This window comes from Vibrio sp. M260121 (genome assembly GCF_036533715.1).
In the GTDB taxonomy this organism is placed as follows: domain Bacteria; phylum Pseudomonadota; class Gammaproteobacteria; order Enterobacterales; family Vibrionaceae; genus Vibrio.
In genome coordinates, this window is record NZ_JATABF010000021.1 from 1 (window position 1) to 57,671 (window position 57,671).

A 57,671-nucleotide genomic window follows, 5' to 3' on the forward strand; every position below is an offset into this window, starting at 1 on the left:
ATTGACTGTGCTGAATCTTTCGATTCAATGGTCACTTCGTTTCATTGAAACCTAATTTGATACCGAGGTATCTAATTGGATTATCATCAACGAGTGCCCACACAGATTGATAGGTCTATATTGTTAAAGAGCTTTCCTATTGAGCGTTGCTCAAATCGGACGGCCATTTTAGCGAGTTAAAGTTTAGTGTCAATCACTTTTTTCAAACTTTTTTCAAGCGTTTCCGCTTGGCTAATTGGCTTGCTAACTTGGCTTCTTACTTTCAAAACCTAAGCTTCGAAGCGTTGCCGTGTCAGCGAGGTGGCATTATAGAGATTGCGATCACATTGGCAAGCCCTTTTTCTCGTTTTTTTTGATTTTTTTATCGTTCGGATAAATTTGCGTCAAAAGCGGTCAAAAGAGCACGTTATTTCTACAGTTCTTTGAATTTATCTGCGAAAAGAGCCACTTTTTCCCAATTGGTGTATTCCACTTCTTTGGTTGTATCTGTTTCGCCCCCTGTCATCGACATAATGAACTTAATCATAGTTTTGTCGAACCAACCATAACGAGGGTAATACAGAGCACCAGCAAAAACACCAATTAAGATTGGTTTCCAAGGCGACTTGGTCAGGAACTTACGAATGTAAGCGCTCCCCTCTGGCGTATCTTTTCCTTGGTCTTCTTTGCGAGCAGTTAGGTTTACGCAGAAAAATGCCACTTTACTTTGTTCAAGTTGATTGAGGTTTCGCTCAATAAACTGGTACAGCTTCTTATTAAGATGACCATAACGAATAGAGGCTCCAATCAATACTCTGTCGTATTGGCTGAAATCAATCGTCTCTACACTATGTAGATCCACCAGCTCGCAATCGAATTCTAATAGCTGCTCATCTATATAGTGGAGAATTTTTTTAGTCTGCCCTTCTCGGGAAGAATATAGAAATAATGCTTTTGCCACGATTTCCCCTTAACTGCGCCAAAACGTCGGCGTAAGTAAAATAAGTAAGGTAAAGATTTCCAAACGACCAAACAGCATAGAAACAATCAATACCCATTTTGCTTTGTCATTAACATCACCAAAGTGAAGTGCTACTTCCCCTAAGCCAGGACCGAGGTTGTTCAGAGTCGCAGCTACCGCCGAGAACGCGCTTAGCTCATCCATGCCAGTCGCAATTAACCCCAGCATACAAACCACAAATACTAGCGCGTACGCAGAAAAGAATCCCCAAACCGCATCAACAACACGCTGCGGTAGCGCACTGCCACCCACTTTGATGGTGTACACCGCACGAGGGTGCACCAAACGCTTCAGCTCACGAGCACCTTGTAAGGTCAGTAGCAGAATACGGATCACTTTCATGCCACCACCAGTCGAACCAGCACAACCACCGATGAAAGAAGAGAACAATAACAACACTGGCAAGAACAACGGCCAATCAGCAAAGCCGGTTGTAGTAAAACCTGCAGTAGTAGAGATTGACACAGTTTGGAACAAGGCTTGGTCGAAGGCATCATAAGGAGAGTCATACGAGTGATGATTCAATAATAATAAGAAGCAAACCAAGAACAGAACCACTTGAATAAAGATAAACGCGCGAAACTCTGGGTCTTTCCAATAGTATTTAGGATGCACGCCACCAGACGCAAACGCGGCAAAGTGCAAAGAATAGTTACATGCCGAGATTAATAAGAAGACAACGGTAATCATGTTAATGGCATAACTATCGAAATAGCCCATGCTGGCATCGTGCGTAGAGAAACCACCGATGGCAATCGTGGAGAAGCTATGACTAATGGCATCAAACGGCGTCATGCCTGCTAGCCAAAATGCTACGGCACATGCGATAGTCAAACTCAAGTAGATGTACCACAGTGCTTTTGCTGTCTCAGCAATACGTGGGGTCATCTTAGTATCTTTTACTGGTCCTGGTATTTCGGCTCTATACAGCTGCATACCACCGATACCAAGAACAGGAAGAATGGCTACCGCCAATACGATGATACCCATACCGCCAAACCACTGTAGAAGTTGGCGATAAAAGAGAATCGCTTTTGGCAACTCGTCGAGCCCGACGATCACCGTCGCCCCCGTCGTCGTTAAAGCAGAGAAGGACTCAAAAAAGGCGTCAGTCACAGATACATTGGGATTATCTGAGATAAGGAAAGGAATAGAGCCAGCACTACCGAGTACAGTCCAGAAAAGAACAACAATAAGGAAGCCATCACGCGCTTTAAGCTCGTGTTTATGCCTGCGGTTTGGGAACCAACATATCCCACCACATACGAGAAGTACGAAGAAAGTCGTGACAAAAGGTACACCCGCACCATCTCGATAGATAAGCGCAACCAGCGCAGGCGCGAGCATTGTGACACTAAAAAGTGCGAGCAATAGCCCGACGATTCGAATAATTGAACGAAATTGCATGGATTGATTGACTAGCGAAGCTGTCCCTGTGGCTTCCTATTTTTCATTATTGTCCGTCTAGTGGGGTGACAATTGCCTTTGCACCACTTTTGTTGATGATAGCTTGGGTAAACGCGCTCACTTCACGTAGCTCAATTTCCACCACTAATACCACCTGATCGCTGTATTCAGCATCCACTTCAACCGCACCAAACTGGGGCATAAGCGACTGTGCGATAGGCATAAACCCATAGTCTAACTCTAGTCTGAGTTTTGTGGTTATTTTTTTCTCAATTGTTTGAAGCAGCTTGAGCGCTTGTTGCACGCCGCCACCATAGGCTTTGACCAAACCACCTGTACCAAGCTTAATGCCGCCAGAATATCGAGTCACTACAGCTGTAATCTCTCCAACTCCGGAGCCAGACAGCTGAGCAAGGATCGGTTTACCTGCCGTCCCTGAAGGTTCCCCATCATCACTAAAGCCCCACTTCATCGAATCTTCTGGTCGACCAGCAACAAATCCCCAGCAGTTGTGTCTTGCATCAGAATGCTTGGTTTTGATCTGTTCAACGAATGCTTTCGCCGCTTCCACGCTTGGCGTGTGTGCTAAGTAAGTAATAAAGACACTCTTTTTGATCTCTTCTTCAAATTGAGCAGGCTGAGCAGGAATCAGATAAGGCAGGTCATTCATAGGATTAGGTCACTTTTCTCTTTGTTCAGAGTCTATCACGAGAGGTAATTGTGAGTCGCATAAGATCTGCCTTAGCGCACAATGTTAAACACTTGTTTAAAAAATGTATTGAAATTAACCAATCCGAAGTCCAAACTAACTTCACTGGTCTAACCAGAACAATAAATAAAACGACTTTCCTCTATATCAATTTCTTGCCCTACAGGCGCTCAGCCCGCATCAAATTGGTATACAGACAATCCAAGATTGTATGTCATGGAGATAGACAATGATTTACCAAGCCGAAACCCTACAGGTAAAGGAAGTACAAGATGGTATTGCAGAACTAAGCTTCTGCTCTCCAAAATCCGTTAACAAGCTCGACCTAGCGACACTAGAGTCACTCGACAAAGCCCTTGATGCACTAAAAGCGCACCAAGGACTGAAGGGCTTGATGCTCACCTCAGATAAAGACGCGTTCATTGTTGGCGCTGATATCACCGAATTCTTAGGTCTTTTTGCCAAGACAGACGCTGAGCTCGATCAGTGGCTGCAATTTGCTAACAGCATCTTCAACAAGCTGGAAGACTTGCCTGTCCCAACTATCTCGGTACTAAAAGGCCACACGTTAGGTGGCGGTTGTGAGTGTGTGCTTGCGACTGACATGAGAATTGGAGACAAGACCACCAGCATCGGTCTACCAGAAACGAAACTCGGTATCATGCCGGGCTTTGGTGGTTGTGTGCGTCTGCCACGTGTTATTGGTGCCGACAGCGCAATGGAAGTGATCACTCAAGGTAAAGCGTGTCGTGCGGATGAAGCGTTAAAAATTGGTCTTCTTGATGCGGTTGTTGATACCGACGCACTTTACGAGTCAGCACTACAAACACTGACATCGGCAATCAACGAAAAACTAGATTGGCAAGCTCGTCGCAAGCAAAAGACATCACCTCTAACGCTAAGTAAGCTTGAATCAATGATGAGCTTTACCATGGCGAAGGGTCTAGTGGCTCAGAAAGCGGGTCCTCACTACCCAGCTCCAATGACTGCCGTTATTACTATTGAAGAAGGCGCTCGCTTTGCTCGTAACGAAGCACTCGACATTGAACGGAAGCACTTCGTAAAACTGGCTAAGTCTGAAGAAGCAAAATCACTGGTTGGTTTGTTCCTTAACGACCAATACATCAAAGGGCTTGCTAAAAAATCGGCTAAGTTAGCGAGTAAAGACACGCAACGTGCGGCTGTGCTTGGTGCGGGCATTATGGGCGGCGGCATCGCCTACCAATCTGCATTAAAAGGCGTACCGGTGTTAATGAAAGACATCGCGCAACCTTCACTCGATTTAGGCATGACTGAAGCATCTAAGCTGCTAAATAAACGCTTATCTCGTGGTCGCATTGATGGCTTTAAGATGGCTGGTATTTTAGCGTCTATCACACCGAGCCTACATTACGCAGGTATCGAAGAATCAGACGTGATTGTTGAGGCCGTAGTAGAAAACCCGAAAGTAAAAGCAGCAGTTTTGAGTGAAGTTGAATCGCATGTCGGTGAAGACACGGTTATCACCTCAAACACCTCGACGATTCCTATCAATCTATTAGCAAAATCGCTAAAACGCCCAGAGAACTTCTGTGGCATGCACTTCTTCAACCCAGTGCATCGCATGCCTCTTGTTGAGATCATCCGTGGTGAACACACCTCTGATGAAACCATCAATCGTGTTGTTGCCTACGCAGCGAAAATGGGCAAATCACCAATTGTCGTTAATGACTGCCCAGGATTCTTTGTTAACCGCGTACTGTTCCCGTACTTTGGCGGCTTCAGCATGCTACTTCGCGATGGTGCAGACTTTACGAAAATCGACAAAATCATGGAGCGCAAGTTTGGCTGGCCAATGGGACCTGCATACTTGCTCGATGTTGTTGGTATTGATACGGCTCACCACGCACAAGCCGTTATGGCGCAGGGCTTCCCTGAGCGTATGGGCAAACAAGGTCGTGACGCAATAGATGCGCTGTTCGAAGCAGATAAATACGGTCAGAAGAATGGCAATGGCTTCTACAGCTACACCATTGATAGAAAAGGTAAGCCTAAGAAAACCTTCTCTGAAGAAATCTTGCCGGTACTCGCCGACGTTTGTGCCGATAAGCCTTTCCATGACAAAGAACGCTTTGACGATCAGACCATCATTCAACGTATGATGATTCCGATGATCAACGAAGTGGTACTGTGTCTACAAGAAGGCATCATTGCCACTCCACAAGAAGCGGATATGGCATTGGTTTACGGTCTTGGTTTCCCTCCATTCCGCGGCGGCGTATTCCGCTACCTAGATAGCGTAGGTATTGCTGAGTTTGTTGCAATGGCAAAACAATACTCAGAGCTTGGTGCTATGTACCAAGTACCACAGATGCTGATTGATATGGCGGCGAAAGGTGAAAGCTTTTACGGTGCACAACAGCAAGGTTCTATCTAAGGAGGGATTCTAAAATGACTAATCAAACAAGAAATGTTGTCGTAGTCGATTGTCTACGTACGCCAATGGGTCGCTCTAAAGGTGGTGCTTTCCGTCATACACGAGCAGAAGATCTATCTGCGCGCCTAATGAAAGGTATTCTTGCACGTAACCCACAAGTAAACCCAAGCGAGATTGAAGATATCTACTGGGGCTGTGTACAACAAACCCTAGAACAAGGCTTTAACGTGGCACGTAATGCGGCGCTACTTGCTGGTCTACCAATTGAGATTGGCGCCGTGACGGTTAACCGCCTGTGTGGTTCATCCATGCAAGCGCTTCACGACGGTACACGTGCCATCATGACGGGTGACGCTGAAATCTGCCTAATTGGTGGTGTTGAGCACATGGGACACGTACCAATGAACCACGGCGTGGACTTCCACCCAGGTATGTCAAAGACAGTTGCAAAAGCAGCCGGCATGATGGGCTTAACGGCCGAAATGCTTGGTAAGCTGCATGGCATTAGCCGTGAGCAACAAGACGAGTTTGCTGCGCGCTCTCATGCTCGTGCACATGCTGCAACCGTAGAGGGTCGTTTTAAAAACGAAATCCTACCAATTGAAGGTCATGCGGCTGACGGCACGCTGTTCACTCTGGATTACGATGAAGTGATTCGCCCTGAAACATCCGTTGAAGGTCTGTCTCAACTTCGTCCTGTTTTCGACCCAGCAAACGGTACAGTAACAGCCGGTACATCATCAGCGCTGTCTGATGGTGCATCAGCGATGTTGATCATGAGCGAAGAGAAAGCCAATGAACTTGGTTTGAAGATTCGCGCACGCATTAAAGGTATGGCAATTGCGGGCTGCGATCCTTCAATCATGGGTTACGGTCCTGTACCTGCGACGCAAAAAGCACTCAAACGTGCTGGTCTTTCAATTGAAGACATGGATGTGGTTGAGCTAAACGAAGCATTTGCAGCGCAATCTCTACCGTGTGCTAAAGACTTGGGTCTGCTTGATGTGATGGATGAGAAGGTCAACCTTAACGGGGGTGCGATTGCATTGGGTCACCCGCTTGGTTGTTCTGGCTCACGTATCTCAACAACGTTAATCAACCTTATGGAAGCGAAAGACGCGAAATACGGTCTGGCAACCATGTGTATCGGTTTAGGCCAGGGCATTGCGACCGTGTTTGAACGACCTTAGGTTATTTGAGAATCGCAGCAAATACTCCAATACTGAAAAGTTTTAGGTTTACACTTAAGGGCGGCATCTGATGCCGCCCTTTGTTTTACGCCAAACATTGCTTACATGCACCAAAAGCATACATTAAATGCTCAAGTTTCATTTTATTCATAGACAAAGAAGACATACACTTAGCACCAGTTGATATCTTGCTGCATGTGACCCAGAGTCACGCTACCGCACAATCGGAGAACCTTATGTTTAATGCTCTAGTTCTAAATCAAGAAGACAAACGTACTATCGCTAGCATCGAGCAAATCGATGAAACACAACTGCCTGAAGGCGACGTTCTGATTGACGTTGATTACTCATCGTTGAACTACAAAGACGGTCTTGCAATTACAGGTAAAGGTAAAATCATCCGTAACTTCCCGATGGTGCCGGGTATTGACCTAGCAGGTACGGTAGTAAGCTCAGAAGACGACCGCTACCAAGCAGGCGACAAAGTTGTTCTTACTGGTTGGGGTGTGGGTGAAAACCATTGGGGCGGTATGTCTCAACGTGCTCGTCTAAAAGCGGATTGGCTAGTACCACTACCAAAAGGTCTGGACAGCAAGAAAGCCATGATGGTTGGTACTGCTGGTTTCACTGGCATGCTGTGTGTTCAAGCACTGCTTGATGCAGGCATCAAACCTGAAAATGGTGAAATCCTAGTAACTGGCGCAAGTGGCGGTGTAGGCTCAGTAGCTGTGACGCTTCTAGCACAGCTTGGCTACAAAGTGGCAGCCGTGACAGGTCGTGTTGAACAAAATGGTCCGCTACTAGAAAAGCTAGGAGCTAGCCGCATCATCGACCGTGTTGAGTTTGAAGAACCAGCACGTCCGCTTGAAAAGCAAGTATGGGCAGGTGCGGTTGATACCGTAGGCAGCAAAGTGCTAGCAAAAGTATTGGCGCAAATGGATTACAACAGTGCAGTCGCAGCTTGTGGTCTTGCAGGTGGCTTCGATCTACCGACGACAGTGATGCCATTCATTCTACGTAACGTTCGTCTACAAGGTGTGGATTCTGTTTCATGCCCATTTGAAAAACGTACTGCAGCATGGGAAAAATTGGTAGAACTACTACCAGACAGCTACTTCGAGCAAGCTTGTACTGAAGTAGAGCTAGCAGAAGCACCAAAATACGCTGAAGACATCACAAACGGTCAAGTAACTGGTCGTGTGGTTATCAAGTTATAAGCGTTAACTCTTCGATAGAATAAACAAAGCCGGGTCATTGCCCGGCTTTTTGCTATTTCGACTTTTGGAGAAATCAGTCCAACCCCATATCTTCAATTCGTTTAGCAATAAGACGACTACATTCTTCACGAACTACTGCACGCAACCATTCTTGAGCGGGAGAGTGTTCGCAACGTGCGTGCCAAATCATCGAATATTCAAACGGCGTGAATTGGAATGGTAATGGCTTCACTACTAAGTCATAGCGATCAGCAACCAAGTACGCTAAATCGGCAGGCACGGTAATAATAATTGGCAGAGTATCAACGATCGCCAGCGCCGCTTCCAAGTGATAAGCGCGTAATACCATCTGACGTTGCGGCTTCTCCACGAGCGCTTGTTCAATCAGCGCTTTAACCCCATCACTAATGGCAATCATGGCATGCGGATGACTGAGATAATCATCCAGACTCATCTCTTTCTCAGCTAGCGGATGCTGCTTAGATAGCATACACAACACACCAACTCGCCCTAACACTTCACTGCGTAATGGCTCCACTGGACCTGTTGGACGACAAATCGCTAAGTCCGCGCCTTCATATGTTAATTGATCAGATAAGCGGTCATGTTGCAGCGGCAAGAAGTTAAACGACACATTCGGTGCTTCTTGATAGATACGCGGCAACGCGAAGGGCAGAATGGTTTGCATCGCGTAATCAGTTGTCGCGATATTAAACGTCTGATCACAACTGCGTGGATCAAACTCACGTGGAGAAAGCAATTGGCGTAGTGACTCCAAAGGCTCACCCAAAGAACGATCAATTTCTAACGCTTTTTGAGTTGGGATCAAGTGCTGACCTTGACGCGTAAACAGCGGATCACCAAGCAGATCGCGTAAACGCCCTAGCACACGACTCATTGCCGATTGGCTTAAATTGAGACGCGTTGCTGCTTTACTGACACTGCTCTCTTCGATCAGTACACGTAATGCGACCAATAAGTTCAGATCTCGACGATAGATGTCTTCTAATTCCACGATTTGCCACTTACCATGTAGGGGATTTAGGTAAATTGTACTCTTCAGGCAAAAAAAATCCCGCCTTTCAGCGGGGAAGCCCAAGAAAAATGGGGATAGTGTCGGAATGAAGTGTCGTTAAACTTGGTGAGCGGTATATCAATAGGTTCCGATTGCAGCAAGAAGCGCTAATTTTCTTGCTCAGATGCACCTGACCATTTGTGCATCTCAATCCAAATCCCAATAATCGTTGCACTCATGCCTACAAGAGGCAGCAATGAGGTTTCAGCTGGTGTTCTGAGTACTAATGCGCAGAACGAGATGAAACACAAAACCGAATAGATGGTTAGTCTGTCTAACGCTGTTAACATCGTCTCTCCTTACCAGTTGTTACCAAATTGTTAATTTAAGGTAAATCAAAAAATTCGGTTTGCCAAGTGGTTATTGAATATTTTTTCAACGAAAGTAAAATTCACCGCTCAGTTAGTTACGAGAATCACATTATGAGTTTTAATCCTGAACTGGCGACCAAGACATTAGAGGCGGAAGGATTACGCTGCCCAGAGCCAGTGATGATGGTCAGGAAGACAATTCGAAACATGCAAGATGGTGAGGTGTTGCTGGTTAAAGCGGACGACCCATCTACGACTCGAGATATCCCGAGTTTCTGTCGATTTATGGATCACCAGTTGATTGCGGCACAAACGGAGCAGCTTCCATACCAGTACCTAATTAAGAAAGGTTTGGAATAATCTCAGCAAGATCAAAAACGGCAGCCCAATAGGCTGCCGTTTGTTTATTCATCGTATTCTAGTGTGCGAACTTCAGATTGTAGCTTGTTCAGTTGCTTTCTCATTGCACGCATCTCTTCGTGCATTGGGATAATATGCGCGACTCGAATCCAAGCCTCTACCGTTAGACCGGTAAGGATGAAGGTCCCTGCCACAATCGGCAGCCACATATCAGTCAGCACCATAGCCAACAAGCACAACGCCAAACCAAAGGTGAATAAATAACTCTGACTCTTTGGGGACATCCCCATATAACGTGTAAGCATAAACTTGCCCTCTCGCCATCATTCACACCATTAAAGTACCATGACAAGTATGGCACTAATATGTCACCCGTCACGGTCTTGAATGATTTTGAGCCGGAGTTTGAACTCGCGCATTACTTCACTAGTTATTGATAATTAACACCATTTACGTGGAAAAATCAGAATAGTGCTGCACCAATAGCAAGAGCAACAAATAGGAAAGCGGTTACCTTACGAATCAACCCTAAAGGCATCTTGTCCGCCGATAGCTTACCGATTAAAACCACAGGCACATTAGCCAGCAGCATACCGATCGTAGTACCAAGAATTACCCAACTCAACGCATCTGCGTATTGCGCCCCCAAGATAGAAGTGGCGATCTGAGTTTTGTCGCCAATCTCCGCAACAAAGAAGGCAATAAAACTAGCAATGAATGGGCCTCGGTTAGAGATCTGCTCGTCGTCATCCAGTTTATCCGGGATCAATACCCAAGCCGCCATGGCGACAAAACTGACCACTAGCACCCACTTAAGGACTTCTGGTGAAAGATAATCGGCCACAACCACACCTAACCATGCAGCCAAAGCGTGGTTGGCAATGGTTGCCAAAAAGATTGCTGCAATAATTGGGATTGGTTTGCGGTAACGACTGGCGAGTAATAGAGATAGCAATTGGGTCTTATCGCCAATTTCTGCTAACGCTACAGTAGTAATTGAAATAGCTAAAACGCTCACGACATGCTCATTGGGGCGGGATAATTATTTTTAACCATAGACAAACCTCACGCCCCACCCCGGTTCGTGATGATTTGTCTAAGGTCTTGCTAAACTCATCGGGCTGATGAGTCTCGAGCGCCATGGTGATTTTGCACCAATTATGTTGACGAACGAACTGAATGAAACAGACATTTCATCGAGTAAGCTACTCCCCAAAGACAGGCGCAATTCTAGCCATGTTTCCTCATCACCTCAAGAGCGAAAGCCAGTGAAAACTCCCTTTTAGGAAAAATTCAGCAGATAAAGCGGTAAAAATCCATTAAAGGAGAAAATTGCCCACGAATTAATCAAGATTAGCTCTACTCCCATGCTCAATATCTGGGTATACTTGATTGTTAATTTATTCAACCGTCATTACTTTGAATCGCCATTGTTGAGGCAAGAAAACCCAACAAAAAAGAGATGTATTCACAAGTAATAAGAGAATCGCGCGAACCTGACTTATGCAAAAATACGATATCAAAACCTTCCAGGGAATGATCCTCGCGCTGCAGGATTATTGGGCTCAAAATGGTTGCACCATTGTTCAACCGCTAGATATGGAAGTAGGTGCGGGTACCTCTCACCCAATGACATGTCTACGAGCACTTGGCCCAGAGCCAATGTCTACAGCTTACGTACAACCTTCACGTCGTCCTACTGATGGTCGTTACGGTGAAAACCCTAACCGCCTTCAGCACTACTACCAATTCCAAGTAGCGCTAAAACCATCGCCAGACAATATTCAAGAGTTGTACTTAGGTTCTCTAGAAGTACTTGGTATTGACCCACTTGTACACGACATCCGTTTCGTAGAAGACAACTGGGAAAACCCAACACTAGGCGCATGGGGTCTAGGCTGGGAAGTTTGGCTAAACGGCATGGAAGTGACTCAGTTCACTTACTTCCAGCAAGTTGGCGGCCTTGAGTGTAAACCAGTAACAGGTGAGATCACTTACGGTATCGAACGTCTAGCAATGTACATCCAAGAAGTAGATTCAGTTTACGATCTTACTTGGAACATCGCACCAGATGGCAGCAAAGTGACTTACGGTGATATCTTCCACCAAAACGAAGTAGAGCAATCGACTTACAACTTTGAACATGCTGACGTTGAATTCCTATTCAGCTTCTTTGAGCAATGTGAAAAAGAGTGTAAAGAGCTGCTTGAGCTTGAAAAGCCACTGCCACTACCAGCTTACGAGCGCATCCTTAAAGCAGGTCACGCATTCAACTTACTAGACGCACGTAAAGCGATCTCAGTAACTGAACGTCAACGTTACATCCTGCGCATCCGCAACCTGACGAAAGCAGTTGCAGAAGCATACTACGCATCGCGTGAAGCTCTTGGCTTCCCAATGTGTAAGAAAGAACAAGCGTAAGGGGTAGAGTAACATGGCAAAAGAATTTCTAATCGAGCTAGGTACAGAAGAGCTACCACCAACGCAACTTCGCACTCTAGCTGAAGCATTTGCAGCAAACTTCGAAACAGAACTAAAAGGCGCTGAGCTTGCTCACGAAGGCGTGAAATGGTTCGCGGCACCTCGTCGTCTTGCATTAAAAGTAGCAGCACTAGCAGACAGCCAGTCTGACAAAGTTGTTGAAAAACGTGGTCCTGCGGTTTCTGCAGCGTTTGACGCGGAAGGCAACCCAACAAAAGCGGCTCAAGGCTGGGCACGCGGTTGTGGCATCACGGTTGACCAAGCAGAGCGCATGGTAACAGACAAAGGTGAATGGCTACTGTTCAAACAAGAAGTGAAAGGTCAGCCAACGTCTGAGATCGTCGTTGAACTTGCAGCGAAAGCACTAGCAAACCTACCTATCGCAAAACCAATGCGCTGGGGTAACAAAACGACTCAATTTATCCGTCCAGTTAAGACGCTAACCATGCTAATGGGCAGTGATCTAATCGAAGGCGAGATCCTTGGTGTCGCTTCTGACCGCACGATCCGTGGTCACCGCTTCATGGGTGAGCAAGAGTTCACTATCGATTCTGCTGAGCAATACCCTGCGATCCTAGAAGAGCGCGGTAAAGTAATGGCAGATTACGAAGCGCGTAAAGCAATCATCCTAGCTGACGCACAAAAAGCGGCAGCAGCGGTTGGCGGTATCGCTGATCTAGAAGATGACCTAGTAGAAGAAGTAACGTCTCTGGTTGAATGGCCAGTAGTACTAACAGCGAAGTTCGAAGAAGAGTTCCTAAAAGTGCCTTCTGAAGCGTTGGTTTACACCATGAAAGGTGACCAAAAATACTTCCCTGTTTACGACGAAAACAAGAAGCTACTACCTAACTTCATCTTCGTATCGAACATCGAATCAAAAGAGCCTCGTTACGTAATCGAAGGTAATGAGAAAGTGGTTCGTCCTCGTCTTGCTGACGCAGAGTTCTTCTTCAACACAGACCGTAAGCGTCCGCTTATCGACCGTCTGCCTGAACTAGAGCAAGCGATCTTCCAAAAGCAACTGGGTACGATCAAAGACAAAACAGACCGCATCACAGAACTTGCTGGCTACATTGCTGAGCAAATCGGTGCTGACGTTGAGAAATCAAAGCGTGCTGGTCTACTAGCAAAATGTGACCTAATGACCTCAATGGTATTCGAATTCACGGATACTCAAGGTGTTATGGGTATGCACTATGCTCGCCACGACGGTGAAGCAGAAGAAGTTGCAGTAGCACTGAACGAGCAATACATGCCTCGTTTCGCAGGTGATGAACTACCATCAAACGGTGTTTCAACTGCAGTTGCAATGGCAGACAAGCTAGACACTATCGTAGGTATCTTCGGTATTGGTCAAGCACCTAAAGGCAGCGACCCATTCGCACTACGCCGCGCATCTCTAGGTGTACTACGTATCATCGTTGAATACGGCTACAACCTAGATCTTGTTGACCTAGTAGCGAAAGCGAAGTCTCTATTTGGCGACCGCCTAACCAACGACAACGTTGAACAAGACGTTATCGAGTTCATGCTTGGTCGTTTCCGTGCTTGGTACCAAGACGAAGGCTTCAGCGTAGACATCATTCAAGCGGTTCTAGCTCGTCGTCCGACTAAACCAGCAGACTTCGACCAACGAGTTAAAGCGGTTTCTCACTTCCGTGAACTGGAAGCGGCAGAGTCTCTAGCAGCAGCGAACAAACGTGTAGGTAACATCCTAGCGAAATTCGACGGCGAACTAGCAGCAGACATCGACCTAGCACTTCTACAAGAAGACGCAGAGAAAGCACTAGCAGAAAGCGTTGAAGTAATGACGGAAGCGCTAGAGCCAGCATTTGCTACAGGTAACTACCAAGAAGCCCTAAGCAAGCTAGCTGACCTACGTGAACCAGTTGATGCGTTCTTTGATAACGTAATGGTAATGGCAGACGACGAAGCACTTAAGAAGAACCGTCTAACACTACTGAACAACCTGCGTAACCTGTTCCTACAGATCGCAGACATTTCTTTGCTTCAAAAGTAATTCATTACTCTTAGAAGTGATTAAGAGATAAGTAAAAGGGAAGCATCTGCTTCCCTTTTTTGTTGCCTTCAAACCGATGAAGGTGACGCTTATTATTCATTTTGTGAACAAGACTAAAATTTGTAGGGTGAGACGCGTTTAACTTGTTGGTGTAGAGCTCGGATTGTAGAGGCACAGTTTTGCTATAACTGGACTGTTTATTCGGGGGAAGGACACAATGAAAAAAACAATTCTCGCACTCTCTATCGGTCTACTGAGCGCCTGCAGCCAGATTCCAGAAAATGCCATCGTATTAAGCGTTGGTGATGACACCGCTGTTTTTGAGGAAAACTCACAAGGCTTACTTGTCGCCGAGCAAAGACTCGATAAAGGCAGCTACACCTTTACCATTGCTGACAGCAAGCAAAGCTGTGGCAGTAGCTTTGCCCTAGCAGAAGAAGATCGCATCAAGTTCAATCGTCCATTAAAAATGGATAACTGCGCCACTGACGCACAAATGCCGCTGCGCATCTTCAAAGCCAATAACTATCAATTTACGCTCAACCCAACCACCAATGAGCTGACGGTAAAAATCAAACCAAAACAGACTCAGGACATCACCTACTCTTGCCCTGTCGCAACTGACGCGCCAAAAACCATCAACGTTGCTCAAACCTTTAATGATGGCACTGTCGTTCGCGATGCCTTAACCGGACAAGAAGCCACCGTCGCCAATGGCAGCGTCACCATGCAGCCGGGTCCTATGAGCCAAGGTCTACTGCTGCTAGAAGAAGTTGAACAGCAAGCCGATAAACCGTTCAGCTGGGATAACGCGACGGTGTACTTCGTCATGACTGACCGCTTCTACAATGGCAACCCAGACAACGACAACAGCTACGGTCGCAGCAAAGATGGAAAATACGAGATTGGCACCTTCCACGGTGGTGACTTAGCGGGTCTGACGAAAAAACTCGATTACATCGAATCACTTGGTGTCAATGCTATCTGGATAACCTCACCACTGGAACAAATCCACGGCTGGGTTGGTGGCGGCGATAAAGGCGACTTTAAGCACTATGGCTACCACGGCTACTATCACCAAGATTGGACCAAGCTTGATGCCAACATGGGTACCGAAGATGAACTCAGAACCTTCGTTGATACCGCTCATAAGAAAGGCATCCGCGTGATTTGGGATGTAGTCATGAACCACACAGGCTACGCAACATTAGCAGACATGCAGGAATTCGGCTTTGGTCAGCTTTACCTTGATGACCAAGAAGCCAAAGAAGTCCTCGGTGAAAAATGGACCGACTGGCAGCCAAAATCAGGACAAAGCTGGCACAGCTTCAACGACTACATCAAATACGGTGATAGCGAAGCGTGGGATAAATGGTGGGGCAAAGATTGGATCCGCACCGACATTGGTGACTACGATGCTCCGGGCTACAACGACATCACCATGTCTTTGAACTACCTACCGGATCTCAAAACCGAATCGACTCAGAAAACCGGATTACCAAACTTCTTCCGCAATAAAAACACCAATGCGCAAGATGAGCTGCAAACCCCACGTGAACATCTGATTACGTGGTTATCCGATTGGGTGCGCGACTATGGCATTGATGGCTTCCGTGTCGACACCGCTAAACACGTTGAAATGGAAGCGTGGGCAGAGTTGAAAGCCAGCACCACCCAAGCGCTTGCCCAGTGGAAGAAAAACAACCCGGACAAAGCTTTGGATGATCTACCTTTCTGGATGACGGGTGAAGTGTGGGCACACAGCGTAGTGAAGAGCCCGTATTTCGATAACGGCTTCGATTCCATCATCAACTTCGAGTTCCAATCTGACGTGGCACCAAAAGCGCTGAAGTGTTTCGCTCAACTTGATAATGATTACCGCCGTTATGCAGAGCGCATCAATACCGATCCTGAGTTCAACGTGTTGAGCTACCTATCTTCACACGATACACAGCTGTTTTGGTCAGCACGCAGCCGCAGCTTTGATGACCAAGCTCGTGCCGCAAATGCACTGATGCTGGCTCCAGGTGCAGTACAGATCTATTACGGTGATGAGATAGCTCGTGATTTTGGCATTACTGGTTCAGATGCTCACCAAGGCACACGCTCAGATATGCCATGGGATAAGATTCATGGCGAGCGTGAAGATCTACTGCAACATTGGCAAAAGTTGGGTGAATTCCGTAAACGCCACCCAGCGGTTGCTCAAGGTAAGCACATCACTCGCAATCAAGAAGGTTACTACGCGTTCGAACGCCAATACCAAGACGATAAGGTGCTGATTGTTTACACCGGAGAGTAAGTCATACTCTCTCCACCAGCAAGGGAAGCATAAGCTTCCCTTTTTTATTGCTCTTTTTGCCTTTTTATCTCGTACCTCTGGTCTGATGACACACTTTTTTCTTTTTCGGCTTAATTCACACTTTGCGTTAATTACGCATTGAGGTAAGGTCAAGGATTACTCGATAAGCCGATAAAACATCGGCACAAAGCATACACAAAGCAATCACAATGAATTAGGTATAACGACAAATGCAGTTCTCTAAGTTTGGTGAAAAATTTAATCAGTATTCAGGTATCACGCAGTTAATGGACGATTTGAATGATGGTCTGCGCACACCAGGTGCCATCATGCTCGGTGGAGGCAACCCAGCCGCCATTCCTGCCATGCTCGATTACTTTCGCCAAGCCAGTGAGGAAATGCTCGCCAGTGGGGAGCTTGTCGCTGCCCTCGCCAACTATGACGGCCCGCAGGGCAAAGATGCGTTCGTTAAAGCGCTGGCTCAGTTATTCCGTGAAACTTACGGCTGGGATATTTCCGAGAAGAACATCAGCCTAACTAACGGCAGCCAAAGTGGCTTTTTCTACTTGTTCAACTTGTTGGCAGGTAAACAGCCAGACGGTTCGCACAAGAAAGTGCTACTGCCTATCGCGCCTGAGTACATCGGTTATGGTGATGCAGGCATTGATGAAGATATCTTTGTCTCATACCACCCAGAAATCGAGCTGTTAGATAACGGTCTGTTTAAATACCACGTCGATTTTGAGCAGCTAAAAGTCGATGACTCTGTTGCAGCAATCTGCGCGTCTCGCCCAACCAATCCAACAGGTAACGTACTGACAGACGAAGAAGTACGTAAGCTGGATAAACTGGCACGTGAAAACAACATCCCACTGATCATTGATAACGCCTATGGTCTGCCGTTCCCGAACATCATCTTTGAAGATGTCGAGCCGTTCTGGAATGAAAACACCATCCTATGCATGAGCCTATCTAAACTTGGCTTGCCAGGTGTGCGTTGTGGCATTGTGATTGCGAGTGAAGAAATCACTCAAGCGTTAACCAATATGAACGGCATCATCAGCCTAGCACCGGGCAGTGTTGGTCCAGCGCTGGCAAACCACATCATTGGCAAAGGCGATCTGCTTAAACTGAGCTCAGAGGTGATTAAGCCGTTCTACAAGCAGAAGTCGCAACGTGCGGTTGAGCTGCTACAAGAAGCGATTACCGATGAGCGATTCCGCATCCACAAACCGGAAGGCGCTATCTTCTTGTGGTTATGGTTCGATGAACTGCCAATTACGACAATGGAGTTGTACCAACGCTTGAAAGCACGTGGGGTATTGATTGTTCCAGGTGAATACTTCTTTATTGGTCAGAAGGACGAGTGGGATCATGCACACCAATGCTTGCGTATGAACTACGTTCAAGATGATGAGATGATGCAAAAAGGTATTGCGATTATCGCAGAAGAAGTGGAAAAGGCTTACCGCGAAGGTAAATAGACTTGTTAACTCAGCCGTTGTTCTCTTTGAAATTACGGCTTTGAAATAGCAGCTTTGAAAGCCCCAAACTAAAAAGAGCGCCCATATGGCGCTCTTTCTCATTCTATAACCGTTTGGTTAACTGAAATGTCATCAGCTGATTAGCTGTTTTCAATCAGATTGTTGCCACCGATAGCAATCTTACGCGGTTGCATCGCTTCTGGAATTTCACGAACTAAATCGATATGAAGTAGACCGTTTTCCATTGATGCACCAACGACTTTTACGTAATCCGCAAGTTGGAATTTACGTTCAAAATCGCGTTCTGCAATGCCTTGGTAAACGTAGTTTTTACCTTCTTCTGCTTTACGCTCGCCCTTCACAATCAACATGTTTTCGTTTTGAGTCAAATCGAGCTGATCTTCAGCAAAGCCTGCAACTGCCATCGTAATACGATAGTTGTGCTCGTCTTTTTGCTCGATGTTGTATGGAGGGTAACCGCCAGAAGTGTTCTTCGCAGAGCTTGCTTCCATCAGGTTGAACAGACGGTCGAAGCCAATTGCATTACGGTATAGTGGTGAGAAATCTACATTACGCATAATCTATCCTCTTTTAAGCAATAGTCTTAGCCCAGATGAAGGTCATCCACGTGGCGCATTTATGCAAGAAAACGCCGAGCTAAGGGATCCGATGATTCATTCCTCTGACCTACTCTTTAGGTGCGGGGACATGATGTCGAATCTAGGGTCAAGTTGTGTGCTAAAACTGAGTATCCTCTCCTGAGCGATCTCGTTTAGCGATTCCTGAGGCGCTGTTCTTCTCTTGTTGAGCAAGTTAGCCATCCCTCTTCATAACTAGATATAAGGTCGAAAAATGGGCTTTCAAGGGATCCAGTGAAAATATTTTTAGAACCATAGAGCGCAGCCGTTCTCGTATCTCGCCTCTTTTATCTGGTTTCTCTCACTCAATAAAAAAGCACCACCCGAAGGCAGTGCTTTTAAAATTCTATCAAAAGAAATTTAGATTCGTTTTTCCGCAGGGGGATATGCTTAGTTCTAGGAGAAGGCGCGCAACATACAAGTGTATGTGAGCACCTTCGACAACGAAATCAGCATATCCAGCAAAGGAAAAATAGTCTAAACGTCTAGGTTTGCTACTTTCAGCGCATTCTCTTCGATGAAGTTACGACGCGGCTCAACTTGGTCACCCATTAGCGTTGTGAACAATTGGTCTGCGCCTACTGCATCTTCAATGGTTACTTGCATCATGCGACGTGTCTCAGGGTCCATTGTGGTTTCCCAAAGCTGATCTGGGTTCATCTCACCTAGACCTTTGTAGCGCTGTAGGCTTAGACCACGACGCGACTCTTTGATTAGCCACTCAAGTGCCGATGCGAAGCTTGATACCGGCTGAGTACGCTCACCACGCTTGATGTAAGCGCCTTCTTCTAGCAGGCCGTCTAGTGCTTCAGATAGATCCGCTAGCTTGCCGTACTCTTTCGAGTTCAGTAGGTCGATGCTTAGTGCGTAGTCATGAGTCACACCGTGAGTACGTACGATGATCTTAGGTAGGTTTAGACCTAGCTCTTCGTGTTGCTCAACTTCAAAGCTGTATTGACTTGCGCCCACTTCTTTCGCGTTTAGCTGTTCAACTAGCTGTTTTGTCCACGCTTCTACTGCTGCTGCATCGTGACATTGCTCTGCCGTTAGACGCGGCGTGTAGATTAGCTCATGAACTAGCGCGCTTGGGTAACGGCGGCTCATACGATCCGCTAGCTTGATACCAGCATTGTATTGCTGAACTAGCTTCTCTAGCGCTTCGCCTGCCAATGCTGGCGCTTCTGCGTTTACGTGTAGCGATGCGTTATCAAGTGCCAAAGCAACTTGGTATTGGTTCATCGCGTCTTCGTCTTTGATGTACTGCTCTTGCTTACCTTTCTTCACTTTGTAAAGCGGTGGCTGAGCGATGTACACGTAGCCACGCTCAATAAGCTCTGGCATTTGACGGTAGAAGAAGGTCAACAGTAGCGTACGGATGTGCGAACCATCGACGTCAGCATCGGTCATGATGATGATGTTGTGGTAACGCAGTTTGTCCGGGTTGTACTCGTCACGACCGATACCACAGCCCAGTGCAGTGATCAGCGTAGCTACTTCTTGAGAAGAAAGCATCTTGTCGAAACGCGCTTTTTCTACGTTAAGAATCTTACCTTTTAGCGGTAGGATTGCTTGGTTCTTACGGTTACGGCCTTGTTTTGCGGAGCCGCCTGCCGAATCACCCTCCACTATGTATAGTTCAGAGAGTGCTGGATCTTTTTCCTGACAGTCTGCAAGTTTGCCTGGTAGACCTGCTAGGTCTAGTGCGCCTTTACGACGAGTCATTTCACGAGCTTTACGCGCTGCTTCACGAGCACGAGCTGCATCGATGATTTTCGAACAAACCATCTTCGCTTCTGTCGGGTTCTCAATCAGGAACTCAGACAGTTTCTCACCCATTGCTGATTCAACCGCTGACTTCACTTCAGAAGAAACCAGTTTGTCTTTCGTTTGGCTAGAGAACTTAGGATCTGGCACTTTAACTGAAACAACCGCAGTTAGACCTTCACGAGCGTCATCACCAGACGTTGCTGTTTTCGCTTTCTTAGAGAAACCTTCTTTATCCATAAAGGTATTCAGCGTACGTGTTAACGCAGCACGGAAACCAGCAAGGTGAGTACCACCATCGCGTTGCGGGATGTTGTTAGTGAAACAGTAGATGTTCTCTTGGAAGCCGTCGTTCCATTGCATTGCTACTTCTACAGCAATGCCATCTTCACGTTCAAAATCGAAGTGGAAGATTTTCTCAATGATTGGAGTTTTGTTGGTGTTTAGGTGTTCAACGAACGCTTGAATACCGCCTTCAAACATGAAGTGGTCACTCTTGTCTGCTTCACGCTCATCAACCAGCTTGATAGAAACACCTGAGTTTAGGAAAGAAAGCTCACGTAGACGTTTTGCTAGGATATCGTAATGGAATTCGATATTTGTGAAGGTTTCAGCGCTTGGCCAGAAGCGGATTTGTGTACCCGTTTGCTCAGTATCACCGATTACTGCTAGTGGCGCTTGAGGCTCACCATGATGGTAAGTTTGCGTATGAATATGACCGCCGCGGTGGATAGTCAGAACCACTTTTTCAGACAGTGCGTTTACTACTGAAACACCTACGCCGTGAAGACCGCCCGATACTTTGTATGAGTTATCGTCGAACTTACCACCAGCGTGAAGTACCGTCATGATAACTTCTGCAGCCGATACTTTTTCTTCTGGGTGCATTTCTGTTGGAATGCCACGACCATCATCCGTAACTGAAACCGAGTTGTCCTCATGAATTGTCACAACGATGTCTTTACAGTGACCTGCCAACGCTTCATCAATTGAGTTATCCACCACTTCGAAGACCATGTGGTGAAGACCAGTGCCGTCGTCCGTGTCGCCGATGTACATACCTGGACGCTTACGTACCGCATCCAGACCCTTCAGTACCTTAATACTCGATGAATCGTAATTTTCAGACATGAGTTTCTCTCTTCTAGTTTGACTCTATCCTGCCATGTTCCACATGAAACAATTTGCCCGTATCGTCCAACATATCGGCGATTTGGCTTTCAGTGATAGAGCTTACAAATACTTGTGCGCCCGTCTCTTTCAAGCAGTCCGCTAGACGCTTGCGACGTTGGCTGTCTAATTCCGACGCAAAGTCGTCAATTAGGTAAATACATTGTTTTCCGGTCATTTCGGTAAGGTGTTGCCCCTGCGCGACACGCAATGCACACACCATGAGTTTTAATTGACCGCGTGACAAAACGTCCTCAACGGGCGTTCCGTTCACTTTAATGCGCAGATCAGCTTTATTCGGGCCACTAAAGGTGTAACCCAATGACTGATCACGCTCGAAATTTTTTTCTAGTATCTCATGATAAGGGGTATCTTTGTCCCATCCACGATAATACTTTAATTGGATCTCAAATTCTGGCAAAAATGTCTGACAGATGGTTTCCGCTACGGTTTTCATCTGTTCGATGTACAGCGCTCGCCATTGACTGATGTTTTCAGCCAAACGCGCCATCTCTTGATCCCAATAACTGAGTTCGCGATAACTTCTGGCGGTTTTAAGCAGTGCATTGCGTTGCTTGTTAAGACGCTTGAAACGTCCCCATGCATCATAGAAAGCTGGCTCAGTGTGAAAAACGCCCCAGTCGATGAATGCACGACGATGTTTTGGACCATCCGTTAGTAGATCAAATCCTTCTGGATGTATCAACTGCAAAGGCAAAACTTGTGCAAGTTGCGCCAGTTTTTGTCCAGATTGACCGCCTATTTTAACCTCTGTTGAGCCATCACGCTGCTTATTAATGCCGATAGGTAGCTCAAATTGATCCGAGTTCAAAAAACGACCATGAACAAACAGTTCGTCACACTCATTTTGGATAACTCGACCCGTCAGCGAACTCTTGAAAGAGCGTCCGTGTCCGAGCAAGTAAATCGCTTCTAGGACACTGGTTTTACCGCTGCCGTTCGGCCCAATAAGAAAGTTAAAGCCTGCTGATAGGTCAATATCACAGGCTTTAATGTTTCGAAACTGCTGAATGATGAGGCGAGAAAGTGGCATTCAGATGGCTTATAGACGAATTGGCATCACCACGTACATGGCACTGTCGTCGTCTGCGTTTTCAATCAACGCACTTGCGTTCGCATCTGACATCGACACACGTACGTTATCGCAACGCAGTGTATTAAGCACATCAAGCACGTAGCTAACGTTGAAGCCGATCTCGATAGCGTCACCTTCAAAGGTCACGTCTAGCATTTCTTCTGCTTCTTCTTGCTCTGGGTTGTTAGCAGTAATGCGCATTTCACTGCCCGCAAGATTTACACGAACACCACGGAATTTTTCATTAGAAAGAATCGCTGCACGAGAAAACGCTTGGCGTAATTCATCACAGCTTGCTTCTAATGTTTTGGTCGTACTTTGTGGCATTACGCGGCGATAGTCAGGGAAACGACCATCAACAAGCTTAGAAGTGAAGATAAAGTTGTTCACTTCTGCACGCACATTTGAACTACCAATTTGTAGCACGACAGGTTGCTCTGGCGCGTCCATTAGCTTCACAAGTTCTTGTACACCCTTACGCGGCACGATGATTTGCTTCTGTGCGAAATCAGCACCGAGTTGTGTTTGAGATACCGCCATACGGTGACCGTCAGTTGCCACGCTACGTAGCGTCGTACCGTCGATTTCAAACAACATACCGTTGAGGTAGTAACGAACGTCTTGGTTCGCCATTGAGAATTGTGTTTTCTCGATCAGCGTACGCAGATCAGACTGAGTTAGTGACACTTCCACTTCACTCTGCCAATCTTCAATGTTCGGGAAATCGTTCGCTGGAAGCGTCGCCAGTGAGAAACGGCTACGGCCTGAACGAACTTGCACGCGATCGCCTTCTAGTACGAAGGTGATGATAGAGTCGTCTGGTAGACCACGGCAGATATCAAGAAATTTACGAGAAGGAACGGTAATACTGCCCGCTTCAAAATCCCCTTCTAGAGCCACTTTGCTCACCAATTCCACTTCCAAATCGGTTGCAGTCATGGATAACACGTTCTCTTCTACTTTAATCAGTAGGTTACCAAGAATTGGTAGGGTTGGTCGGCCACCTAGTGCACCCGAAACCTGTTGTAGCGGTTTGATTAAATGACTACGTTCAATGGTAAATTTCATGCTTGGCTCTTTACGCTGTCAGCTCAATTAATGATTTGCTTAGAATACTGTCATTCTAACCGATTACGAAGACAGGGTGCGAATCAAGTTAGAGTAATCTTCTTTAATATCGTGGCTCTCTTCACGCAGTTGCTCAATCTTGCGACATGCATGCAGTACTGTGGTGTGGTCACGACCACCAAACGCATCACCAATTTCTGGCAAGCTGTGATTGGTCAACTCTTTTGCCAACGCCATCGCCAACTGACGAGGACGAGCAACCGAGCGAGAGCGACGTTTAGATAGTAGGTCAGCAACCTTAATCTTATAATATTCAGCGACCGTCTTTTGAATGTTGTCGATCGTTACGAGCTTCTCTTGTAGAGCAAGCAGATCGCGCAGCGCTTCACGAACAAAATCAATCGTAATTGGACGACCAGTGAAGTTTGCGTTTGCGATTACGCGGTTCAGTGCACCTTCCAGTTCACGAACGTTAGAGCGTAGGCGCTTAGCAATAAAGAACGCCACTTCATCCGCTAGGTGGATTTGGTGGTCTTCAGCTTTCTTCATCAAGATCGCCACACGAGTTTCAAGCTCTGGTGGCTCGATCGCGACGGTTAGACCCCAACCGAAACGTGATTTCAGACGATCTTCTACACCGCTGATCTCTTTTGGATAACGGTCAGATGTCAGGATGATCTGTTGGTTACCTTCTAATAGTGCATTGAAGGTATGGAAGAATTCTTCTTGCGAGCGCTCTTTATTAGCAAAGAATTGGATGTCATCGATAAGTAGCGCATCAACACTGCGGTAGTAGCGTTTGAATTCTTCAATCGCGTTGTTTTGCAGTGCTTTCACCATATCTTGCACAAAACGCTCAGAGTGCATGTACACCACTTTTGCGTTGGGATTGTTATCCACAATCGCGTTACCTACCGCGTGCAAAAGGTGGGTTTTACCCAAACCTGTACCACCGTATAAGAATAGTGGGTTATAGGCTGCGCCTGGGTTATCCGAAACTTGACGAGCAGCAGCAAGACCCAATTGGTTCGACTTACCTTCTACGAAGTTGTTGAACTTGTGTTTTGGGTTCACGTTTGAACGGTGGTTGATGTCAGCGATCGCTTGCGCGTCGTCATCCCACGTTTTATGCACAGGCTTACGTGCTTGCAGTTGAGCAGGCGCTGAAGATTCTGCAGCCACGTCTGCCGGCGTACGTGTCGGTGCCGGTTTTGGTGCTGCAACTGGGCGACTGCCCACTTCAAAGCGCAGGCTAGGTACGTCGTTACCGCAGTATTCTTGCAGTAAACGATTGATGCTGTTCAGGTACTTGTCGCGAACCCAATCCAACACGAAGCGGTTAGGTGCGAACAGAGTGAGAGTATTGTCATTGAGCTCCGCTTGTAACGGACGAACCCACATGCTGAATTCTGTAGCTGGTAGCTCTTCTTGAAGCTGCTGCAAACATTGCAACCAAAGCGAAGATGACACGGTGCCCCCACTGAGTATTTGAATTATCGGAAAAGACTGGCAATTTTACCTGTTGATAACCAAGATCGCCAGCAATTGATCGACGATCCAGTGAATAAGATCTAAGTTATTCACAATTATTTCGCCCAACTAAGCGAGATCAACACATCTTGCCCCAAATTTGCCCACACATTGATCCACATTTGGGCAAAATCAGCCAGATCGAGCAATTGGTGATAACTCTGTGAATGAATTTCGGTTCATCGATTTTTTTCGATCGTCATTTCTGCTCTTTCCGATCGTTTTTTCATCATTTATCCCTATATCTTGGCTACTATCTATACCAAATAAGATCTTATTACTCTGAGGTCTAGGTTATTGCACTTGGTTATTTCTTTAATTGAGCTAACTGACAGTAGTATTTCCAACCATAAAAGTATGGAGATGTATTATGAAAAACTGGATTAAGGTTGCCGTTGCAGCCATCGCTTTGTCTGCCGCGACCGTTCAAGCGGCAGTCGACACTGCCGCTACTGAAGTAAAAGTAGGCATGTCTGGCCGTTACTTCCCATTCACCTTTGTGAAGCAAGATAAGCTGCAAGGCTTTGAAGTGGATATGTGGGATGAGATCGGTAAACGTAACGATTACAAGATCGAATACGTCACAGCGAACTTTTCTGGTTTATTTGGCCTACTAGAAACGGGCCGTATTGATACTATCTCGAACCAGATCACCATGACAGATGCGCGTAAGGCGAAATACCTATTTGCTGACCCATACGTAGTAGACGGTGCGCAAATTACCGTGCGTAAAGGCAACGACAGTATTCAAGGTGTGGAAGATCTAGCAGGCAGAACCGTTGCGGTTAACCTAGGCTCTAACTTTGAGCAGTTGCTTCGCAGCTACGACAAAGACGGCAAGATCAACATCAAGACTTACGATACTGGTATTGAACACGATGTAGCTTTGGGTCGTGCTGATGCGTTCGTTATGGACCGTCTGTCTGCATTAGAACTGATTAAGAAAACCGGTCTACCGCTACAACTTGCGGGTGAACCATTTGAAACGATTCAAAACGCTTGGCCATTCGTTGATAACGAAAAAGGTCGTAAGCTACAGGCAGAAGTGAATAAAGCACTTGAAGAGATGCGTGCCGACGGAACAGTAGAGAAGATTTCAGTGAAATGGTTTGGTGCCGACATCACTAAGTAAAACTTCTCTTCTTTTAGGACGCAGAGCTTTATCTCGCGTCCTTTTTTAACTCAATGACAAGGTGGAACTTCGTATTCCACCTTTTCTTTTCTCAAGGTAAGTCGTATGGGATTTGATTTTAATTACATGTTGGAACTGCTGCCAATACTGCTCAAGTATCTTGGCACAACCATGGAAATGGCCACATGGGGATTGGTCTTTTCACTGATTCTAGCCGTCATTTTAGCGAACATTCGCGTATTTAAGCTGCCAGTTCTCGATCAATTGAGCCAACTTTATATCAGTTTCTTCCGTGGTACCCCACTTCTAGTACAACTGTTTTTGCTTTACTACGGCTTACCGCAAATCTTCCCGTTCATGGTGGGCATTGATGCCTTTTCCGCGGCAGTGATTGGTTTGACATTGCACTTTGCCGCCTACATGGCAGAGAGCATTCGTGCCGCTATCATTGGTATTGATCGCAGTCAAATGGAAGCGAGCTTGTCAGTGGGGATGACAACACCTCAAGCGATGCGTCGGATTATTTTGCCACAAGCAACGCGAGTCGCACTGCCTTCATTGATGAACTACTTCATCGATATGATTAAGTCCACTTCCCTCGCCTTCACGTTGGGTGTGGCTGAAATCATGGCTAAAGCACAAATGGAAGCCTCTTCTAGCTTCCGCTTCTTCGAAGCTTTCCTTGCCGTCGCTCTTATTTACTGGGGTGTGGTGGTGATTCTGACTCGAGTACAAATATGGGCAGAGGCAAAATTGAATAAGGCGTACGTACGATGATCAAATTAGAAAATATCCACAAACGCTTTGGCGAAACAGAAGTCCTTAAAGGTATTGATCTCGATATCAAGCAAGGTGAGATCATCGTTATTATTGGTTCAAGTGGTACGGGTAAATCGACCCTATTGCGCACCGTTAACTTCTTAGAGCAAGCGGATGAAGGTCGCATTACCATCGATGACATCTCCGTAGATACACAAAAACATACCAAAGCCGAAGTATTGGCTCTACGCCGCCGAACTGGGTTTGTTTTTCAAAACTATGCCCTATTTGCTCATATGACTGCGCGTCAGAACATTGCAGAAGGCCTGATTACCGTACGTGGCTGGAAGAAAGATGACGCACTAAAACGTGCACAAGAAATTCTCGACGACATTGGTCTTGGCGATAAAGGCGAAAGTTATCCAGCGGCGCTGTCTGGAGGTCAACAGCAGCGTGTAGGTATTGGCCGTGCAATGGCCTTACAGCCGGAACTGTTGCTTTTTGATGAGCCAACGTCTGCACTGGATCCTGAGTGGGTTGGAGAAGTTCTCTCATTAATGAAGAAGTTAGCTAACCAACACCAGACAATGCTAGTGGTAACGCATGAGATGCAATTTGCCAAAGAAGTGGCTGACAGAGTGATCTTTATGGCCGAAGGCAACATTGTTGAACAAGGTTCTCCACAGGATATTTTCGACAATCCACAAGATCCTAGATTGAAAAAATTCCTTAACCAAGTGGGAATAGAGTAAAGATCAAGCATTAGGATCAATCGATCCTTGAGATTTTACTCACACTACGTATAATCGCCCGGCCGGAATTTCATACACATGAGTCATTGACACATTATGTGAGTGTGATTACAATTCCGCCTCTTTGTTGAGAGGCGTCGGTTGTTCTTCTCTATATAAAGAGCTTCTTTATATAAAGAAAGCATATTGCCCACGCCGGGTTTAACAAGAACCTAAAACTACTGATCAGTAAAGGTAATTATCATGAAACGCACTTTTCAACCTACAGTTCTAAAGCGCAAGCGTACTCACGGCTTCCGTGCTCGCATGGCAACTAAGAACGGTCGTAAAGTTATCAACGCACGTCGTGCAAAAGGCCGTGCGCGCCTATCAAAATAATCGCTAGTTTATTTTGAACACGTACGCGTTTAATCGGGAGTTACGCTTGTTAACTCCCGAGCATTATCAAAACGTCTTCCAGCAAGCTCATCGAGCTGGCTCGCCTCATTTCACCATCATTGCTCGCAATAACAAACTTTCTCATCCACGATTAGGTTTAGCTGTTCCGAAAAAGCAAATCAAAACTGCTGTCGGTCGTAACCGTTTTAAGCGTTTGGCTCGTGAAAGCTTTCGTAACAATCAACATCAGCTTCCAAATAAAGATTTTGTTGTGATCGCGAAGAAAAGCGCGCAAGATTTAAGCAATGAGGAATTATTTAAGTTGTTTGATAAGCTATGGCATCGCCTGTCTCGCCCTTCACGTGGATAGCCATTGGGCTCGTTAATCTTTATCGCTGGTTTATCAGCCCTCTGATTGGTCCTCGCTGCCGGTTCACACCAACTTGTTCCACTTACGCACTAGAAGCTTTGAGAGCTCACGGTTTTGTAAAAGGATGTTGGTTATCAGGCAAACGTCTATTAAAATGCCACCCTTTGAATGAAGGGGGGTATGACCCCGTTCCACCAGTCCAAAAACAAGACAGAGATAACTAACGATGGATTCTCAACGTAATATCCTGCTCATCGCTCTGGCACTGGTTTCTTTCTTGCTGTTTCAACAGTGGCAAGTAGCAAAGAATCCAGCACCTCAAGCGGTTGAACAGGCTCAATCAAGCAGTACTCTACCTGCACCATCTTTTGCGGATGAGCTAGACCCAGTTCCTGGTCAACAGCAAGCTTCTGCAAAAACTATCACAGTAACGACTGATGTTTTAACTCTGTCGATCGACACCGTTGGTGGCGATGTGGTACATGCCGACCTGAACAAATACTCTGCTGAACTTGATTCATCAGACCCATTCGTTCTGCTAAAAGACACTAAAGGTCACCAGTTCATCGCACAAAGCGGTCTAGTGGGTCCTCAAGGTATCGACCTTAGCAGCACTAACCGTCCTCACTACAACGTGAGCGCAGACAGCTTCACTCTAGCTGACGGTCAAGATGAACTACGCGTTCCAATGACTTTCACTGCGAATGGCATCGAATACATCAAGACTTACGTATTAAAACGTGGCAGCTACGCGCTGAACGTAGAATACGATGTCGTGAACAACTCTGGTAACAACGCAACATTTGGTATGTACGCTCACTTGCGTCAAAACCTAATGGACGCTGGTGGTAGCATCACAATGCCTACTTACCGTGGCGGCGCTTACTCTACAGAAGACGTTCGTTACAAGAAATACAGCTTCGAAGATATGCAGGATCGTAACCTGTCTATCAACCTAGCGGATGGCCAAGGTTGGGCAGCAATGATCCAACACTACTTCGCTGCAGCTTGGATCCCACGCAACGAACCAGGTACTAACCTGTACACTCGCGTGATTGGTAACCTAGGCGACATCGGCGTGCGTATGCCAAACAAAACTATCGCAACGGGCGACCAAGCGAAGTTTGAAGCAACACTATGGGTTGGTCCTAAGCTACAAAACGAAATGGCAGCAGTGGCACCAAACCTAGATCTAGTAGTGGACTACGGCTGGCTATGGTTCATCGCTAAACCACTTCACTCACTGCTTGCTTTCATCCAAAGCTTCGTGGGTAACTGGGGTGTGGCAATCATCTGTTTGACCTTCATCGTTCGTGGTGCAATGTACCCACTAACGAAAGCGCAATACACGTCTATGGCGAAAATGCGTATGCTACAGCCTAAGCTGCAAGCAATGCGTGAGCGCATCGGTGATGACCGTCAGCGCATGAGCCAAGAGATGATGGAACTGTACAAGAAAGAGAAAGTGAATCCACTAGGTGGCTGTTTACCTCTTATCCTACAGATGCCTATCTTCATCGCACTATACTGGGCACTAATGGAATCGGTTGAGCTTCGTCACTCACCATTCTTCGGTTGGATTCACGACCTTTCAGCACAGGACCCTTACTACATCCTGCCGCTACTGATGGGTGCGTCAATGTTCCTAATCCAGAAGATGAGCCCAACAACAGTAACGGATCCAATGCAGCAGAAGATCATGACCTTTATGCCGGTTATGTTTACCTTCTTCTTCTTGTTCTTCCCATCAGGCCTAGTTCTATACTGGTTGGTGTCGAACATCGTTACGCTTATCCAGCAAACTTTGATTTACAAAGCGCTGGAGAAAAAAGGCTTACACACTAAGTAACCTTGATAGAAAAGCATAAGAAAGGCGGCCAAAAGGTCGCCTTTTTGTTTTTGGCTGATTACAATTCAGCTAATTAATTGGTTCTGGCTCCCTAGGGGTGTAACCCTATAGCCCAGCTCAAAAGGCAAGATTATGACTACAGATACGATTGTCGCTCAGGCTACCGCACCCGGTCGTGGTGGTGTCGGCATTATTCGTGTTTCTGGCCCTAAGGCCAATCAAGTGGCGCTAGAAGTCACAGGTAAGACGCTAAAGCCTCGCTACGCAGAGTATCTACCATTTCAAGCGGAAGATGGCACCGTGCTAGACCAAGGCATTGCCTTGTACTTCCCTAACCCACATTCGTTTACAGGCGAAGACGTACTTGAACTGCAAGGCCATGGTGGCCCTGTGGTAATGGATATGCTGATTAAGCGTATCTTGGGTATCGACGGCGTACGTGCCGCTCGACCTGGTGAGTTCTCAGAACGCGCCTTCCTAAACGACAAGATGGACCTAACTCAAGCAGAAGCGATTGCCGACCTGATTGATGCCAGCTCAGAAGAAGCAGCAAAATCAGCACTGCAATCACTGCAAGGCCAGTTCTCACAACGCATCCAAACGCTGGTGGAATCTCTGATCCACTTACGTATCTACGTGGAAGCGGCCATTGACTTTCCAGAAGAAGAAATCGACTTTTTGGCCGATGGTAAAGTGTCTGGTGACCTACAAACAATCATCGATAACCTAGATGCGGTACGTAAAGAAGCCAACCAAGGCGCGATCATGCGTGAAGGCATGAAAGTCGTGATTGCAGGCCGGCCTAATGCTGGTAAATCAAGCCTATTGAACGCTCTATCTGGCAAAGAATCCGCTATCGTTACGGATATCGCAGGTACTACGCGTGACGTATTGCGTGAACACATCCATATCGACGGTATGCCTTTGCACATCATCGATACCGCTGGTCTGCGTGATGCTTCTGATGAAGTAGAGAAAATCGGTATCGAGCGTGCATGGGATGAAATCGCCCAAGCAGACCGTGTTCTGTTTATGGTAGATGGCACCACAACCGACGCAACGGATCCAAAAGACATTTGGCCAGACTTCGTTGATCGCTTGCCAAACAGTATTGGCATGACGGTGATCCGTAACAAAGCGGATCAAACAGGTGAAGAAATGGGGATCTGCCATGTAAACGATCCGACTCTGATTCGCCTTTCTGCAAAAACAGGCGCAGGTGTGGATGCTTTACGTACTCACTTAAAAGAGTGTATGGGCTTCTCAGGCAATACGGAAGGCGGCTTTATGGCTCGTCGTCGTCACCTAGATGCGCTAGAACGTGCTGCTCAACATCTTCAAATCGGCCAAGAACAGCTTGAAGGCTATATGGCTGGCGAAATCTTGGCAGAAGAGCTGCGCATTACTCAGCAGCACTTGAATGAGATTACCGGAGAGTTCAGCTCTGATGACCTCCTCGGCCGAATCTTCTCCTCATTCTGTATTGGTAAATAATCAAAACACGCGGTGTTAAGCATAGGTTTAACACCGCGTTTCTTTTTGTACTGGCGCTAATAACACGTTGGCGTCAGTGAGGCTCAATAAAGGAAGACACATGATCCACATTATTACAGGCAGTACGTTAGGTGGCGCAGAATACGTTGGTGATCACCTAAGTGATCTACTCAATGAGAACGGTTTTGAAACAACGATCCACAACCAGCCGGAGTTGTCTGCGATCGAGAACCAAGGCACTTGGTTGGTGATAACTTCAACTCACGGCGCGGGTGAATACCCAGATAACATTCAGCCTTTCATTGCTGCATTACAAAACACACCGCCTAAGATGGCGGACGTAAAGTTTGCTGTGATAGCGATTGGTGACTCAAGTTACGATACGTTCTGTGCTGCAGGCCAACATGCATACGACCTGTTAGAAGACATTGGCGCAACGCCAATCACAGACTGCTTGAAGATTGATGTACTTAGCCACGACGTACCTGAAGACGCCGCAGAAGTGTGGTTGAAGGAAAATCTGGCTCGCTTTTCTGCTTAATTCCTCTATCACAGAGTCGCATTGCGGCTCTGTTTCTTCCCATTGTGAATAACTCCCCTCAAAAAATCTTGTTCAACCGCTCAAAAAACACCCAAACCAACTGTGGATAAGTCAGGTAAGATCCAGTGATTTTCCTTTAGTTATCCAAAGAATAACTTAGATCCTTTTTCACCCCTGTGTATAACCCAGCATTTTGATCTCAGGAAATCCTCGATCTGATCAAGCCATGATCACAAGATATGATCCAAAGAAGATCCATGATCTTGTTGATCATTTTCTAGTTATCCACAGAAACATGCGATCCTAATAATAGATCCAATAAAAGATCATATATATAGATCTTATATATATAGTCTTAGGGACTAAAATTTGAAAAGCGAGAAAACGATTCTCTCTCACACAGAAAAAAGGTAAAATACCGCTCTTTTTTATCTGTTCATTAAATCCTTTGAATACCTGAGGTCAGTTCATGCTTTATCACGAAAAATTTGACGTCATTGTTGTCGGTGGCGGACACGCAGGAACGGAAGCCGCGCTCGCATCTGCACGCACAGGACAAAAAACACTCCTCCTTACCCATAACATCGATACATTAGGCCAGATGTCTTGTAATCCGGCGATTGGTGGTATCGGTAAAGGTCACTTAGTAAAAGAAGTGGATGCTATGGGCGGTCTGATGGCTGAAGCCATTGACCATGCAGGTATTCAATTCCGAACACTGAACGCCTCTAAAGGTCCAGCGGTTCGAGCAACACGTGCTCAAGCTGACCGTGCATTGTACAAAGCGTACGTACGCAACGCGCTAGAAAACGCACCAAACCTAACTCTGTTCCAACAATCGGTTGATGATCTGATTGTGGACCAAGATCGTGTGGTTGGCGTCGTAACGCAAATGGGCCTGAAATTCCAAGCGAAAGCGGTGGTATTAACCGTAGGTACTTTCCTTGGCGGAAAGATCCATATCGGTATGGAAAGCTCTTCAGGTGGTCGCGCTGGGGATCCACCATCGATCGCACTGGCGGATCGACTACGTGAACTGCCATTCCGTGTCGATCGTTTGAAAACAGGTACACCACCACGTATCGATGCACGCAGCGTGGATTTCTCAGTGTTGGAAGCACAACACGGTGATAACCCAACACCTGTATTCTCATTCATGGGCAAACGTGAACATCAACCGCGTCAAATCCCATGTTTTATTACTCACACCAATGAGCAAACTCATGATGTGATCCGCAACAACCTTGATCGTAGCCCAATGTACGCAGGCGTGATCGAAGGTATTGGCCCGCGCTACTGTCCTTCTATCGAAGACAAAGTAATGCGCTTTGCGGATAAGAACAGTCACCAAATCTTCATTGAGCCAGAAGGCCTAACCACGCACGAGTTATACCCTAACGGTATTTCCACCAGCTTGCCGTTTGATGTGCAAGTGCAAATCGTTCGTTCAATGAAAGGTTTTGAGAACGCACACATCGTTCGTCCAGGTTACGCGATCGAGTACGACTTCTTCGACCCACGTGATTTGAAGCAAACCTACGAGACCAAGTTCATCAGTGGTCTGTTCTTTGCTGGTCAAATCAACGGTACGACTGGCTACGAAGAAGCAGCAGCACAAGGTTTGATGGCAGGCTTGAACGCAAGTTTGCACAGTCAAGGCAAAGAAGGCTGGAGCCCACGTCGTGACCAAGCTTACATGGGCGTGTTAATCGATGATTTGTCGACCATGGGTACCAAAGAGCCGTACCGCATGTTCACTTCTCGTGCGGAATACCGTTTGTTGCTTCGTGAAGATAACGCCGATCTACGTTTGACGGAAAAAGCGCGTGAACTTGGTTTGATTGATGATGTGCGTTGGGCACGTTTCAACGAGAAAATCGAGAACATGGAAACCGAGCGCCAACGTCTAAAGTCGACGTGGATGAACCCAAATTCTGCAGGCATTGATGAACTGAACAAGCTATTGAAAACACCAATGGCTCGTGAAGCAAGTGGTGAAGATCTTTTGCGTCGCCCTGAGATCTCATACTCACAATTGACGCAACTGGATGCTTTTGCTCCTGCTCTAGAAGATCAACAAGCGTCAGAACAAGTTGAAATTCAAGTCAAGTACGATGGTTACATCAAGCGCCAGCAAGAAGAGATCGAAAAATCGCTTCGTCATGAGCACACTAAGCTCCCTGCAGACTTGAATTACAAAGACGTGAAAGGTCTGTCTAACGAAGTCGTTGCTAAGCTGACAGAAGCCAAACCAGAAAGCATTGGTATTGCTTCTCGTATCTCAGGTATCACGCCGGCAGCGATCTCTATTCTGCTTGTTCACCTGAAGAAGCACGGTTTGCTGAAAAAAGGCGAGGAAGAGTAATGAGTGCTTTACGTACCAGATTAGACGAGCTGATCGCGCAAACCGATTTGGAAGTGTCTGAAAAACAACGTGAGCAGTTGGTCGGTTACGTCGAACTGCTCGACAAGTGGAACAAAGCTTACAACCTAACGTCGGTTCGTGACCCACTTGAGATGCTAGTGAAACATATCCTTGATAGCATCGTCGTTAGCACTCACTTATCAGGTGAGCGTTTTATCGATGTTGGCACAGGACCAGGTTTGCCAGGTATTCCATTGGCAATCATGAATCCAGAGAAAACCTTCTTCTTGCTCGATAGCCTTGGCAAACGCATCCGCTTTATCAAGCAAGTTGTGCACACGCTAGGGCTGAAAAATGTGACGGCAATTCAAAGTCGCGTCGAAGAATTCCAGCCAGAAGAAAAATTTGATGGCGTTTTGAGTCGAGCTTTTGCTTCAATGACGGACATGGTGGAATGGTGTCATCATCTGCCTAAACAAGATTCTGGGGTGTTCTTAGCTTTGAAAGGGCTTCACCCTAAAGATGAAATAGATCTGCTTCCTGAATGGTGTAGTGTGACAGAGATCATATCTTTAGCTGTTCCTGAGTTGGAAGGTGATCGTCATCTAGTAATCTTATCGCGCAAGGAAAATTAGCGAGGTAATCGTGGGTAAAATTGTAGCAATCGCCAACCAGAAAGGTGGGGTCGGCAAAACAACAACGTGCATTAACTTAGCAGCTTCGATGGCGGCAACAAAGCGCAAGGTTTTGGTGATCGATCTCGACCCTCAAGGCAACGCTACGATGGCCAGTGGCGTCGACAAATATATGGTCGACGCAACGGCGTATGATCTTCTGGTTGAAGATACCCCGTTTGATCAGGTGGTTTGTACCGAAACCACAGGGAAATACGATCTGATTGCAGCGAACGGAGACGTTACCGCTGCAGAAATCAAATTGATGGAAGTGTTCGCGCGTGAGGTGCGTCTGAAAAACGCCCTTGCGTCAGTTCGCGATAACTATGATTTCATCTTTATTGATTGTCCTCCTTCTCTAAACCTTCTTACAATCAATGCTATGGCCGCAGCCGACTCTGTGCTGGTGCCGATGCAATGTGAATACTTTGCGTTAGAAGGTTTAACTGCTCTTATGGATACAATCAGCAAGTTAGCGGCCGTGGTCAATGATAACCTCAAAATCGAAGGTTTACTACGTACCATGTACGATCCACGTAACCGCCTGTCTAATGAAGTATCCGATCAACTTAAAAAACACTTTGGTAGTAAAGTTTACCGTACTGTGATCCCACGTAATGTGCGTTTGGCCGAAGCGCCGAGCCACGGTAAACCAGCCATGTACTATGACAAGTACTCTGCTGGCGCCAAAGCGTATCTTGCTTTAGCGGGCGAAATGCTCCGCCGCGAAGAAATCCCAGTTTAACTCTAACCTAAGGAATTCCTCCTATGTCTAAGCGTGGTCTAGGAAAAGGACTGGATGCGTTGTTGTCGACCAGTTCGTTAGCTCGTGAAAAACAGCACATTGCATCGCACAGCCAAGCATTGTCGGCTGACGGTGAACTGACGGATTTGGCGATTGGTCAATTGCAGCCGGGTGTTTACCAACCGCGTAAAGATATGGCGCCAGAAGCGCTAGAAGAACTGGCAGCTTCGATTCAATCACAAGGCATCATTCAGCCGATCGTGGTTCGCCAAGTTGCGGGTGGTCAGTTTGAAATCATCGCTGGTGAACGCCGTTGGCGCGCTGCAAAACAGGCTGGTCTTAAACGTGTGCCTTGTTTAGTGAAAAAGGTCGAAGACCGTGCAGCGATAGCGATGGCACTGATCGAAAACATTCAACGTGAAGATTTGAATGTGATTGAAGAAGCGCAAGCGCTTGAGCGCCTGCAGGATGAATTCACGCTGACGCATCAGCAAGTGGCCGATGTGATTGGCAAATCAAGAACCACAGTAAGTAACCTATTACGTCTAAATCAGTTGGAAATTGATGTAAAGGGTCTGGTTGCAGATAAAAAATTAGAAATGGGTCATGCTCGAGCTCTGTTAGCGCTAGAAGGCGAACTGCAAGTCGAAGTGGCTCAACAGGTGGCTAAGAAGCAAATGACGGTTCGACAAACCGAACAGTTAGTAAAAAAGTGCTTAGCCCCACAAAATGAGCAAAAAGCTCAACAAGAAGATACCGAAGCGGAGCAAATGTCGCATAAATTGAGTCAACTGCTTGATGCCAAGGTTTCTTTGGTCCGTTCTGCAAACGGCAAAGCGAAAGTGACGATAAGTCTTGATGAGCCTCACAAATTGAATCAACTGATTGCCAAGCTAGAGGCCTAGATGAGATAATTGATTTAGGTCAATTAATCAAAATAATCGAATTTTGTGTGAAAGTTGTCGGATTGTAAACAAAACTGTAAGTTTTTGATGCAATATAATTGCATTCAATTGTTCTCACCGTATAATTTTCGCCAATTTCCCTGCACAGAGAGTTTAGTGCAAAGTGGATATTACTAGAGGTACGAATACATGGTAGCTGCGTTAGCTAGACCAGGACGAGAGCTCGCAAAGCAATTGTTAATGATCCAGTCTGGCGCGGTTATTTTTGTGGCTGCAGGAATGGCGATGGCCGTGAATCCTGAATGGGGAATTTCAGCGCTGGTTGGTGGGGGCATTTTTGTTGTTGCCAATGCTGTCTTTGCGCTATGTGCTTTTATGTTTAGTGGGGCTCGTGCTGCCAAGCGCATCGCGGCGTCCTTCTACACAGGTGAAGTTCTGAAAATCCTCATCACGGTTGTGTTGTTCTACGTAGCCTACATGTATATGCAGGTGGAACTTGTTCCCCTCAAACTAACCTATTTGCTGGTACTAGGTATTAATATCTGTGCACCAGTGCTATTCATTAACAACAAAAAATAGGATGAGTTATGGCTGCGCCAGGTGAAGCGCTAACATCGTCCGGTTACATTGCCCACCACTTATCAAACCTATCTTTAGCTAAGTTAGGCTTGGTAGCGGATGAAGCAAGTTTCTGGAACGTACATATCGATAGCCTGTTTTTTTCTTGGTTTACTGGTTTAATCTTCCTCGGAATTTTTTACAAAGTAGCAAAGAGAACAACAGCGGGTGTACCGGGTAAGCTTCAGTGTGCTGTAGAAATGATCGTTGAATTTGTCGCGGAAAACGTCAAAGACACGTTCCATGGACGCAACCCACTGATCGCGCCTTTAGCACTGACTATCTTTTGTTGGGTATTTTTGATGAACGTGATGGACTTAGTTCCGATCGACTTCTTACCGTACCCAGCAGAGCATTGGCTAGGTATTCCTTATCTTAAGGTTGTACCGTCTGCTGATGTGAATATCACCATGGCTATGGCTCTAGGCGTTTTCGCATTGATGATCTACTACAGCATCAAAGTGAAAGGTCTAGGTGGATTCGCAAAAGAACTTGCACTACATCCATTCAATCACCCACTGATGATTCCGTTTAACCTACTGATTGAAGTGGTATCGCTACTAGCGAAGCCTCTATCACTTGGTATGCGTCTATTCGGTAACATGTTCGCGGGTGAGGTTGTATTCATTCTTTGTGCGGCAATGCTACCATGGTACTTGCAATGGATGGGTTCACTACCGTGGGCAATCTTCCATATCTTGGTTATTACGATTCAAGCCTTCGTATTTATGATGTTGACAATTGTTTACCTGTCAATGGCACACGAAGATTCTGATCATTAATTTTTTAAGCTTTTTATTTGGGCACATAAGCCAACAACTATAAATTGGAGATAGTAATGGAAACTTTACTGAGCTTTTCTGCAATCGCCGTAGGTATTATCGTCGGTCTTGCTTCTCTTGGTACAGCGATTGGTTTCGCACTACTAGGTGGTAAATTCCTAGAAGGTGCAGCACGTCAACCAGAAATGGCTCCTATGCTACAAGTTAAGATGTTCATCATCGCAGGTCTACTTGATGCGGTTCCAATGATCGGTATCGTAATCGCGCTACTATTCACATTCGCAAACCCATTCGTTGGTCAACTAGGTTAATCACCTTTAACTCGGGACGAGCTCAGGCTTGTCACTGATTAACACTAAGTCCAAATAGAGGGGTAGCTGTTGTGAACATAAACGCAACTCTGCTAGGTCAAGCAATCTCGTTCGCACTATTTGTGTGGTTCTGCATGAAGTATGTATGGCCACCGTTGATGCAAGCGATCGAAGAGCGTCAGAAGAAAATTGCTGATGGTCTTCAAGCAGCGGAACGTGCTGCAAAAGACTTGGATCTAGCACAAGCCAACGCTTCTGATCAGTTGAAAGAAGCGAAGCGCACAGCAACTGAGATCATCGATCAAGCGAACAAGCGTAAGTCTCAAATTATTGACGAAGCTCGCGAGGAAGCTCAGGCAGAACGCCAGAAAATCCTAGCGCAAGCAGAAGCAGAACTTGAAGCTGAACGCAATCGTGCACGCGATGAGCTGCGCAAACAAGTTGCTACTCTGGCTGTAGCTGGTGCTGAGAAAATCCTTGAGCGTTCTATCGATAAAGACGCTCAGAAAGATATTCTCGACAACATTACTGCAAAACTTTAAGTCTGGGGGCGCATATGTCTGATTTGACTACAATCGCACGCCCCTATGCTAAAGCAGCCTTCGACTTTGCTGTAGACAAAGACCAGTTGGACCAATGGGGCCAAATGTTGTCTTTTGCTGCTGAAGTCGCTAAAAACGAGCAAATGAGCGAACTTCTAACGGGTTCGGTTTCTGCTGACAAAATGGCAGAGATTTTTGTTGCAGTTTGCGGCGAACAAGTTGATACGCACGGCCAAAACCTGATTAAGGTAATGGCTGAGAATGGTCGTCTAACGGCCCTTCCTGATGTTTGTGAACAATTCTTCCTATTGAAGAAAGAGCATGAGAAAGAAATTGATGTTGAAGTGATTTCAGCAAGCGAACTTTCTGATGAACAACTTGCAAACATTGGCAGCAAACTTGAAGTGCGTCTAGAACGCAAAGTGAAGCTGAATTGCAGTGTAGATGAGACCCTACTTGGTGGGGTTATTATTCGAGCCGGAGACCTAGTCATCGATGACTCAGCGCGTGGTCGTTTGAACCGCCTGAGCGATGCATTGCAGTCTTAATGGGGATTGGAGCATGCAACTTAATTCCACGGAAATTAGCGATCTGATCAAACAACGTATCGAATCTTTCGAAGTTGTTAGTGAAGCTCGCAACGAGGGTACTATCGTATCGGTAAGCGATGGTATCATCCGCATCCACGGCCTAGCGGACGTGATGCAAGGTGAAATGATTGAATTACCGGGTGGCCGTTATGCACTAGCACTTAACCTTGAGCGTGACTCGGTTGGTGCGGTAGTAATGGGCCCATATGCTGACCTTAAGGAAGGCATGAAAGTTACAGGTACTGGCCGCATTCTTGAAGTGCCAGTTGGTCCAGAACTTCTAGGTCGCGTAGTGAACACACTAGGTGAGCCTATCGATGGTAAAGGTCCAATCGAAGCTAAATTGACTTCGCCTGTAGAAGTAATCGCACCAGGTGTAATCGACCGTAAATCGGTAGACCAACCTGTGCAAACTGGTTACAAATCAGTTGACTCAATGATCCCAATCGGTCGTGGTCAGCGTGAGCTTGTAATCGGTGACCGTCAAACTGGTAAAACAGCAATGGCGATCGATGCGATTATCAACCAGAAAGACTCTGGTATTTTCTCAATCTACGTAGCAATCGGTCAGAAAGCATCGACTATCGCTAACGTAGTTCGCAAACTAGAAGAGCACGGCGCGCTAGCTAACACTATCGTTGTTGTTGCATCTGCTTCTGAATCTGCAGCGCTACAATACCTAGCGCCATACGCAGGTTGTGCGATGGGTGAATACTTCCGCGATCGCGGTGAAGACGCACTGATTGTTTACGATGATCTATCTAAGCAAGCGGTAGCTTACCGTCAGATCTCTCTACTACTAAAACGTCCACCAGGCCGTGAGGCATTCCCAGGTGACGTATTCTACTTACACTCGCGTCTACTAGAGCGTGCAGCTCGTGTAAACGAAGAGTACGTAGAGCGTTTCACTAACGGTGAAGTGAAAGGTAAGACTGGTTCTTTGACTGCTCTTCCTATCATCGAAACTCAAGCAGGTGACGTTTCAGCATTCGTACCGACTAACGTAATCTCGATTACCGATGGTCAGATCTTCCTACAAACTGAGCTATTCAACGCGGGTGTACGCCCAGCCGTTGACCCAGGTATCTCAGTATCTCGTGTAGGTGGTTCAGCTCAGACGAAAATCATCAAGAAGCTATCTGGCGGTATCCGTACTGCACTAGCTCAGTACCGTGAACTAGCGGCATTTGCACAGTTCTCGTCTGACCTTGATGAAGCGACGAAGAAACAGCTAGACCACGGTCAAAAAGTTACAGAACTAATGAAGCAGAAGCAGTACGCTCCAATGTCTGTATTTGACCAAGCACTAGTAATCTTCGCGGCAGAGCGCGGCTATTTAGCAGATGTTGAACTAAACAAACTGCTAGATTTCGAAGCGGCTCTACTATCGTACGCTCGCGGTCAATACGCTGAATTTGCAGCTGAGATCGACAAGACGGGTGCTTACAACGATGAAGTTGAAGCTCAGTTGAAGAAACTGACTGACGACTTCGTAGCAACCCAAACTTGGTAATTAGGTCGGTGGCAGTTTCTGCCACCAACTAACGGAGAGTAACGATGGCCGGCGCAAAAGAGATACGTAATAAAATCGGTAGTGTTAAAAGCACGCAGAAGATTACGAAAGCGATGGAAATGGTAGCAGCTTCAAAAATGCGTCGTTCTCAAGACGCAATGGAAGCTTCTCGTCCATATGCTGAAACAATGCGTAAAGTGATCGGTCATGTGGCTAACGCAAACCTAGAGTACCGTCATCCGTACCTAGAAGAGCGTGAAGCTAAACGTGTTGGTTACATCATCGTTTCGACAGACCGTGGTCTGTGTGGTGGTTTGAACATTAACGTGTTCAAGAAAGCCGTTACAGACATGCAATCATGGAAAGAGAAAGGTGCTGAAGTTGAGCTAGCTGTAATTGGCTCAAAAGCAACAGCTTTCTTTAGAAATGGTGGCGCAAAAGTTGCGGCACAGGTTTCTGGTCTGGGTGATAACCCAAGCCTAGAAGACCTAATCGGTTCTGTTGGCGTAATGCTTAAGAAATACGATGAAGGTGAACTGGACCGTCTATACGTAGTGTTCAACAAATTTGTGAACACTATGGTTCAGCAACCAACGATCGATCAATTGCTACCTTTGCCTAAATCGGACAGCGAAGAGATGCAGCGTGAGCACTCATGGGACTACATCTATGAGCCTGAGCCAAAACCTCTATTGGACACACTTCTAGTGCGTTACGTAGAGTCTCAGGTATACCAAGGTGTAGTAGAGAACCTTGCTTGTGAGCAAGCGGCTCGAATGATTGCGATGAAGGCTGCAACGGATAACGCAACCAACTTGATTGAAGATTTAGAACTTGTGTACAACAAAGCCCGTCAGGCTGCGATCACACAAGAACTATCAGAAATCGTTGGTGGTGCATCTGCGGTTTAAGCTTAGGTAAAACGAAATAGTTTAGAGGATTAACGATGGCTACAGGTAAGATCGTACAGATCATCGGTGCGGTAGTCGACGTAGAGTTCCCACAGAGCGAAGTACCAAGTGTATATGACGCTCTAAACGTTACGGACTCAAAAGAGCGTCTTGTTCTTGAAGTTCAACAACAGCTAGGCGGTGGCGTAGTTCGTTGTATCGTAATGGGTAGCTCTGATGGTTTACGTCGTGGCGTTGAAGTGGTTAACACTGGCGCTCCAATTTCAGTACCAGTAGGTACTAAAACTCTAGGTCGTATCATGAACGTCCTAGGTGACGCGATTGATGAGCGTGGTGAGATCGGTGCAGAAGAGGTTTACTCTATCCACCGTGAAGCACCAAGCTACGAAGAGCAATCAAACGAAACAGCACTTCTAGAAACTGGTGTTAAAGTAATCGACTTGGTTTGTCCATTCGCTAAGGGTGGTAAAATCGGTCTATTCGGTGGTGCAGGTGTAGGTAAGACCGTTAACATGATGGAACTTATCAACAACATCGCACTTCAACACTCAGGTCTATCAGTATTTGCTGGTGTTGGTGAACGTACTCGTGAAGGTAACGATTTCTACTACGAGATGCAGGAAGCGGGCGTTGTAAACGTTGAGAATCCTGAAGAATCTAAAGTAGCGATGGTTTACGGTCAGATGAACGAGCCACCAGGCAACCGTCTACGTGTTGCACTGACTGGTCTAACAATGGCAGAACGTTTCCGTGACGAAGGTCGTGACGTACTTCTGTTTGTTGATAACATCTACCGTTACACACTTGCAGGTACTGAGGTATCAGCACTTCTAGGTCGTATGCCTTCTGCGGTAGGTTACCAGCCAACTCTTGCAGAAGAGATGGGTGTACTACAGGAGCGTATCACGTCAACTAAGCAAGGTTCTATCACGTCTGTACAGGCGGTATACGTACCTGCGGATGACTTGACTGACCCGTCTCCAGCAACAACGTTCGCGCACTTGGATGCAACGGTTGTACTTAACCGTAACATCGCAGCAATGGGTCTATACCCAGCGATCGACCCACTAGATTCGACTTCTCGTCAGCTAGACCCACTAGTAGTTGGTCAAGATCACTACGACACAGCTCGTGGCGTTCAGCAGACACTTCAGCGCTACAAAGAGCTGAAAGATATCATCGCGATTCTAGGTATGGACGAGCTATCTGAAGAAGATAAGCAAGTTGTATCTCGTGCACGTAAGATTGAGCGTTTCCTAACTCAGCCTTACCACGTAGCGGAAGTATTTACAGGTGACCCAGGCGTTTACGTACCTCTTAAAGAGACACTACGTGGCTTCAAAGGTCTACTAGCTGGTGAATACGATGACATTCCAGAGCAAGCGTTCATGTACTGCGGTACGATTGACGATGCTATCGAGAATGCGAAGAAGCTATAAGGCTAACTAGGAGGCGATATGGCACCAATAACCTTTCACCTAGACGTAGTAAGCGCTGAGAAACGTATTTTCTCTGGTCGCGTAGAAACGTTTCAGGTGACCGGTAGCGAAGGTGAGCTGGGTATTTTCCACGGCCATACTCCGCTGCTGTCCGCTATTAAGCCTGGTATGGTGCGTATTGTGAAACAGCACGGCCACGAAGAGTTCATTTATGTCTCTGGTGGTATGGTCGAGGTTCAGCCTGGTACTGCTACAGTACTGGCTGATACAGCGATTCGTGGTGAAGATCTAGACGCAGCGAAGGCAGAAGAAGCCAAGCGCCGCGCTGAGGAGCAAATCCAGAATCAGCATGGTGACATGGACTTCGCACAAGCGGCCAGTGAACTGGCTAAAGCCATTGCTCAGCTACGAGTTATCGAGCTGACCAAAAAGCGTCGCTAAGCTCAATTAGCAACGTTGCATGAAAAAAGGCGGCCAATTGGTCGCCTTTTTGATTAATTTTAGTTGGAAATTTACATCCCACCATTAACTAATCCTTCCAAGGTGTTTAAAATAACGCCCAATTAAAATAGAACGTCAATAGGTTATTAATGAAATTCAGTGCTGTGATCCTTGCTGCGGGTAAAGGTACCCGTATGTATTCAAACATGCCTAAAGTGCTGCACACTTTGGCAGGGAAGCCAATGGCAAAACATGTTATCGATACATGTACAGGTCTTGGCGCACAAAACATCCACCTAGTATATGGTCACGGTGGTGATCAAATGCAGCAGACGCTTGCTGAAGAGCCAGTTAACTGGGTACTGCAAGCGGAACAATTAGGTACTGGCCACGCGGTTGATCAAGCGTCTCCAAAGTTTGAAGACGATGAAAAAGTACTGGTGCTTTACGGTGATGTTCCACTGATTTCAGCTGAAACAATTGAAAACCTATTAGATGCACAGCCAACAGGCGGTATTGCACTACTCACAGTAATGCTAGATAACCCAATGGGCTATGGTCGTATCATTCGTAAAAACGGTCCTGTAGTGGCGATCGTTGAGCAAAAAGACGCGACAGAAGAGCAGAAGCTCATCAAAGAATGTAATACTGGTGTGCTGGTGGCGACAGGTGGTGACCTGAAACGCTGGCTTGCTGGTCTAAACAACGAAAACGCACAAGGCGAATACTACCTAACAGACGTTATCGCGGCAGCGCACGATGAAGGTCGCGCGGTTGAGGCAGTGCACCCAGTAAATGCGATTGAAGTGGAAGGCGTTAACGATCGTGCTCAATTGGCTCGTCTTGAGCGTGCATTCCAATCAATGCAAGCGCAAAAGCTACTAGAGCAAGGCGTAATGTTGCGTGACCCAGCACGTTTCGACCTACGCGGTGAGCTGCAATGTGGTATGGATTGCGAAATCGATGCAAACGTGGTCATCGAAGGCAAAGTATCACTGGGCGATAACGTTGTCATCGGCGCTGGCTGTGTACTGAAAGACTGTGAAATCGACGATAACACAGTTGTGCGTCCATACAGTGTAATTGAAGGGGCAACTGTTGGTGAAGAATGTACAGTTGGTCCATTCACACGCCTGCGTCCTGGCGCAGAGATGCGTAACAACTCTCACGTGGGTAACTTCGTTGAAGTGAAAAACGCGCGTATCGGTGAAGGCTCTAAAGCAAACCACCTGACTTACCTGGGTGATGCAGAGATCGGTCAACGTACTAACATTGGTGCAGGTACTATCACTTGTAACTACGACGGTGCGAACAAGTTCAAGACCGTTATCGGTAACGACGTTTTTGTTGGTTCAGATAGCCAGCTTGTCGCGCCAGTGACGATTGCTGATGGCGCAACGATTGGTGCCGGCACGACATTGACCAAAGATGTTGCGGAAGGTGAGCTTGTGATCACTCGCGTGAAAGAGCGCAAAATCACTGGTTGGCAACGCCCAGTGAAACAAAAGTAAGCCTTCGCTGCTTTCTTTAACCGAAATAAACCAAAGCCGCTCATCATGAGCGGCTTTGTTGTGTCTAGTGGTGTGAAAGGACAGTTTAGTGACTTGGTATCGCGATGCGCTTCTCTAGCCAACGCACTGCTTGGGAGACCAAAAGAATCAGCACCAAATACTCTAAGACGAGAAACGTATAGATCTCTAGTGGTAAGTACTCATTCACCACCAATTCATTGGCTCGTCTCGTTAAGTCACTTAAACCAATCACGCTGACCAACGAACTCATCTTGAGGATATAAACGAATTGATTACCCAGTGGCGGTAAGATTTGGCGAAATGCTTGGGGAAGAATCACCAATCGCATTTTTTGCCAGTAGTTTAGCCCAAGCGACTCTGCTGCTTCATGTTGTCCGCGACTGATGGCTTGGATTCCTCCTCTAAACACTTCCGCCATAAAGGCACTTTCGGCAATGGTTAATGCGGTCACACCTGCCCAAAAATGATTCAGGGAAACATCAAGCAGTGTCGGCATGCCGTAATACACCCACAGCATCAATACCAAAACTGGAATAGAGCGGATCACTTCCACGTAAACACGGTTGATCCACTTAAGTGCTGGAGAGTCTGACAGAGCGGGAAGGGCAACGATCAATCCGATGGTCATCGCAAACAGCATACTGAGTAGCGACACTTGGATCGTGTCATTAAAGCCTGCGACCAGAAACTTTATGTTTGTCAGGCCTTGCTCGGTTGATGGGTCAAGAACATACCAACCCCATTGATAATCGGAGCAACCAGTGAGAAGCAGCAACGAAATCAGCCATAGATGTCTATAGTTCACATTTACTCCCTGAACTGACTAAAAAACTTCCTTTGTTACTGCTATGTTATCAATGAAGTTGCATTAATAGTTAATAATTAAAGGGAATATCTCCCATCATCATTCTTTTAAGGGAATTGAAATGAAAAAAACGTTGCTTGCGCTAGGAATGTGTTTACTTGCGATGACCCAAGTCGCTCATGCTAACAGCCGTTTACAAGAGGTGTTGGATAAGGGCGTTTTGCGTGTCGGAACGACAGGGGATTGGAATCCGATGACAATGAAAGATCCCGCTACCAATAGTTATCGTGGTTTTGATATCGATGTCACCACCGAGCTTGCCAAAGATCTTGGCGTTAAGGTGGAATATGTTGCGACCGATTGGAAAACGCTAGTCAATGGCATTACTGCCAACAAATACGATATTACCGGTAGTGCGTCATTGAACATGTCACGTGCAAAAGTAGCAGGTTATAGCCAACCGTATTTCTACCTTGCGTTTGTGCCTGTGGTGCAAAAGAAAGACTTAGCGAAATTCTCAGATTGGGCAGACTTTGACAAGCCTGATGTAAAAGTGGCGGCTACGCTTGGCACTGTGCAAGAAAAGATGGTCAAAGACTTCTTCCCATCTGCACAGCACATTGTGATTGAAGCGCCGGCGCGTGATTTCCAAGAGCTTCTGGCTCGTCGTGCCGATGTCTCCGTGACGTCCAACGTTGAAGCGGCAACGCTGGTGGAGAAATTTAAACAGTTAGCGATTGTCCCAGTTAAAGAGCCTCGCAAGCCAACGCCTATTGCGATGCTGTTGCCTCAAGACGACCAAGTCTGGATTAACTATATTAACCACTGGGTTGAGTTGAAGAAAACTCAAGGCTTCTTTAAGCAAACCGCCGAGAAATGGGGCTTAAAGAGTATGTAAGGCTTTGCCTTATTCTTTCGCCTATAAAAGACAAAGAGCCGCATTAAGCGGCTCTTCTATATTATGTAGTGGGGTTGAGCTTGACGAAGAATTAGAGCTCGTCTTCACTCACTACGCGAGCGTTGTCCGGAGTCGTGAAGTGCTGAGACAATTCGCGGTTAGACAGGATATAACCTATCCACAGACCGCCCATACAAATCACAATTGCTACACCCGTTACCATCTGAGCTTGGCTTGCCATCGCCGCAACCAGTGCGCTTGATAGGCTGCTTACGGTAATTTGTAGGCTGTTCTGTAGACCAGCTGCGGTTGCTGGACTTTGCTTTGCACTCGCTAATGCACGGTTTACTACGATTGGGTAAAGAGCACCATTTGCCACCGCAATCAAACAGAATGGCGCTAGGATTGGCCAGATAGAGGTCAGTTGCCACTGTGATGCAGCGAAGATAAGCAGTGCTGCAACACTAAACAAACCAATCAACTGACGCAGAATCTTCTCGTCACCGTATTTGCGAACGCCAACCTTACCTAAGTAACCACCAACCATGAAGGCGATAGTTTGTGGAATAAAGCTCAAACCAATGTCCTTTGCTTCATAGCCAAGTTGAGACATGATTTCTGGCATACCCGTTAGGTAAGCAAAGAAAGCCGCAGACGCTGTAGCAAACATAAACACATTACCTAGGTAAGTTTTAGAACTTAGTAGTGATTTGATGTCTGAAGACATGCTAGTTTGTTTCACTTCTACTTTTTCATTTTTTTGCGCCATTGTCGCAACGACAAGCAGTACGCCCATCAGTGTCAATGCAACAAAAATACTGTGCCAGCCAAAGCTGTTAGCCAGCAGTACACCTAATTGAGGTGCTAGTGCAGGAGACAGTGCTACAAGCGGCATGATAGTGGCAAAGATCTGCTGGCTCTGGCCAGAGTGACGCTTGATCACCATCGCTTGCCAGATTACCGCAGGAGCACAAACACCAATCGCTTGAACGAAGCGTAGCGCGAGTAGTTGCCAAACTTGCTCACTGAATGCGAGACCAAATGAGGCGACAGTGAACAGCGCCAAACCAGCTGCTAACGTGTTGCGATGACCGAATTTGTCTGAAGCCAAGCCCCACATCAATTGACCAAAAGCCATACCAACAAGAAAGACAGTCAGTGAAAGTGCGATCTGTTCAGGGCCTGTAGCAAAGTCGACTTCCATCGCTTTGAAGGCAGGTAAGTACATATCGGTGGCAATGAAGCCGAGCATAGACAGGGCTGCAAGGTAAACGAGTTGTAGTTTTGAGATTTTCATGATTCAACCAATCAAATTATTTAATCATTTTTTGTTCAGTATCAGTTGGCGCCAACCCTGATTTATTTACCTCGCCATTCTATTTTTCGATTTTGAGAAAATAAAACGCTAAAATTGTTGGTTATCAATCAAATTTTTTGAAAGGTAGAAATCATGTTCTCCAAATCTTCTCTGGAAATGCTCGATACCGTTGCTCGATTAGGCAGTTTTACAGCGGCTGCAGAAGTACTGCATAAAGTCCCTTCAGCGATCAGCTACGGAGTGCGTCAAGTGGAGCAGGAGTTAGATGTGGTTCTGTTTCGTCGATTACCGAGAAAAGTGGAGTTAACGCCGGCCGGTGAGTTGTTTATCGAAGAGGCGCGTTTACTGCTCAGACAAATGGCAGAAGTGAAAGCGCAAACTCGCCGCGCCGCGCATGGTTGGCAATCGACCCTCAAGCTGACTCTTGATAATGTAGTGAAGCTCGACAAGCTTAAGCCTTTGGTTGAAGACTTCTATCGTGAGTTCGAATTTGCAGAGCTACAAATCAACATGGAAGTGTTTAACGGTTCATGGGAAGCCATCGCTCAAGGGCGTGCTGATATTGTGGTTGGAGCGACATCCGCGATTCCAGTGGGAGGTGACTTTGAAGTCAAAGACATGGGTGTGTTGGATTGGGCATTTGTGATGTCTCCTGCTCATCCTTGTGTTCGTCAGCAAATTCTAACTGAAGAGTTTGTCAGTCAATTTCCGGCGATCTGTCTTGATGATACTTCTAACGTGCTGCCAAAACGTCACACAGGGCACTATCCCAAACAGCGACGCTTATTACTGCCTAACTGGTACAGCGCAATTGAATGTCTAAAAAATGGGGTCGGAGTGGGTTACATGCCACGCCATATTGCGATGCCGCTTATTCATGAAGGCGTGTTGGTGGAAAAAGTTCTGCAGGATGATAAGCCATTGAGCCAATGCTGCTTGGTATGGCGTAAAGACGATAATCACAAGTTGATTCAATGGATGGTGGATTACTTAGGTACACCAAATAAACTGCATCAGGATTGGCTGCAGTACTAGCAAAAAGCCACTTTCAAGGAAAGTGGCTTTGTTGGTTCTAGGACAAGAAGAACTTGTAAGACGGGTTGTCTGTTTCGTCTTTGCATTGATAACCAAGTTCGCGCAAATGCGCAGAAAACTGGGCTAAATCGCTTTCATCTAACTCGAAACCACATAAAACGCGTCCGTAGTCAGCGCCGTGGTTACGGTAGTTGAACAAGCTGATATTCCAATGGGTGCCGAGTGTACTTAAGAACTTAAGCAGTGCTCCTGGGTACTCCGGGAATTCAAAGCTGTAGAGGCGTTCTTTAAGCGGCTTAGACGGCTTGCCACCTATCATGTAGCGCACGTGCAGTTTCGCCATTTCGTCATCAGACAGGTCAACCACAGGGTAGCCACCATCACGTAAATCATGAATGATGTTTTCTAGTTCTTCCTGACCGCCTTGCAAACGCACACCGACAAAGATATTTGCCAGTGCATCATCGTTGTAGCGGTAGTTAAACTCCGTTACGGCACGGCCGCCAATCAAGTTACAGAACTCAAAGAATGCACCTTGACGCTCAGGAATGGTGACGGCAAGCAAACCTTCACGTTTCTCACCAAGCTCACAGCGCTCAGAAACATAACGCAGACCATGGAAGTTGGTATTAGCCCCAGACAGTACAGTACCTAGATTCTTACCTTGCAGTTTGTTTTGCTCAGCAAACTTCTTCAAACCTGCCAGAGCAAGTGCGCCCGAAGGCTCAGCAATGGCGCGAGTGTCTTCAAAGATGTCTTTTACTGCTGCGCAGATTTCATCGCTAGAGACTGCGATATGGCCATCAATGTACTTTTGGCACAGACGAAACGTCTCTTCGCCAATGCGTTTTACTGCGACACCATCGGCAAACATGCTGACTTGGTCTAGTACCACTGGCTCACCAGCATCCAAAGCGGCTTTGAGACATGACGAATCTTCTGGCTCAACTGCGATTACTTTGATTTCTGGCATTAACTGCTTCACAAGCACCGCAACACCGGCAGCCAAACCGCCGCCGCCGACAGGAACGAAGATGTAATCAAGGTGACCATTTTGCTGCAGCATTTCCATGCCGATTGTGCCTTGACCTGCAATCACCAGTGGGTGATCGAAGGGAGGGACAAAGGTGTACCCGTTTAACTCGGATAGACGCTCAGCCTCGGCTTTTGCCTCATCAAAGTTACTACCGTGCAGCACCACGTTGCCACCGAAACCACGTACCGCATCAACTTTGATGTCTGGCGTAGTTTTTGGCATCACGATGGTGGTTTTAATGCCCAGCTTAGTGCCAGAAAGCGCCATACCTTGAGCGTGGTTACCCGCAGAGGCGGCAATCACACCTGCAGCTTTTTGGGCTTCAGACAGGCTTGCCACCATGTTGTATGCACCGCGTAATTTGAACGAGTGCACGGGCTGGCGATCTTCGCGCTTGATTTGCACATTGTTACCAATGCGCGCAGCAAGGCGAGGCATCTCTTGCAGTGGTGTTACCGTTGCCACTTCGTAAACTGGAGCGCGGAGAATTTGGCGCAGATAGTCTGCGCCAGTTTGTGATGTCAGAGTCATAAGCTAGCCCTCTAGCTTAGATTTGTCTCGTACTGCACCTTTGTCAGCACTGGTCGCCATACTTGCGTACGCTTTGAGTGCAAATGAAACTTCACGTTGGCGGTCTACCGGTTTCCAGCCTAATTCGTCTTGTTTTGCACGGCGCTCAGCAAGTTCTTGTTCAGACACTTGGAGTGAAATTGAACGGTTTGGAATATCAATCGCGATCATATCGCCTTGTTTAACCAAACCAATGGCACCACCGTTTGCTGCTTCAGGAGAGGCGTGACCGATAGACAGGCCAGATGTACCACCAGAGAAACGGCCGTCAGTCAGAAGTGCACACTCTTTACCAAGCCCCATCGATTTTAGGTAAGTGGTTGGGTAAAGCATTTCTTGCATGCCCGGACCACCTTTAGGGCCCTCGTAACGGATAACAACCACATCGCCTGCTTTGACTTTGCCACCCAGGATGCCATCTACGGCGTCTTCTTGGCTTTCAAATACTACGGCCGGGCCTGTGAACTTGTGAATACTCTCATCAACGCCTGCTGTCTTAACGATACAGCCATCAAGTGCGATGTTGCCTGATAGAACCGCTAGGCCACCTTCTTGGCTAAAGGCATTTTCTTTAGTTCGAATACAACCTTCTGCGCGGTCGTCATCAAGGCGATCCCAACGACAATCCTGAGAGAATGCCTGAGTGGTACGGATACCAGCAGGACCTGCGCGGAAGAACTTTAATACCTCTTCATCTTCGGTCTGGATGATGTCGTATTTTGCCAGCTGCTCTTTCATTGAAAGGCCAAGTACGGTGCGAGCTTGGTTATGCAGTAGACCTGCACGGTCTAACTCACCAAGAATCGCCATTACGCCACCAGCGCGGTGTACATCTTCCATGTGATATTTCTGGGTAGATGGTGCCACTTTACATAGGTGTGGTACTTGGCGAGATAGGCGATCGATATCTTCCATATCGAAATCCACTTCGCCTTCTTGCGCTGCAGCTAACAGGTGCAAAATGGTGTTGGTTGAACCTCCCATTGCAATATCCAGTGCCATCGCGTTTTCGAACGCATCAAATGTAGCGATGTTGCGTGGCAGTGCTGATTCGTCATCTTGCTCGTAGTAACGACGAGTCAGTTCAACGATGCGACGGCCTGCATTAAGGAATAGTTGTTCACGGTCGGCGTGTGTTGCCAGCATAGAACCGTTACCCGGCTGAGAAAGCCCTAGTGCTTCCGTTAGACAGTTCATTGAGTTTGCAGTGAACATGCCTGAACACGATCCACACGTTGGACATGCGCTGCGTTCGATCTGCTCACTTTGCTCATCAGACACTTTTGGATCCGCGCCTTGGATCATTGCATCAACAAGGTCTAGCTTGATGATCTGATCAGAAAGCTTGGTTTTACCCGCTTCCATTGGACCACCAGAGACAAAGATAACAGGGATGTTAAGACGCATAGATGCCATCAACATTCCCGGAGTGATTTTGTCACAGTTAGAGATACACACCATCGCATCAGCACAGTGTGCGTTGACCATGTACTCCACAGAGTCTGCGATCAATTCACGTGAAGGTAGTGAGTACAGCATGCCGCCGTGACCCATTGCGATACCATCATCAACCGCGATGGTATTGAATTCTTTAGCGATGCCGCCGGCTTTTTCGATTTCACGTGCTACAAGCTGACCCATGTCTTTTAGGTGTACGTGACCCGGAACAAATTGAGTAAACGAGTTTACGACAGCGATGATTGGCTTACCGAAGTCTTCATCTTTTACGCCTGTTGCACGCCACAGTGCGCGAGCACCCGCCATGTTACGACCATGTGTGGTGGTAGCTGATCTGTATTTTGGCATTTCCTAATCCTTCTTACTTCTGTTCTGGGTACACATAGTCTAACCAGCCCCACTTATCTTCCGTGGTGCCGTTAAATAGGCCAAAGTAGGCCGCTTGTAGTTCTTTAGTGATTGGGCCGCGTTTACCGGTGCCCACTTCAATTTTGTCGATGGTTGCTACTGGCACAACTTCGGCTGCCGTACCTGTCATAAAGACTTCATCGGCAAGGTAAAGTGCTTCACGCGCAATGTTCGCTTCGCGCACTTCATAACCTTTATCGCGTGCGATGGTCATGATTGAATCACGAGTAATGCCCGGCAGAATCGCACTGGTTGCTGGTGGTGTGGTAATCACGCCGTCTTTGATAACAAAGATGTTTTCACCGGCACCTTCCGATAGATAACCGTCTACGCTCAGTGCGATACCTTCGTCATAGCCGTGACGACGAGCTTCACCACCGACTAGTAGCGAAGATAGGTAGTTACCGCCCGCTTTAGCTGCAGTTGGGATGGTGTTAGGCGCTGCTCGATTCCAGCTAGAGATCATGGCATCAACGCCAGCTTCTAGCGCTTCTTCACCTAGGTAAGAGCCCCAAGGGAATGCGGCAATGATAAGGTCCATCTCAGTACCAACTGGTGGGCACACACCCAAGCCAACATTACCGACAAAACCTAATGGACGAATGTAAGCGCTGTCGAGTTTGTTCTGGCGAAGGGTTTCGCGTGTTGCTTCCATGATTTCTTCCACTGTGTATGGAATCGGGAAGCGGTAAATCTTGGCAGAATCTTTTAAACGTTGTGCATGCTCACGGTGACGGAAGACAATTGGTCCTTTTGGCGTGTTGTAGCAGCGTAAGCCTTCAAATACAGAGGTGCCGTAGTGCATTGCGTGAGTCAGAACGTGAACGTTCGCCTCTGCCCACGGAACCATCTCGCCATTAAACCAAATGAAATCTGCAGTTTTCGTTGCCATTTATTGCCTTCCTTATGCACTCACGTGTTGTTGTAAGTTGTGATTTGGGAGTTCATCGTTGCGGATCTTAAGTACCTCAACGGTGCGAATGTCCCACAACTTCTCAATTTGATTGACCAAAAACGAGATAGGTCGATCACTGTCGACGATGATCTCTACGCTGGCTACTTTGCTTTCGTGGTTTTGGGTAGCAGCGACTTGTTTGATCACAAAGCCTCGGTGACGAATCACACGAAGAACGCGCTCCAACAATACCGGTTTATCGTCGGCTTTGATGTCGAGTAAATATCTGTCCATGCGATTGTCTCCTAAGTGTTTTCCAACATATCACTGTTTGATGCACCAGGTGGTACAAGTGGCCACACGTTCTCTTCTTCGTCGATTAAAACGTGAAGCATGTAAGAAGTCTTACTTTCTAGCATCTCTTTGAGAGCCGGTTCGACTTCTTCTTTCTTGGTGATGGTTTTGCCCGGGATATCGAACGCTTTGGCAAGCATCACGAAGTCTGGGTTGTCATCAAGAATGGTTTCGCTGTGGCGGCCGTCAAAGAACAGCGACTGCCATTGGCGAACCATGCCAAGACGTTGGTTGTTAAGAAGGACAATCTTTACTGGAATCTGACGACGCTTCAGCGTGCCCAATTCCTGCACGTTCATCATAAATGAACCGTCACCTGTAATAAGGATAGACTGATCATCAGGACGTGCGACTGCAGCGCCCATGGCCGCTGGTAGGCCAAAGCCCATAGTGCCAAGGCCAGCAGAAGTGATGAAGTTTTGTGGATCGCGTGGTTGGATATGTTGTGCTGCCCACATCTGATGCTGGCCGACGTCAGTCGAGACAATTGAGCTATCCGGCATCATGTCAGACAGTTGCTTAAGTAATAGCGGTGCGTAGATCAATTCGCCCGGGTGGTCGTAACGCCATTTGAATCCGCTACGTAGGCTTTCACTGTGATGTACCCAAGGAGTGATATCTTGAGTTAGCTCTAGTTGAGGAAGAATCTTGCTGATCTCACCACGAAGTGGTGCATTGGCGTGGCGTAGCTTATGAATTTCAGCCGCATCGATGTCGATATGAATGACTTTCGCGTTTGGCGCAAACGTGTCGAGCTTACCAGTCACGCGGTCATCAAAACGAGCCCCAACTACAATCAAAAGGTCACATTCTTGAACCACAAGGTTTGCAGCTTTGGTGCCGTGCATGCCCAACATACCTAGGTAGTGCGGGTCGTGACGTTCAATAGTGCCCAAACCTTTTAGCGTGCTTACCGCTGGCATTGGGTTTAAACGTAGGAACTCGCGTACTGAGTCTGTCGCTTTGGCAATTTGCACGCCACCGCCGACGTATAAAACTGGGCGAGTTGAAGCGGCGAGTACTTCTTGAGCGCGCTGGATATCAGCATCAGTGACTAAAGGTGCAGCTGGTGGAACAAAAGGAGGCAGAAGTTCTGTCGGTGCTTGAGCAAGCTGAACGTCTTTGGCGATATCAACAATCACCGGACCAGGTCGACCTGTTTTGGCCACTTCGAACGCTTCGGCAAGCGTTGGGGCAAGGTCTTCAATTTCAGTCACTAGATAACTGTGTTTGGTACAGGCTAGAGACATTCCGATCACATCCATTTCTTGGAACGCGTCGGTACCGATATGAGAGCTAGCAACCTGACCTGTAATGGCCACTAGAGGAACGGAATCGAGGAAGGCATCGGCAAGGCCAGTAACAAGGTTGGTGGCACCTGGGCCGGAAGTGGCCATACAAACCGCAACGTCTTGCGTCGCGCGGGCCATCCCGATGGCGGCCATTGCAGCCCCTTGCTCATGACGGCATAAGATGTGTTCTACACCTCCGTCATACAACGCATCGTAGATTGGCATGATGGCTCCACCAGGATACCCAAACACCGTCTCGATGCCTTGCTGTCTTAAAGCGGCTACGACTAGTTCTGCACCGGTCATCGTAAACCTCCTTTGCTACGTTGTGGCTCGTAGCTATCGCCATGTGTTTTGCACTTCATGTGCACTCCCATTCTTCCCGTTAAGCTGTCTAAGGGTTAGACAGATGACAACTTGTAGTTGTAAAAAAACCCCCGGACTTCTCAGTGCGGGGGTTTTTTGTAATTTGTGGCTATCTTTCGCCCACAATCCCCCGCGCGGTGCCAATAATGACCACGATAATCAGGGCTAGCAGTGAGTTGATGTGAGCGAATAAGTTCATCTGTCTGTCGTTCTGTTTTCGTTAATAAGTGTTGTGTAATGTTCTACGAAAATGTTTGCGTCACTAGTGGTAACACACAAATCTGCTGCATGACAAGCAAAAAGTCATTCTTTTTTCACATTAAGTACCAATCTGGACAGGCTATATAACATATCCATATAGAAAATATCTGGTTATATAACGTACAAAAATTTGAGGAAATTATGGGGCTGGCAATCATTCATAGTCGAGCAAGTGTGGGTGTGCAAGCGCCATCGGTAAGTGTGGAAGTCCATATCAGTAATGGGATGCCGGGCTTTACGCTAGTGGGTCTACCGGAAACCACAGTAAAAGAATCCAAAGATCGCGTCCGCAGTGCGATCGTTAATTCCAACTTTCAATTCCCTGCCAAGCGAATTACGGTAAATTTGGCACCTGCGGATCTGCCCAAAGAAGGTGGACGCTTCGATCTACCGATTGCATTAGGGATTTTGGCAGCTTCAGAACAAATCGCGACAGATAAGCTCAAAAACCACGAATTTGTCGGTGAATTAGCTCTTTCTGGCGGACTAAGAGCTGTAAAAGGTGTGTTGCCCGCTGCGTTGGCTGCGAACAAAAAACAGCGCCATTTAGTGGTGCCTCATGCTAATGGCGATCAGGCGGCACTTGTCGGCAAAGAGCAGCACAAATCTGCCCAATCACTATTGGAAGTTTGTGCTGAGCTGTGTGGCCAACATCAACTGAACTTGTATCAAACGCCCAAGAAAAAAGAGCTCAAAGCACACGGTCGTGACTTGCAGGATATCATTGGTCAGCAGCAAGGAAAGCGCGCTTTAGAAATTGCGGCTGCTGGCAATCACAACCTGCTTTTTCTTGGCCCTCCAGGCACTGGCAAAACCATGTTGGCCTCTCGATTATGCGATTTGTTACCTGAGATGAGTGATGAAGAGGCGATGGAAACGGCTTCTGTGGCGTCACTGACTCAAAGTGAAATCAATGAACACAACTGGAAGACGCGGCCGTTTCGTGCCCCGCATCATTCCAGCTCCATGGCGGCTTTAGTTGGTGGTGGATCTGTGCCGAGACCGGGCGAAATATCTTTAGCTCACAACGGGTTATTGTTTTTGGACGAGATGCCGGAGTTTGATCGTAAGGTGCTCGACTCTTTACGTGAGCC

The 57,671-nt window shown here is 46.8% G+C and carries 53 protein-coding genes (1 of these 53 running past the window's edge); 34 read left to right on the forward strand and 19 right to left on the reverse strand.

Annotated elements, in window-relative coordinates; translation table 11 throughout:
* Positions 1-412: 412 nt before the first annotated feature.
* The 3 genes from hemG to QTO06_RS12950 are packed head-to-tail and all read right to left on the reverse strand — an operon-like array spanning position 413 to position 3,077.
* Positions 413-940, reverse strand: coding sequence for a menaquinone-dependent protoporphyrinogen IX dehydrogenase (hemG, locus tag QTO06_RS12940; protein WP_005451088.1), 528 nt, complete (start codon positions 938-940; stop codon positions 413-415).
* Between the two features lie 9 nt (positions 941-949).
* A complete protein-coding gene (locus QTO06_RS12945) occupies positions 950-2,407 on the reverse strand; it encodes a TrkH family potassium uptake protein (protein ID WP_005451087.1) in 1,458 nt (485 codons plus the stop codon).
* 46 nt (positions 2,408-2,453) lie between these two features.
* On the reverse strand, positions 2,454-3,077 hold the full coding sequence (locus tag QTO06_RS12950) for a YigZ family protein (protein ID WP_009699111.1): 624 nt from the start codon (positions 3,075-3,077) through the stop codon (positions 2,454-2,456).
* Between the two features lie 268 nt (positions 3,078-3,345).
* On the opposite strand from QTO06_RS12950, the gene fadB reads away from it, so the two are divergent.
* The 3 genes from fadB to acuI all read left to right on the forward strand — a co-directional run bounded on the left by fadB (position 3,346) and on the right by acuI (position 7,939).
* The gene (gene fadB, locus QTO06_RS12955; RefSeq protein WP_331408384.1) at positions 3,346-5,532 is read left to right on the forward strand and encodes a fatty acid oxidation complex subunit alpha FadB; all 2,187 of its coding nucleotides are present in this window, start codon (positions 3,346-3,348) and stop codon (positions 5,530-5,532) included.
* Between the two features lie 14 nt (positions 5,533-5,546).
* Positions 5,547-6,722 (forward strand): acetyl-CoA C-acyltransferase FadA, encoded by a 1,176-nt coding sequence (gene fadA, locus QTO06_RS12960; RefSeq protein WP_005426042.1) that lies wholly within the window; start codon positions 5,547-5,549, stop codon positions 6,720-6,722.
* A 236-nt stretch (positions 6,723-6,958) separates the two neighbouring features.
* The gene (acuI, locus tag QTO06_RS12965) at positions 6,959-7,939 is read left to right on the forward strand and encodes an acrylyl-CoA reductase (NADPH) (protein WP_005451082.1); all 981 of its coding nucleotides are present in this window, start codon (positions 6,959-6,961) and stop codon (positions 7,937-7,939) included.
* A gap of 73 nt (positions 7,940-8,012) precedes the next feature.
* Here acuI and QTO06_RS12970 read toward each other — a convergent pair whose 3' ends face one another.
* Both QTO06_RS12970 and QTO06_RS12975 read right to left on the reverse strand, forming a co-directional pair.
* Positions 8,013-8,954 (reverse strand): LysR family transcriptional regulator, encoded by a 942-nt coding sequence (locus QTO06_RS12970; RefSeq protein WP_009699107.1) that lies wholly within the window; start codon positions 8,952-8,954, stop codon positions 8,013-8,015.
* A 167-nt stretch (positions 8,955-9,121) separates the two neighbouring features.
* Positions 9,122-9,304 (reverse strand): hypothetical protein, encoded by a 183-nt coding sequence (locus QTO06_RS12975; protein WP_009708062.1) that lies wholly within the window; start codon positions 9,302-9,304, stop codon positions 9,122-9,124.
* 132 nt (positions 9,305-9,436) lie between these two features.
* Here QTO06_RS12975 and tusA point away from each other — a divergent pair, with 132 nt between their 5' ends.
* Complete coding sequence (gene tusA / locus QTO06_RS12980) at positions 9,437-9,685, forward strand: sulfurtransferase TusA (protein WP_005426051.1); 249 nt, start codon at positions 9,437-9,439, stop codon at positions 9,683-9,685.
* A gap of 44 nt (positions 9,686-9,729) precedes the next feature.
* Here the strand turns inward: tusA and QTO06_RS12985 are convergent, their stop codons facing one another.
* Together QTO06_RS12985 and QTO06_RS12990 are read right to left on the reverse strand one after the other, a co-directional pair.
* Entirely contained in the window at positions 9,730-9,990 is a 261-nt protein-coding gene (locus QTO06_RS12985) for a hypothetical protein (protein WP_005426054.1), read from the reverse strand.
* A gap of 158 nt (positions 9,991-10,148) precedes the next feature.
* A complete protein-coding gene (locus QTO06_RS12990; RefSeq protein ID WP_005426057.1) occupies positions 10,149-10,703 on the reverse strand; it encodes a TMEM165/GDT1 family protein in 555 nt (184 codons plus the stop codon).
* Positions 10,704-11,188: 485 nt separating this feature from the next.
* On the opposite strand from QTO06_RS12990, the gene glyQ reads away from it, so the two are divergent.
* The 4 genes from glyQ (at position 11,189) to QTO06_RS13010 (ending at position 17,972) form a co-directional block, all read left to right on the forward strand.
* Positions 11,189-12,106: a glycine--tRNA ligase subunit alpha gene (gene glyQ / locus QTO06_RS12995; RefSeq protein WP_038885249.1), complete on the forward strand. Its 918-nt coding sequence runs from the start codon at positions 11,189-11,191 to the stop codon at positions 12,104-12,106.
* Positions 12,107-12,119: 13 nt separating this feature from the next.
* Positions 12,120-14,186, forward strand: a complete 2,067-nt coding sequence (glyS, locus tag QTO06_RS13000) for a glycine--tRNA ligase subunit beta (RefSeq protein WP_151514369.1) — start codon at positions 12,120-12,122, stop codon at positions 14,184-14,186.
* A gap of 217 nt (positions 14,187-14,403) precedes the next feature.
* Positions 14,404-16,488: an alpha-amylase gene (locus QTO06_RS13005; protein WP_331408389.1), complete on the forward strand. Its 2,085-nt coding sequence runs from the start codon at positions 14,404-14,406 to the stop codon at positions 16,486-16,488.
* 230 nt (positions 16,489-16,718) lie between these two features.
* A complete protein-coding gene (locus QTO06_RS13010) occupies positions 16,719-17,972 on the forward strand; it encodes a valine--pyruvate transaminase (RefSeq protein ID WP_038885246.1) in 1,254 nt (417 codons plus the stop codon).
* A gap of 140 nt (positions 17,973-18,112) precedes the next feature.
* On the opposite strand, the gene QTO06_RS13015 is transcribed toward QTO06_RS13010, so the two are convergent.
* The 5 genes from QTO06_RS13015 to dnaA all read right to left on the reverse strand — a co-directional run bounded on the left by QTO06_RS13015 (position 18,113) and on the right by dnaA (position 25,178).
* Positions 18,113-18,550: an Hsp20 family protein gene (locus tag QTO06_RS13015; RefSeq protein ID WP_005426066.1), complete on the reverse strand. Its 438-nt coding sequence runs from the start codon at positions 18,548-18,550 to the stop codon at positions 18,113-18,115.
* 537 nt (positions 18,551-19,087) lie between these two features.
* The gene (gene gyrB / locus QTO06_RS13020; protein ID WP_331408390.1) at positions 19,088-21,505 is read right to left on the reverse strand and encodes a DNA topoisomerase (ATP-hydrolyzing) subunit B; all 2,418 of its coding nucleotides are present in this window, start codon (positions 21,503-21,505) and stop codon (positions 19,088-19,090) included.
* Positions 21,506-21,518: 13 nt separating this feature from the next.
* Positions 21,519-22,598: a DNA replication/repair protein RecF gene (gene recF, locus QTO06_RS13025; protein WP_045371904.1), complete on the reverse strand. Its 1,080-nt coding sequence runs from the start codon at positions 22,596-22,598 to the stop codon at positions 21,519-21,521.
* Between the two features lie 9 nt (positions 22,599-22,607).
* Positions 22,608-23,708 (reverse strand): DNA polymerase III subunit beta, encoded by a 1,101-nt coding sequence (dnaN, locus tag QTO06_RS13030; protein ID WP_005440839.1) that lies wholly within the window; start codon positions 23,706-23,708, stop codon positions 22,608-22,610.
* Positions 23,709-23,771: 63 nt separating this feature from the next.
* Positions 23,772-25,178, reverse strand: coding sequence for a chromosomal replication initiator protein DnaA (gene dnaA, locus QTO06_RS13035; protein WP_005532851.1), 1,407 nt, complete (start codon positions 25,176-25,178; stop codon positions 23,772-23,774).
* 430 nt (positions 25,179-25,608) lie between these two features.
* Between dnaA and QTO06_RS13040 the strand changes: the two genes are divergently transcribed.
* The 23 genes from QTO06_RS13040 (at position 25,609) to glmU (ending at position 45,860) form a co-directional block, all read left to right on the forward strand.
* Positions 25,609-26,370: an amino acid ABC transporter substrate-binding protein gene (locus QTO06_RS13040; protein ID WP_331408392.1), complete on the forward strand. Its 762-nt coding sequence runs from the start codon at positions 25,609-25,611 to the stop codon at positions 26,368-26,370.
* 105 nt (positions 26,371-26,475) lie between these two features.
* Positions 26,476-27,147 carry an amino acid ABC transporter permease gene (locus QTO06_RS13045; protein WP_331408394.1) on the forward strand — a complete coding sequence of 224 codons (672 nt, stop codon included), beginning with the start codon at positions 26,476-26,478 and terminating at the stop codon, positions 27,145-27,147.
* The gene (locus QTO06_RS13050) at positions 27,144-27,881 is read left to right on the forward strand and encodes an amino acid ABC transporter ATP-binding protein (RefSeq protein ID WP_331408395.1); all 738 of its coding nucleotides are present in this window, start codon (positions 27,144-27,146) and stop codon (positions 27,879-27,881) included. Before QTO06_RS13045 ends, QTO06_RS13050 begins: the two co-directional genes overlap by 4 nt.
* A 243-nt stretch (positions 27,882-28,124) precedes the next feature.
* A complete protein-coding gene (gene rpmH / locus QTO06_RS13055) occupies positions 28,125-28,259 on the forward strand; it encodes a 50S ribosomal protein L34 (RefSeq protein WP_005378825.1) in 135 nt (44 codons plus the stop codon).
* 46 nt (positions 28,260-28,305) lie between these two features.
* A complete protein-coding gene (gene rnpA, locus QTO06_RS13060) occupies positions 28,306-28,629 on the forward strand; it encodes a ribonuclease P protein component (RefSeq protein ID WP_009699098.1) in 324 nt (107 codons plus the stop codon).
* Entirely contained in the window at positions 28,596-28,853 is a 258-nt protein-coding gene (gene yidD / locus QTO06_RS13065) for a membrane protein insertion efficiency factor YidD (protein WP_005451046.1), read from the forward strand. The genes rnpA and yidD overlap by 34 nt, the downstream gene beginning before the upstream one ends.
* A 2-nt stretch (positions 28,854-28,855) precedes the next feature.
* On the forward strand, positions 28,856-30,478 hold the full coding sequence (gene yidC / locus QTO06_RS13070) for a membrane protein insertase YidC (RefSeq protein WP_088881516.1): 1,623 nt from the start codon (positions 28,856-28,858) through the stop codon (positions 30,476-30,478).
* 132 nt (positions 30,479-30,610) lie between these two features.
* Positions 30,611-31,972 carry a tRNA uridine-5-carboxymethylaminomethyl(34) synthesis GTPase MnmE gene (mnmE, locus tag QTO06_RS13075; RefSeq protein WP_038892423.1) on the forward strand — a complete coding sequence of 454 codons (1,362 nt, stop codon included), beginning with the start codon at positions 30,611-30,613 and terminating at the stop codon, positions 31,970-31,972.
* A gap of 100 nt (positions 31,973-32,072) precedes the next feature.
* On the forward strand, positions 32,073-32,513 hold the full coding sequence (gene mioC, locus QTO06_RS13080) for an FMN-binding protein MioC (RefSeq protein WP_005424936.1): 441 nt from the start codon (positions 32,073-32,075) through the stop codon (positions 32,511-32,513).
* 469 nt (positions 32,514-32,982) lie between these two features.
* A complete protein-coding gene (gene mnmG / locus QTO06_RS13085) occupies positions 32,983-34,878 on the forward strand; it encodes a tRNA uridine-5-carboxymethylaminomethyl(34) synthesis enzyme MnmG (protein WP_331408397.1) in 1,896 nt (631 codons plus the stop codon).
* Positions 34,878-35,513 carry a 16S rRNA (guanine(527)-N(7))-methyltransferase RsmG gene (rsmG, locus tag QTO06_RS13090; protein ID WP_331408398.1) on the forward strand — a complete coding sequence of 212 codons (636 nt, stop codon included), beginning with the start codon at positions 34,878-34,880 and terminating at the stop codon, positions 35,511-35,513. The genes mnmG and rsmG overlap by 1 nt, the downstream gene beginning before the upstream one ends.
* Positions 35,514-35,523: 10 nt before the next feature.
* On the forward strand, positions 35,524-36,297 hold the full coding sequence (locus QTO06_RS13095) for a ParA family protein (RefSeq protein ID WP_331408399.1): 774 nt from the start codon (positions 35,524-35,526) through the stop codon (positions 36,295-36,297).
* A gap of 23 nt (positions 36,298-36,320) precedes the next feature.
* Entirely contained in the window at positions 36,321-37,202 is an 882-nt protein-coding gene (locus QTO06_RS13100) for a ParB/RepB/Spo0J family partition protein (protein ID WP_010648461.1), read from the forward strand.
* Between the two features lie 189 nt (positions 37,203-37,391).
* Entirely contained in the window at positions 37,392-37,781 is a 390-nt protein-coding gene (locus tag QTO06_RS13105; RefSeq protein ID WP_005532841.1) for a F0F1 ATP synthase subunit I, read from the forward strand.
* Positions 37,782-37,789: 8 nt separating this feature from the next.
* Positions 37,790-38,602, forward strand: coding sequence for a F0F1 ATP synthase subunit A (gene atpB, locus QTO06_RS13110; RefSeq protein ID WP_005429781.1), 813 nt, complete (start codon positions 37,790-37,792; stop codon positions 38,600-38,602).
* 56 nt (positions 38,603-38,658) lie between these two features.
* Positions 38,659-38,913 (forward strand): F0F1 ATP synthase subunit C, encoded by a 255-nt coding sequence (gene atpE / locus QTO06_RS13115; RefSeq protein WP_002540812.1) that lies wholly within the window; start codon positions 38,659-38,661, stop codon positions 38,911-38,913.
* A 71-nt stretch (positions 38,914-38,984) separates the two neighbouring features.
* Positions 38,985-39,455 (forward strand): F0F1 ATP synthase subunit B, encoded by a 471-nt coding sequence (atpF, locus tag QTO06_RS13120; RefSeq protein WP_005429802.1) that lies wholly within the window; start codon positions 38,985-38,987, stop codon positions 39,453-39,455.
* 14 nt (positions 39,456-39,469) lie between these two features.
* Positions 39,470-40,003 carry a F0F1 ATP synthase subunit delta gene (gene atpH / locus QTO06_RS13125; RefSeq protein ID WP_005429777.1) on the forward strand — a complete coding sequence of 178 codons (534 nt, stop codon included), beginning with the start codon at positions 39,470-39,472 and terminating at the stop codon, positions 40,001-40,003.
* 13 nt (positions 40,004-40,016) lie between these two features.
* Complete coding sequence (gene atpA / locus QTO06_RS13130) at positions 40,017-41,558, forward strand: F0F1 ATP synthase subunit alpha (RefSeq protein ID WP_005429813.1); 1,542 nt, start codon at positions 40,017-40,019, stop codon at positions 41,556-41,558.
* 44 nt (positions 41,559-41,602) lie between these two features.
* On the forward strand, positions 41,603-42,469 hold the full coding sequence (gene atpG / locus QTO06_RS13135; protein ID WP_005429827.1) for a F0F1 ATP synthase subunit gamma: 867 nt from the start codon (positions 41,603-41,605) through the stop codon (positions 42,467-42,469).
* A gap of 35 nt (positions 42,470-42,504) precedes the next feature.
* Positions 42,505-43,908 carry a F0F1 ATP synthase subunit beta gene (atpD, locus tag QTO06_RS13140; protein ID WP_005532839.1) on the forward strand — a complete coding sequence of 468 codons (1,404 nt, stop codon included), beginning with the start codon at positions 42,505-42,507 and terminating at the stop codon, positions 43,906-43,908.
* Positions 43,909-43,926: 18 nt separating this feature from the next.
* Positions 43,927-44,349, forward strand: coding sequence for a F0F1 ATP synthase subunit epsilon (locus QTO06_RS13145; RefSeq protein ID WP_005429758.1), 423 nt, complete (start codon positions 43,927-43,929; stop codon positions 44,347-44,349).
* A gap of 149 nt (positions 44,350-44,498) precedes the next feature.
* Positions 44,499-45,860 (forward strand): bifunctional UDP-N-acetylglucosamine diphosphorylase/glucosamine-1-phosphate N-acetyltransferase GlmU, encoded by a 1,362-nt coding sequence (gene glmU, locus QTO06_RS13150; protein ID WP_331408403.1) that lies wholly within the window; start codon positions 44,499-44,501, stop codon positions 45,858-45,860.
* Positions 45,861-45,945: 85 nt separating this feature from the next.
* Here the strand turns inward: glmU and QTO06_RS13155 are convergent, their stop codons facing one another.
* Positions 45,946-46,686, reverse strand: coding sequence for an amino acid ABC transporter permease (locus QTO06_RS13155; protein WP_331408405.1), 741 nt, complete (start codon positions 46,684-46,686; stop codon positions 45,946-45,948).
* Positions 46,687-46,807: 121 nt separating this feature from the next.
* On the opposite strand from QTO06_RS13155, the gene QTO06_RS13160 reads away from it, so the two are divergent.
* Entirely contained in the window at positions 46,808-47,584 is a 777-nt protein-coding gene (locus QTO06_RS13160; RefSeq protein ID WP_005429773.1) for a transporter substrate-binding domain-containing protein, read from the forward strand.
* A gap of 91 nt (positions 47,585-47,675) precedes the next feature.
* Here the strand turns inward: QTO06_RS13160 and punC are convergent, their stop codons facing one another.
* Positions 47,676-48,881 (reverse strand): purine nucleoside transporter PunC, encoded by a 1,206-nt coding sequence (gene punC, locus QTO06_RS13165; RefSeq protein ID WP_331408406.1) that lies wholly within the window; start codon positions 48,879-48,881, stop codon positions 47,676-47,678.
* Between the two features lie 153 nt (positions 48,882-49,034).
* On the opposite strand from punC, the gene punR reads away from it, so the two are divergent.
* Positions 49,035-49,937: a DNA-binding transcriptional activator PunR gene (punR, locus tag QTO06_RS13170; protein ID WP_331408407.1), complete on the forward strand. Its 903-nt coding sequence runs from the start codon at positions 49,035-49,037 to the stop codon at positions 49,935-49,937.
* Between the two features lie 37 nt (positions 49,938-49,974).
* Here punR and ilvA read toward each other — a convergent pair whose 3' ends face one another.
* The 5 genes from ilvA to ilvG are packed head-to-tail and all read right to left on the reverse strand — an operon-like array spanning position 49,975 to position 56,256.
* Positions 49,975-51,504: a threonine ammonia-lyase, biosynthetic gene (gene ilvA / locus QTO06_RS13175; protein ID WP_331408408.1), complete on the reverse strand. Its 1,530-nt coding sequence runs from the start codon at positions 51,502-51,504 to the stop codon at positions 49,975-49,977.
* A 3-nt stretch (positions 51,505-51,507) separates the two neighbouring features.
* Complete coding sequence (ilvD, locus tag QTO06_RS13180) at positions 51,508-53,349, reverse strand: dihydroxy-acid dehydratase (protein ID WP_331408409.1); 1,842 nt, start codon at positions 53,347-53,349, stop codon at positions 51,508-51,510.
* A gap of 13 nt (positions 53,350-53,362) precedes the next feature.
* On the reverse strand, positions 53,363-54,301 hold the full coding sequence (gene ilvE / locus QTO06_RS13185) for a branched-chain-amino-acid transaminase (protein WP_331408410.1): 939 nt from the start codon (positions 54,299-54,301) through the stop codon (positions 53,363-53,365).
* Positions 54,302-54,313: 12 nt separating this feature from the next.
* The gene (gene ilvM / locus QTO06_RS13190) at positions 54,314-54,598 is read right to left on the reverse strand and encodes an acetolactate synthase 2 small subunit (protein WP_005440786.1); all 285 of its coding nucleotides are present in this window, start codon (positions 54,596-54,598) and stop codon (positions 54,314-54,316) included.
* An 11-nt stretch (positions 54,599-54,609) separates the two neighbouring features.
* A complete protein-coding gene (ilvG, locus tag QTO06_RS13195) occupies positions 54,610-56,256 on the reverse strand; it encodes an acetolactate synthase 2 catalytic subunit (protein WP_005440785.1) in 1,647 nt (548 codons plus the stop codon).
* 462 nt (positions 56,257-56,718) lie between these two features.
* Between ilvG and QTO06_RS13200 the strand changes: the two genes are divergently transcribed.
* Positions 56,719-57,671 carry the 5' portion of a YifB family Mg chelatase-like AAA ATPase gene (locus tag QTO06_RS13200; RefSeq protein WP_331408411.1) on the forward strand. 571 nt of this gene lie beyond the right edge of the window, so the window shows 953 of its 1,524 coding nt (coding positions 1-953); the start codon lies at positions 56,719-56,721; the stop codon falls past the right edge of the window.

Bases quoted from the DNA above. Each gene is read 5' to 3' on its own strand.
- QTO06_RS12945 (WP_005451087.1), bottom strand. From the start codon at position 2,407: ATGCAATTTCGTTCAATTATTCGAATCGTCGGGCTATTGCTCGCACTT.
- QTO06_RS12950 (WP_009699111.1), bottom strand. From the start codon at position 3,077: ATGAATGACCTGCCTTATCTGATTCCTGCTCAGCCTGCTCAATTTGAA.
- fadB (WP_331408384.1), top strand. From the start codon at position 3,346: ATGATTTACCAAGCCGAAACCCTACAGGTAAAGGAAGTACAAGATGGT.
- fadA (WP_005426042.1), top strand. From the start codon at position 5,547: ATGACTAATCAAACAAGAAATGTTGTCGTAGTCGATTGTCTACGTACG.
- acuI (WP_005451082.1), top strand. From the start codon at position 6,959: ATGTTTAATGCTCTAGTTCTAAATCAAGAAGACAAACGTACTATCGCT.
- QTO06_RS12975 (WP_009708062.1), bottom strand. From the start codon at position 9,304: ATGTTAACAGCGTTAGACAGACTAACCATCTATTCGGTTTTGTGTTTC.
- tusA (WP_005426051.1), top strand. From the start codon at position 9,437: ATGAGTTTTAATCCTGAACTGGCGACCAAGACATTAGAGGCGGAAGGA.
- QTO06_RS12985 (WP_005426054.1), bottom strand. From the start codon at position 9,990: ATGCTTACACGTTATATGGGGATGTCCCCAAAGAGTCAGAGTTATTTA.
- glyQ (WP_038885249.1), top strand. From the start codon at position 11,189: ATGCAAAAATACGATATCAAAACCTTCCAGGGAATGATCCTCGCGCTG.
- glyS (WP_151514369.1), top strand. From the start codon at position 12,120: ATGGCAAAAGAATTTCTAATCGAGCTAGGTACAGAAGAGCTACCACCA.
- QTO06_RS13005 (WP_331408389.1), top strand. From the start codon at position 14,404: ATGAAAAAAACAATTCTCGCACTCTCTATCGGTCTACTGAGCGCCTGC.
- QTO06_RS13010 (WP_038885246.1), top strand. From the start codon at position 16,719: ATGCAGTTCTCTAAGTTTGGTGAAAAATTTAATCAGTATTCAGGTATC.
- QTO06_RS13015 (WP_005426066.1), bottom strand. From the start codon at position 18,550: ATGCGTAATGTAGATTTCTCACCACTATACCGTAATGCAATTGGCTTC.
- gyrB (WP_331408390.1), bottom strand. From the start codon at position 21,505: ATGTCTGAAAATTACGATTCATCGAGTATTAAGGTACTGAAGGGTCTG.
- recF (WP_045371904.1), bottom strand. From the start codon at position 22,598: ATGCCACTTTCTCGCCTCATCATTCAGCAGTTTCGAAACATTAAAGCC.
- dnaN (WP_005440839.1), bottom strand. From the start codon at position 23,708: ATGAAATTTACCATTGAACGTAGTCATTTAATCAAACCGCTACAACAG.
- QTO06_RS13040 (WP_331408392.1), top strand. From the start codon at position 25,609: ATGAAAAACTGGATTAAGGTTGCCGTTGCAGCCATCGCTTTGTCTGCC.
- QTO06_RS13045 (WP_331408394.1), top strand. From the start codon at position 26,476: ATGGGATTTGATTTTAATTACATGTTGGAACTGCTGCCAATACTGCTC.
- QTO06_RS13050 (WP_331408395.1), top strand. From the start codon at position 27,144: ATGATCAAATTAGAAAATATCCACAAACGCTTTGGCGAAACAGAAGTC.
- rpmH (WP_005378825.1), top strand. From the start codon at position 28,125: ATGAAACGCACTTTTCAACCTACAGTTCTAAAGCGCAAGCGTACTCAC.
- yidD (WP_005451046.1), top strand. From the start codon at position 28,596: ATGGCATCGCCTGTCTCGCCCTTCACGTGGATAGCCATTGGGCTCGTT.
- yidC (WP_088881516.1), top strand. From the start codon at position 28,856: ATGGATTCTCAACGTAATATCCTGCTCATCGCTCTGGCACTGGTTTCT.
- mnmE (WP_038892423.1), top strand. From the start codon at position 30,611: ATGACTACAGATACGATTGTCGCTCAGGCTACCGCACCCGGTCGTGGT.
- mioC (WP_005424936.1), top strand. From the start codon at position 32,073: ATGATCCACATTATTACAGGCAGTACGTTAGGTGGCGCAGAATACGTT.
- mnmG (WP_331408397.1), top strand. From the start codon at position 32,983: ATGCTTTATCACGAAAAATTTGACGTCATTGTTGTCGGTGGCGGACAC.
- rsmG (WP_331408398.1), top strand. From the start codon at position 34,878: ATGAGTGCTTTACGTACCAGATTAGACGAGCTGATCGCGCAAACCGAT.
- QTO06_RS13100 (WP_010648461.1), top strand. From the start codon at position 36,321: ATGTCTAAGCGTGGTCTAGGAAAAGGACTGGATGCGTTGTTGTCGACC.
- QTO06_RS13105 (WP_005532841.1), top strand. From the start codon at position 37,392: ATGGTAGCTGCGTTAGCTAGACCAGGACGAGAGCTCGCAAAGCAATTG.
- atpB (WP_005429781.1), top strand. From the start codon at position 37,790: ATGGCTGCGCCAGGTGAAGCGCTAACATCGTCCGGTTACATTGCCCAC.
- atpE (WP_002540812.1), top strand. From the start codon at position 38,659: ATGGAAACTTTACTGAGCTTTTCTGCAATCGCCGTAGGTATTATCGTC.
- atpH (WP_005429777.1), top strand. From the start codon at position 39,470: ATGTCTGATTTGACTACAATCGCACGCCCCTATGCTAAAGCAGCCTTC.
- atpA (WP_005429813.1), top strand. From the start codon at position 40,017: ATGCAACTTAATTCCACGGAAATTAGCGATCTGATCAAACAACGTATC.
- atpG (WP_005429827.1), top strand. From the start codon at position 41,603: ATGGCCGGCGCAAAAGAGATACGTAATAAAATCGGTAGTGTTAAAAGC.
- atpD (WP_005532839.1), top strand. From the start codon at position 42,505: ATGGCTACAGGTAAGATCGTACAGATCATCGGTGCGGTAGTCGACGTA.
- QTO06_RS13145 (WP_005429758.1), top strand. From the start codon at position 43,927: ATGGCACCAATAACCTTTCACCTAGACGTAGTAAGCGCTGAGAAACGT.
- glmU (WP_331408403.1), top strand. From the start codon at position 44,499: ATGAAATTCAGTGCTGTGATCCTTGCTGCGGGTAAAGGTACCCGTATG.
- QTO06_RS13160 (WP_005429773.1), top strand. From the start codon at position 46,808: ATGAAAAAAACGTTGCTTGCGCTAGGAATGTGTTTACTTGCGATGACC.
- punC (WP_331408406.1), bottom strand. From the start codon at position 48,881: ATGAAAATCTCAAAACTACAACTCGTTTACCTTGCAGCCCTGTCTATG.
- punR (WP_331408407.1), top strand. From the start codon at position 49,035: ATGTTCTCCAAATCTTCTCTGGAAATGCTCGATACCGTTGCTCGATTA.
- ilvA (WP_331408408.1), bottom strand. From the start codon at position 51,504: ATGACTCTGACATCACAAACTGGCGCAGACTATCTGCGCCAAATTCTC.
- ilvD (WP_331408409.1), bottom strand. From the start codon at position 53,349: ATGCCAAAATACAGATCAGCTACCACCACACATGGTCGTAACATGGCG.
- ilvE (WP_331408410.1), bottom strand. From the start codon at position 54,301: ATGGCAACGAAAACTGCAGATTTCATTTGGTTTAATGGCGAGATGGTT.
- ilvM (WP_005440786.1), bottom strand. From the start codon at position 54,598: ATGGACAGATATTTACTCGACATCAAAGCCGACGATAAACCGGTATTG.
- ilvG (WP_005440785.1), bottom strand. From the start codon at position 56,256: ATGACCGGTGCAGAACTAGTCGTAGCCGCTTTAAGACAGCAAGGCATC.